This window comes from Nonomuraea recticatena (assembly GCF_039533245.1).
In the GTDB taxonomy this organism is placed as follows: Bacteria; Actinomycetota; Actinomycetes; order Streptosporangiales; family Streptosporangiaceae; genus Nonomuraea; species Nonomuraea roseola.
On the sequence record NZ_BAAATE010000014.1, the window covers coordinates 88,567 to 145,305 of the forward strand.

The 56,739-nt window shown below is 69.8% G+C and carries 49 protein-coding genes and 1 tRNA gene (1 of these 50 only partly in view); 25 read left to right on the forward strand and 25 right to left on the reverse strand.

Annotated features, from left to right (window positions below; translation table 11 throughout):
• Positions 1–53 precede the first annotated feature (53 nt).
• The 3 genes from ABFX50_RS25815 to ABFX50_RS25825 all read right to left on the reverse strand — a co-directional run bounded on the left by ABFX50_RS25815 (position 54) and on the right by ABFX50_RS25825 (position 3,041).
• Positions 54–899, reverse strand: a complete 846-nt coding sequence (locus tag ABFX50_RS25815) for a M55 family metallopeptidase (protein ID WP_346149920.1) — start codon at positions 897–899, stop codon at positions 54–56.
• Between the two features lie 35 nt (positions 900–934).
• Positions 935–2,368: an MFS transporter gene (locus ABFX50_RS25820; protein WP_346149921.1), complete on the reverse strand. Its 1,434-nt coding sequence runs from the start codon at positions 2,366–2,368 to the stop codon at positions 935–937.
• A 61-nt stretch (positions 2,369–2,429) separates the two neighbouring features.
• Positions 2,430–3,041, reverse strand: a complete 612-nt coding sequence (locus tag ABFX50_RS25825; protein ID WP_346149922.1) for a TetR/AcrR family transcriptional regulator — start codon at positions 3,039–3,041, stop codon at positions 2,430–2,432.
• 78 nt (positions 3,042–3,119) lie between these two features.
• Between ABFX50_RS25825 and ABFX50_RS25830 the strand changes: the two genes are divergently transcribed.
• From ABFX50_RS25830 to ABFX50_RS25840, 3 genes are all read left to right on the forward strand, one after another.
• The gene (locus ABFX50_RS25830) at positions 3,120–4,529 is read left to right on the forward strand and encodes a M14 family zinc carboxypeptidase (protein ID WP_346149923.1); all 1,410 of its coding nucleotides are present in this window, start codon (positions 3,120–3,122) and stop codon (positions 4,527–4,529) included.
• A gap of 188 nt (positions 4,530–4,717) precedes the next feature.
• Positions 4,718–5,593 carry an MEDS domain-containing protein gene (locus ABFX50_RS25835; RefSeq protein ID WP_346149924.1) on the forward strand — a complete coding sequence of 292 codons (876 nt, stop codon included), beginning with the start codon at positions 4,718–4,720 and terminating at the stop codon, positions 5,591–5,593.
• Positions 5,590–6,552 carry an anti-sigma factor RsbA family regulatory protein gene (locus ABFX50_RS25840; protein WP_346149925.1) on the forward strand — a complete coding sequence of 321 codons (963 nt, stop codon included), beginning with the start codon at positions 5,590–5,592 and terminating at the stop codon, positions 6,550–6,552. Before ABFX50_RS25835 ends, ABFX50_RS25840 begins: the two co-directional genes overlap by 4 nt.
• Before the next feature lie 117 nt (positions 6,553–6,669).
• Here ABFX50_RS25840 and ABFX50_RS25845 read toward each other — a convergent pair whose 3' ends face one another.
• Positions 6,670–7,131 (reverse strand): MarR family winged helix-turn-helix transcriptional regulator, encoded by a 462-nt coding sequence (locus ABFX50_RS25845; RefSeq protein ID WP_346149926.1) that lies wholly within the window; start codon positions 7,129–7,131, stop codon positions 6,670–6,672.
• Positions 7,132–7,215: 84 nt separating this feature from the next.
• Here ABFX50_RS25845 and ABFX50_RS25850 point away from each other — a divergent pair, with 84 nt between their 5' ends.
• Positions 7,216–7,587, forward strand: a complete 372-nt coding sequence (locus ABFX50_RS25850) for a VOC family protein (RefSeq protein ID WP_346149927.1) — start codon at positions 7,216–7,218, stop codon at positions 7,585–7,587.
• Between the two features lie 76 nt (positions 7,588–7,663).
• Here ABFX50_RS25850 and ABFX50_RS25855 read toward each other — a convergent pair whose 3' ends face one another.
• The 3 genes from ABFX50_RS25855 to ABFX50_RS25865 form a co-directional block, all read right to left on the reverse strand.
• Positions 7,664–8,809 carry a Dyp-type peroxidase gene (locus tag ABFX50_RS25855; protein ID WP_346149928.1) on the reverse strand — a complete coding sequence of 382 codons (1,146 nt, stop codon included), beginning with the start codon at positions 8,807–8,809 and terminating at the stop codon, positions 7,664–7,666.
• A complete protein-coding gene (locus ABFX50_RS25860) occupies positions 8,809–9,360 on the reverse strand; it encodes a copper chaperone PCu(A)C (RefSeq protein WP_346149929.1) in 552 nt (183 codons plus the stop codon). The genes ABFX50_RS25855 and ABFX50_RS25860 overlap by 1 nt, the downstream gene beginning before the upstream one ends.
• Before the next feature lie 155 nt (positions 9,361–9,515).
• Positions 9,516–10,076, reverse strand: a complete 561-nt coding sequence (locus ABFX50_RS25865; RefSeq protein WP_346149930.1) for an MFS transporter — start codon at positions 10,074–10,076, stop codon at positions 9,516–9,518.
• 225 nt (positions 10,077–10,301) lie between these two features.
• Here ABFX50_RS25865 and ABFX50_RS25870 point away from each other — a divergent pair, with 225 nt between their 5' ends.
• Positions 10,302–11,060: a dienelactone hydrolase family protein gene (locus ABFX50_RS25870; protein ID WP_346149931.1), complete on the forward strand. Its 759-nt coding sequence runs from the start codon at positions 10,302–10,304 to the stop codon at positions 11,058–11,060.
• Between the two features lie 450 nt (positions 11,061–11,510).
• Here the strand turns inward: ABFX50_RS25870 and ABFX50_RS25875 are convergent, their stop codons facing one another.
• Together ABFX50_RS25875 and ABFX50_RS25880 are read right to left on the reverse strand one after the other, a co-directional pair.
• On the reverse strand, positions 11,511–12,317 hold the full coding sequence (locus tag ABFX50_RS25875; protein ID WP_346149932.1) for an SGNH/GDSL hydrolase family protein: 807 nt from the start codon (positions 12,315–12,317) through the stop codon (positions 11,511–11,513).
• A complete protein-coding gene (locus tag ABFX50_RS25880) occupies positions 12,314–12,889 on the reverse strand; it encodes a PadR family transcriptional regulator (protein ID WP_346149933.1) in 576 nt (191 codons plus the stop codon). The genes ABFX50_RS25875 and ABFX50_RS25880 overlap by 4 nt, the downstream gene beginning before the upstream one ends.
• 235 nt (positions 12,890–13,124) lie before the next feature.
• On the opposite strand from ABFX50_RS25880, the gene ABFX50_RS25885 reads away from it, so the two are divergent.
• The 8 genes from ABFX50_RS25885 (at position 13,125) to ABFX50_RS25920 (ending at position 29,262) form a co-directional block, all read left to right on the forward strand.
• Complete coding sequence (locus ABFX50_RS25885; RefSeq protein ID WP_346149934.1) at positions 13,125–14,228, forward strand: glycerophosphodiester phosphodiesterase; 1,104 nt, start codon at positions 13,125–13,127, stop codon at positions 14,226–14,228.
• A 328-nt stretch (positions 14,229–14,556) separates the two neighbouring features.
• Positions 14,557–17,742, forward strand: coding sequence for a LamG-like jellyroll fold domain-containing protein (locus ABFX50_RS25890; RefSeq protein ID WP_346149935.1), 3,186 nt, complete (start codon positions 14,557–14,559; stop codon positions 17,740–17,742).
• A gap of 33 nt (positions 17,743–17,775) precedes the next feature.
• A complete protein-coding gene (locus tag ABFX50_RS25895) occupies positions 17,776–24,027 on the forward strand; it encodes an RHS repeat-associated core domain-containing protein (RefSeq protein WP_346149936.1) in 6,252 nt (2,083 codons plus the stop codon).
• Between the two features lie 198 nt (positions 24,028–24,225).
• Entirely contained in the window at positions 24,226–24,465 is a 240-nt protein-coding gene (locus ABFX50_RS25900; protein WP_346149937.1) for a protein kinase family protein, read from the forward strand.
• A 392-nt stretch (positions 24,466–24,857) separates the two neighbouring features.
• Entirely contained in the window at positions 24,858–25,589 is a 732-nt protein-coding gene (locus tag ABFX50_RS25905; protein ID WP_346149938.1) for a Crp/Fnr family transcriptional regulator, read from the forward strand.
• A 61-nt stretch (positions 25,590–25,650) separates the two neighbouring features.
• The gene (locus tag ABFX50_RS25910; protein ID WP_346149939.1) at positions 25,651–26,409 is read left to right on the forward strand and encodes a hypothetical protein; all 759 of its coding nucleotides are present in this window, start codon (positions 25,651–25,653) and stop codon (positions 26,407–26,409) included.
• Complete coding sequence (locus ABFX50_RS25915) at positions 26,406–28,487, forward strand: hypothetical protein (RefSeq protein WP_346149940.1); 2,082 nt, start codon at positions 26,406–26,408, stop codon at positions 28,485–28,487. Before ABFX50_RS25910 ends, ABFX50_RS25915 begins: the two co-directional genes overlap by 4 nt.
• 4 nt (positions 28,488–28,491) lie before the next feature.
• Positions 28,492–29,262, forward strand: coding sequence for a hypothetical protein (locus ABFX50_RS25920; RefSeq protein ID WP_346149941.1), 771 nt, complete (start codon positions 28,492–28,494; stop codon positions 29,260–29,262).
• An 18-nt stretch (positions 29,263–29,280) separates the two neighbouring features.
• Here the strand turns inward: ABFX50_RS25920 and ABFX50_RS25925 are convergent, their stop codons facing one another.
• Positions 29,281–30,312: a Pycsar system effector family protein gene (locus tag ABFX50_RS25925; RefSeq protein ID WP_346149942.1), complete on the reverse strand. Its 1,032-nt coding sequence runs from the start codon at positions 30,310–30,312 to the stop codon at positions 29,281–29,283.
• 204 nt (positions 30,313–30,516) lie between these two features.
• Here ABFX50_RS25925 and ABFX50_RS25930 point away from each other — a divergent pair, with 204 nt between their 5' ends.
• Both ABFX50_RS25930 and ABFX50_RS25935 read left to right on the forward strand, forming a co-directional pair.
• The gene (locus ABFX50_RS25930; protein WP_346149943.1) at positions 30,517–31,038 is read left to right on the forward strand and encodes an anthrone oxygenase family protein; all 522 of its coding nucleotides are present in this window, start codon (positions 30,517–30,519) and stop codon (positions 31,036–31,038) included.
• A 34-nt stretch (positions 31,039–31,072) separates the two neighbouring features.
• Positions 31,073–32,332 (forward strand): SGNH/GDSL hydrolase family protein, encoded by a 1,260-nt coding sequence (locus ABFX50_RS25935; RefSeq protein WP_346149944.1) that lies wholly within the window; start codon positions 31,073–31,075, stop codon positions 32,330–32,332.
• 158 nt (positions 32,333–32,490) lie between these two features.
• Here the strand turns inward: ABFX50_RS25935 and ABFX50_RS25940 are convergent, their stop codons facing one another.
• Complete coding sequence (locus tag ABFX50_RS25940) at positions 32,491–33,597, reverse strand: S1 family peptidase (protein WP_346149945.1); 1,107 nt, start codon at positions 33,595–33,597, stop codon at positions 32,491–32,493.
• 245 nt (positions 33,598–33,842) lie between these two features.
• On the opposite strand from ABFX50_RS25940, the gene ABFX50_RS25945 reads away from it, so the two are divergent.
• Positions 33,843–35,216, forward strand: a complete 1,374-nt coding sequence (locus tag ABFX50_RS25945; RefSeq protein WP_346149946.1) for a rhodanese-like domain-containing protein — start codon at positions 33,843–33,845, stop codon at positions 35,214–35,216.
• A 41-nt stretch (positions 35,217–35,257) separates the two neighbouring features.
• On the opposite strand, the gene ABFX50_RS25950 is transcribed toward ABFX50_RS25945, so the two are convergent.
• From ABFX50_RS25950 to ABFX50_RS25965, 4 genes are read right to left on the reverse strand one after another with little or no spacing between them, the layout of a single operon-like run.
• The gene (locus ABFX50_RS25950) at positions 35,258–36,487 is read right to left on the reverse strand and encodes an alpha-L-fucosidase (protein ID WP_346149947.1); all 1,230 of its coding nucleotides are present in this window, start codon (positions 36,485–36,487) and stop codon (positions 35,258–35,260) included.
• A gap of 6 nt (positions 36,488–36,493) precedes the next feature.
• Positions 36,494–37,360: a carbohydrate ABC transporter permease gene (locus tag ABFX50_RS25955; protein WP_183645133.1), complete on the reverse strand. Its 867-nt coding sequence runs from the start codon at positions 37,358–37,360 to the stop codon at positions 36,494–36,496.
• Positions 37,357–38,289 carry a carbohydrate ABC transporter permease gene (locus ABFX50_RS25960; RefSeq protein ID WP_346149948.1) on the reverse strand — a complete coding sequence of 311 codons (933 nt, stop codon included), beginning with the start codon at positions 38,287–38,289 and terminating at the stop codon, positions 37,357–37,359. The genes ABFX50_RS25955 and ABFX50_RS25960 overlap by 4 nt, the downstream gene beginning before the upstream one ends.
• Entirely contained in the window at positions 38,286–39,572 is a 1,287-nt protein-coding gene (locus tag ABFX50_RS25965) for a sugar ABC transporter substrate-binding protein (protein ID WP_346149949.1), read from the reverse strand. Before ABFX50_RS25965 ends, ABFX50_RS25960 begins: the two co-directional genes overlap by 4 nt.
• Before the next feature lie 207 nt (positions 39,573–39,779).
• Between ABFX50_RS25965 and ABFX50_RS25970 the strand changes: the two genes are divergently transcribed.
• The 3 genes from ABFX50_RS25970 to ABFX50_RS25980 all read left to right on the forward strand — a co-directional run bounded on the left by ABFX50_RS25970 (position 39,780) and on the right by ABFX50_RS25980 (position 43,057).
• Positions 39,780–40,772: a hydroxyacid dehydrogenase gene (locus tag ABFX50_RS25970; protein ID WP_346149950.1), complete on the forward strand. Its 993-nt coding sequence runs from the start codon at positions 39,780–39,782 to the stop codon at positions 40,770–40,772.
• A 4-nt stretch (positions 40,773–40,776) separates the two neighbouring features.
• Complete coding sequence (locus tag ABFX50_RS25975; protein WP_346149951.1) at positions 40,777–41,589, forward strand: AraC family transcriptional regulator; 813 nt, start codon at positions 40,777–40,779, stop codon at positions 41,587–41,589.
• Positions 41,590–41,656: 67 nt separating this feature from the next.
• A complete protein-coding gene (locus ABFX50_RS25980) occupies positions 41,657–43,057 on the forward strand; it encodes a polysaccharide lyase 6 family protein (RefSeq protein ID WP_346149952.1) in 1,401 nt (466 codons plus the stop codon).
• A gap of 102 nt (positions 43,058–43,159) precedes the next feature.
• Here ABFX50_RS25980 and ABFX50_RS25985 read toward each other — a convergent pair whose 3' ends face one another.
• Complete coding sequence (locus ABFX50_RS25985) at positions 43,160–43,912, reverse strand: class I SAM-dependent methyltransferase (protein ID WP_346150031.1); 753 nt, start codon at positions 43,910–43,912, stop codon at positions 43,160–43,162.
• 213 nt (positions 43,913–44,125) lie between these two features.
• Complete coding sequence (locus ABFX50_RS25990) at positions 44,126–44,704, reverse strand: dihydrofolate reductase family protein (RefSeq protein WP_346149953.1); 579 nt, start codon at positions 44,702–44,704, stop codon at positions 44,126–44,128.
• Between the two features lie 237 nt (positions 44,705–44,941).
• Between ABFX50_RS25990 and ABFX50_RS25995 the strand changes: the two genes are divergently transcribed.
• On the forward strand, positions 44,942–45,517 hold the full coding sequence (locus tag ABFX50_RS25995) for a hypothetical protein (RefSeq protein ID WP_346149954.1): 576 nt from the start codon (positions 44,942–44,944) through the stop codon (positions 45,515–45,517).
• Between the two features lie 147 nt (positions 45,518–45,664).
• Here ABFX50_RS25995 and ABFX50_RS26000 read toward each other — a convergent pair whose 3' ends face one another.
• From ABFX50_RS26000 to ABFX50_RS26015, 4 genes are all read right to left on the reverse strand, one after another.
• Positions 45,665–46,345 (reverse strand): hypothetical protein, encoded by a 681-nt coding sequence (locus ABFX50_RS26000; protein ID WP_346149955.1) that lies wholly within the window; start codon positions 46,343–46,345, stop codon positions 45,665–45,667.
• A complete protein-coding gene (locus ABFX50_RS26005) occupies positions 46,345–46,854 on the reverse strand; it encodes a SigE family RNA polymerase sigma factor (protein WP_346149956.1) in 510 nt (169 codons plus the stop codon). Before ABFX50_RS26005 ends, ABFX50_RS26000 begins: the two co-directional genes overlap by 1 nt.
• 128 nt (positions 46,855–46,982) lie before the next feature.
• Positions 46,983–47,309: a hypothetical protein gene (locus tag ABFX50_RS26010; protein ID WP_346149957.1), complete on the reverse strand. Its 327-nt coding sequence runs from the start codon at positions 47,307–47,309 to the stop codon at positions 46,983–46,985.
• 190 nt (positions 47,310–47,499) lie between these two features.
• Positions 47,500–48,381: an SGNH/GDSL hydrolase family protein gene (locus ABFX50_RS26015; RefSeq protein WP_346149958.1), complete on the reverse strand. Its 882-nt coding sequence runs from the start codon at positions 48,379–48,381 to the stop codon at positions 47,500–47,502.
• A gap of 530 nt (positions 48,382–48,911) precedes the next feature.
• Between ABFX50_RS26015 and ABFX50_RS26020 the strand changes: the two genes are divergently transcribed.
• From ABFX50_RS26020 to ABFX50_RS26035, 4 genes are all read left to right on the forward strand, one after another.
• The gene (locus ABFX50_RS26020; RefSeq protein ID WP_346149959.1) at positions 48,912–49,187 is read left to right on the forward strand and encodes an FmdB family zinc ribbon protein; all 276 of its coding nucleotides are present in this window, start codon (positions 48,912–48,914) and stop codon (positions 49,185–49,187) included.
• Positions 49,188–49,331: 144 nt separating this feature from the next.
• Positions 49,332–49,997 (forward strand): AmiS/UreI family transporter, encoded by a 666-nt coding sequence (locus ABFX50_RS26025; protein ID WP_183645159.1) that lies wholly within the window; start codon positions 49,332–49,334, stop codon positions 49,995–49,997.
• Positions 49,998–50,081: 84 nt separating this feature from the next.
• Entirely contained in the window at positions 50,082–51,329 is a 1,248-nt protein-coding gene (gene fmdA, locus ABFX50_RS26030) for a formamidase (protein WP_183645161.1), read from the forward strand.
• Between the two features lie 312 nt (positions 51,330–51,641).
• Positions 51,642–52,070 (forward strand): hypothetical protein, encoded by a 429-nt coding sequence (locus tag ABFX50_RS26035; protein WP_183645163.1) that lies wholly within the window; start codon positions 51,642–51,644, stop codon positions 52,068–52,070.
• Positions 52,071–52,134: 64 nt separating this feature from the next.
• On the opposite strand, the gene ABFX50_RS26040 is transcribed toward ABFX50_RS26035, so the two are convergent.
• The 3 genes from ABFX50_RS26040 to ABFX50_RS26050 all read right to left on the reverse strand — a co-directional run bounded on the left by ABFX50_RS26040 (position 52,135) and on the right by ABFX50_RS26050 (position 55,355).
• On the reverse strand, positions 52,135–53,958 hold the full coding sequence (locus ABFX50_RS26040) for a SelB domain-containing protein (protein ID WP_346149960.1): 1,824 nt from the start codon (positions 53,956–53,958) through the stop codon (positions 52,135–52,137).
• Positions 53,958–55,229, reverse strand: a complete 1,272-nt coding sequence (selA, locus tag ABFX50_RS26045; protein ID WP_346149961.1) for an L-seryl-tRNA(Sec) selenium transferase — start codon at positions 55,227–55,229, stop codon at positions 53,958–53,960. Before selA ends, ABFX50_RS26040 begins: the two co-directional genes overlap by 1 nt.
• A 33-nt stretch (positions 55,230–55,262) precedes the next feature.
• Positions 55,263–55,355: transfer RNA gene (locus tag ABFX50_RS26050), tRNA-Sec, on the reverse strand.
• Between the two features lie 71 nt (positions 55,356–55,426).
• Here ABFX50_RS26050 and selD point away from each other — a divergent pair.
• Positions 55,427–56,446 (forward strand): selenide, water dikinase SelD, encoded by a 1,020-nt coding sequence (gene selD / locus ABFX50_RS26055; RefSeq protein ID WP_346149962.1) that lies wholly within the window; start codon positions 55,427–55,429, stop codon positions 56,444–56,446.
• Positions 56,447–56,463: 17 nt separating this feature from the next.
• Here the strand turns inward: selD and nrfD are convergent, their stop codons facing one another.
• On the reverse strand, positions 56,464–56,739 hold the 3' portion of the coding sequence (gene nrfD, locus ABFX50_RS26060) for an NrfD/PsrC family molybdoenzyme membrane anchor subunit (RefSeq protein WP_346149963.1). 642 nt of this gene lie beyond the right edge of the window; only the last 276 of its 918 coding nucleotides appear in the window; its start codon lies off the right edge, out of view; the stop codon is at positions 56,464–56,466.

Here is a 56,739-nt window from a genome sequence, read left to right on the forward strand (position 1 = left end):
GGACCAGCACGGCGGCCGAGGTCGCCGTGCGGGTCCCGCGCTGTTCGTGGGGGCTAACGGCGGCCGTACAGGGCCATCCGGCTGATCATGGCGTCGGCGGCGAGGTGGTAGCAGACCGTCACGCAGCCCAGCACCTCCGTGGGCGTGGCGAAGGTGGCGGCGAGCGTCTTGTCGGCGATCCTGCGCACGCCGGGGATCTGCGCGCCCAGCTCGGCCGCGGGCGTGCTCGGCATGTCGATCTCCAGCTCGAGCACCTCGGGCAGCTGGAGCGGCGCCAGCTCCCCCGCCCCCCGTACGGTCTCCGCCGCCGCCTCGCGGATCAGCCGCCTGGCCTCGGCCGGCGAAAGGCTGTCCGCGGCGGTGTGCCCGTGCGCGACCTTGACGGCGACCGTGCGCACGCCGGGAAAGGCCTTTTCCGCGACGCCGCAGATCACGTCGTCGCCGGTCAGCAACCCCACAGGGACGCCTACCGCGGCGGCCTGCAGCGCGTTGACCTCGGCCTCCGACACCGGACGCCCGTTGAGCCGCACCTCGTAGAAGTGCGAGGAGTAGGTGTGGGCGAGCACGCCTGGCGAGCCGGCCGCGGCGTGGTAGCCGAGGAACATGGCCACGTCGTGCTCGGCCGCGATCCCCTCGGCCATGCAGTCAAGCTTGGGGGTGCCGAAGATCAGCCGGGCGCGTGGGTCGAGCTCCTCGTGCAGCAGGTTGTCCATGGTGCCGTGGCTGTCGTTGACCAGGACGCTGTCGGCTCCGGCCTCGAAGGCGCCCTCGATGGCGGCGTTGGCCTCGGCGGTCATCAACCGTTGCGATCGCGGATACCCGTGACCGCCGCGGACGACCTGGTCCATGGTGGCGATGCCCGTGACGCCCTCCATGTCGATGGAGATGTAGACCCGCACCGGTCGCTCCCTTCCTTGGCTTTCCTTTGTCGCCGTCACAGGGTGTCACCCTGGGGGACGGCGGGCTTTGTCGTGGGGGCCGAAGCTGGGCTGCCGCCTTGGGCCTGCCGTACAGCGGAGGGGATCACGAAGGCGGCGCCGACGGCGAGCAGGCCGAGCAGCGCGGAGAGCAGGTAGGTCTCGACGAAGCTGCTCTCCGCGGGGACCCCCGCCACGGTGCCTGCCGCCAGCGCCATGCCGCCGATCTGCGCCCCGAAGGTGCCGCCGATGCTCTTGGCGACGAAGACCACGCCGCTGACCCCGGCCGCCCGGTCGCCGGGGACGTCGGCGGCCACGACGTTGAGGGCGGAGGTGAGGCCGATGGAGCCGCCCAGCCCCAGGATCGTCACCCCGACCAGGATCTGCCACGGTGAGGAGTGCCAGAAGGCGAGCGCGGCGGTGCCTGCCGAGACGAGCGCGCTGCCGAGCACCAGCACGGCGCGCCGTCCGAGCAGCCTGGTCATCGGCCCGACCAGCGGCGCGACCAGGGTGCCCGCGATGCCGAGCGGGAACATGTAGATCCCGATCCACAGGGTGTCGGCGCCCAGGCCGTACCCGGTCTCTACGGGCAGCGACAACATCATGGGCAGCGCGACCACCAGCCCGAAGGAGGCGAAGCCGAACAGGAACCCCATCGCCGTCACTCCCGCGGGTGAGCGCCCCGCCAGCAGCCGCAGGTCCACGAGCGGGTCGGCGGTGCGGAGCTCGACGACCGTCCAGAGGCCCAGCGTCAGCGCCGCGCCCACGAACAGGGCGAGGGTGGCGGGAGCCGTCCAGCCCGCGCTCGAGGAGGTGGTCAGGCCCAGCATGAGCAGGGTGAGCCCGACGCCGAGCAGCAGGCCGCCGGCCCAGTCGACGCGCCCCGAGGCCGCTCTGGGCGTGTGGGGCACCGCCCGCCAGGCCCAGAGCGCGGCCACCAGCGCGCCGGCCAGGGTCAGGAAGAACAGCCACCGGTAGCCGAGCGCCGAGGTGAGCGGCCCCGCGAGGACGAGGCCGAGCGCGCTGGCCAGGGCGGCGACGCCGATGACCAGGCCGTTGCCGGTGGCGCCGCGCTCGGGTTCGAGGGTGTCGCGGAACAGCCCGACGGTCAGCGGCAGCATGCCCAGCCAGACGCCCTGCACCGCCTGGCCGGCGATCAGCACGAGCACGTTGGGCGCCAGGCCGGAGACGAGGGCTCCGGCGCTGGTGATCGCCATCAGGGTGAGCAGCAGGGTGCGCTTGTCGTACATGTCGGCCAGGCGGCCGATGATCGGGGTGCTGATCGCCGAGCTGATCAGCCCGCCGGTGAAGATCCACGCGAGCTCGCCTGGCGAGGCGGAAAGCTCCCGCTGGATGAGCGGGAGCGCTGGCGACAGCATCATCTCCAGCAGCTGGAAGACGCCGATGAACAACACGGGCGCGCCGATGACGCCAAAGCCGGATCTGGGCATGGTGGGGCCTTTCGGGTGGGGGTGGTGTACGGTCGCGCGTTCCCCCGAACCCGCGACCTGGCTATGCCGGGCCGAGCACCCCGGGCGTGATCAGGGCCCGCGCGACGTCGGCGAAGTACTCCTCGGAGCTGCCGTGGACGCCGAGCACGACGGCCTGCCCGAGCCCGGACAGCATCGCCTTGAGCGCGAGGGCCAGGCGCACGGCCTGCTCGCGCGTGACGGGCACGCCCGCGTGCTCCCTGCCGGCGAGGTGCTCGGCCAGCTGGGCCTGCGAGGCGTCGATCGCCGTGTTGAGCTTGGTCAGCAACTCGGCGTCGTTCAGCACGAGGTCCATCACGCGGACCTCGAACAGCAGCAGCGCGGCGGCCTCGGGGTCGGCCGACATCCGCCAGTACTGCCTGGCGATGGTGACGACGACCTCCTCCAGTGGCCGGCCAGGCGCGATCTCCTCGACCGGTCCGAGGTCGAGCGGGCCCGTGTAGTCGTCGATCATCGCGACCATCAGGCCGCTCTTGCCGCCGAACAGCGAGTAGACGGCCCCCGTGGTCAAGCCGGCCAGCTCGGCGATGTCCTCCAGCTTCGCGTTCGCGCCCTCCCTTCCGACGACCTCGCGGGCCGCGTCGATCAGCGCGCGCCTGTTGGCGGCCTTGCTTTCCGCCCTGGTCAGTCGCATGGCGTCGAGGTCTCCCTGTTCGAGGTTGGCGCAACGATAATCTAGATTATTAGAATAATCCAGATTATCTTTCCGGGCATGGACGTTGACCAGCACATGAACCGGGTCCCCGACTACGCCGCGTTCCCGACCGTGGACCAGATGCACGCCGAGCTCGACGAGCTCGCCGCCGCCCATCCCCACCTGGTACGGCTGCGCCGCATCGGCACCTCGCGCCTGGGCGAACCGCTGCGCGTGGCCACGATCGGGGCCGGCCCCCACGACGCGGTGATCATCGGCGGCCCCCACCCCAACGAGCCGATCGGCGCGCTCACCGTGAGCAGCCTGCTGCGCCGGCTCATCGACGACGCCTGGCTCCGCGAGGAGTTCGGCTACCGATGGCACCTCATCCCCTGCGTCGACCCCGACGGAGCCCGCCTCAACGAGGGCTGGTACGTCCGGCCGGGTGACCGCCGCGCCTATGCCGAGCACTTCTACCGCCCGTGCGAGGCCGACCAGGTCGAGTGGACCTTCCCGCTGACCGGCGAGGGCTACACCTTCGACCGCACGCTTCCTGAGACCGAGGCGCTGATGGGGCTGATGGACGAGGTCAGGCCCTCCTTCGTCTATTCGCTGCACAACGGCGAGCTCCAGGGCGCCTTCTACTACCTCAGCAGGAACGAGCCCGGCCTCGCCGCCGCCCTGACCGCCATCGCGGCAGGCCAGGGCCTGCCGCTGCACATGGGCCCGCCGGAGGTCCCGAGCGCGACCCAGATCGCCCCTGCGGCGTACGTGACACCGCGCGGCGCCGAGCTGGGAGAGATCTACGGCATCGGCGGCAGCAGCGTCGACTACGCCGACCGCTTCGGCGCCCTGCACCTGGTGACCGAGCTCCCCTACTGGGCCGACCCTCGCGTCTCCGACGAGACCCCCACCGACCAGACGTACGGTGAGGTGATCTCGACCTATCTCACCGGCCAGCGCGCTCTGATCGCCGAGCTGAGGCAGTCCCTGGCGAAGGCCGACTCCGAGCTGACCGTGCGCTCACCCTTCCGCCGCGCCCTGGAGGACTTCCTCGGCACCCATGACGACTACATCTCCGAATGGGAGGACTACCCCGGCGCTGACCGGCCCGCCACGGTAGCCGAGGTCGTCGGCAAGGAGCAGCTCAAGCACAGCCTGCGGCTGAGGTACGGCGGGATGTGCCTGCGCCTGCTGGACGCCGAGCTCGCCGCGGGCAACCCGGCCCCGGCCATCCGGGCCGAACGCGCCCGGGTGAAGTCGCTCTTCGACGCCTGGTTCACCGAGGCCGAGAGCGACTTCTCCGCCACGCCGATCCCGATCCGCACTCTGGTCGCCGTCCAGCTCGGCGCCGCCCTGCTGGCAGCGGAGGCGGCGAAGGCGTCGGCGCCGTCGCGCGGAGCGATCCCCTCCCCGCCCGGCGACCCGGCGCGATCCGGTGACCGGATGCTCTCGACCGCCCCCGCGTCCCACGGGATCGCTCCTTAGCAGTCCCGCATCCGACGGAGCGCGACAGCGCGCCAAAGGAGTGACTGCGTGCCCCGTCGTTTCGACAGGGAAGCCCTTGGACGGCCCCATCGAGCGTCGTTCCGCATGGCGAGCGTGGTCCGTACTACGGTGGACGGCTACATTTGTCCGGGGCTGTCGGGCCGGGTCGAGCCAACGTTGGTGGGGTTGTGCGCCAGATCAAGGACGTGAAGCTGGGTGATCACGTGTGCTTGGCGTTCGCCCACGAGGCCGAGCAGCGTGCGGTGGTGACCGCCTTCCTGGCCGGCGGCCTGGAGAGCCGGGAGCGCGTGCTGTACTTCAGCGACGCGCCCGGCTCGGAGCGGGTGCGGTCGTGGCTGGAGGAGGCCGGTGTGGACGTGGCCTCGGCCGGCGCCGCACGCCGCCTGGAGTTCAGAACGGCTCAGGAGAGCTATCTCTCAGGGGGCCGTTTCGACCCCGACACGATGATCGAGATGCTGCGCCGTGAGGTCGACGCCAGCCTCGCGGCGGGCTGGGCAGGGCTGCGGGTCAGCGGGGAGATGAGCTGGGCGCTGGCCGGACAGCCGGGCACCGATCAGCTGGAGGACTACGAGCGACGCGTCACCGGTGTCTACGCCGTGGGCCACGCCGTGGGCTTGTGCCAGTACGACGCACGGCTGTTCCCGGCCGAGCGGCTGACCGGGCTGACCGACTGCCATCCCGAGCAGGCGCAGATGAACGCCCTGTTCGAGACCGGCACGCTCAGCATCACGCCGACCTTCGACGCCGACGGCGCGCGCGTGCTGCGCGTGGCCGGCACCGTCGACCACAGCACCACTCCCACCTGGAGCGCCGCGCTGCGGCAGGCCGCCCGCGCGGGCGGCGACGTGCGAGTGGACATGGCCGAGCTGGAGTTCATCGACGTGGCGGGCATCCGCGAACTGGCCGTGGCGGCCTCGGCGCTGACCGAGGGAAGCAGCCTGCGCATCCGCCACCTGGCACCCCGGCTGAGACAGATCATCACCCTGGTGGGCTGGGACGCGGTCCCCGGCCTGGTCATCGAGCAGGAGGCGGTGCGCGCATGAGCACCACCATCAACCCCGACGCGCGCACTCCCTCAGCAGGGCTGATCCACCACGCGCTGATCTACGGCAGCGACCAGGAGTTCCTGTCCGCCACCCTCCCCTTCTGCCTGGACGGCCTGGCCGCCGGAGACAGAGTGCTGGCGGTGACCACCCCTGCCAACATCGACCTGCTGACCGGCGCCCTGGACACCGCCGCGGCCGAGGTGGACTTCGTCGAGGCAGGTAACTGGTACCACGCCCCCGGCCGCACGCTGGCCGCCTACGGCCACTACGTCGACGACCACAAGCGGCGGCATCCGCGTGTGCGCGTCATCGGCGAGCCGCTCTGGCACGGCCGAAGCCCGGCGCAACAAGCCGAATGGACGCGGTACGAGTCGGTGATCAACGCCGCGTTCGCCACGAGCCCGGCCTGGATCGTCTGCCCCTACGACGAGCGGGCGCTGCCCGAGCAGATCGTCTCCGACGCCCGCCGTACCCACCCCGACCTCATGTCGGGCCCCGCCTGGCAGGCCAGCCCCGCCTACACCGACCCCGCGGCCTTCGCCTACGCCACCCACCACCTGCCGCTGTCGCCCGCGCCCGCCGGCACCGCCCCGGACTTCGGCTTCGACGCCGACCTGCACCGCATGCGGCAGCGGCTCGCGAGCCTGTCCACCGGCCTCGGCCTGGGAGCCGACCAGACCGACCGGCTCACGCTGGCGGTCAACGAGGTCGCCACCAACGCCGTCGAGCACGGCGGCGGGCACGGCCGCATCCGGATGTGGATCGACGGCGACGTCGTCGTCTGCGACGTCACCGATCCCGGGCACCTCGACACCCCGATCCCCGGCTACCTGCCCCCCGACCCCGCCGCCCCCCGCGGACACGGCCTGTGGGTGGTACGCCAGCTGTGCGAGCTCCTGGAAATCCGCACCGGCCGGCCAGGCACCCAGATCCGCCTGCACCTCGCGCGCATCTGAACCCAGCGCTCCGCACGGTGCCGCCGCGACCTGCCGCGGCGGCACCGCCCCCCTCGTCCGGCGTTCGGGGTGGCCGGCCGCCGCGCCCTCGCCGCACTCCACGCTCACGGGGCGTTCTCACCTCTCGAGCGCCGCCGCCATGTGGTCGAGGTCGGCGAGGAGATCGGCCAGTCGTCGCTCGGGGACGGCGTCGGTCATGCGCTGGTCGATGGCGTAGACGACGGAGCGTGCCGCCCCCAGGCGACGGTGGCCCTCCTCGGTGAGGTGGGCGGGTAGAGCGCGACCGCGGTCGGTGGTGGCCGGCCGGGTGATGAGACCGGCGTCCTGCAGTCCGCGAAGGACCACGTTCATGGACTGCCGCGTGACGAAGGCGCCCCTGGCCAGCTCGGCGTTGGACAGACCGGGGCGCTGGTCGAGGAGTTCGAGGCAGGCATACTGCGGCACCGTCAGACCGTGCTCCCGCAGCGCTCCGTCCATCGCGCCGCGCAGCGCCGCGGCGGCGCGCTTGAGGCGGTATCCCAGGCGCTCGGTCACGTCGTCGGCCGGCGCGGCCTGGCTGGTGGGAGTCCCATCATGCATGTCAGGAGTTTGACATGTAAGACCGGCGCCGTCTACTTTCGAGGTATGTCAAAGTCCTGACATTGAATCGAACGAGGAGTACTCATGACCGTCACCGTCAGCGGGCCGGACTTCGTCGCTCTGCAGGTGCGCGACGTCGAAGCGGCAGCCGTCTTCTACGAGAAGCACCTCGGGCTGCGCAGAGCGCCTGCCTCGCCGCCCGGGGCCGTGGTCTTCGCCACCGAGCCGGTTCCTTTCGCCGTCCGCGAGCCGCTGCCGGGGGTGGATCTCGACACCGTCGAGCGGCCCGGTCTCGGGGTCGCCCTGTGGTTCCGCACCACTGACGCGCAGGCCCTGCACGACCAGCTCCACGCCGCAGGGACCACCATCGTCAAGGCGCCCGAGAACGGCCCGTTCGGCAGGATGTTCACGTTCGTCGGCCCTGAGGGCTACGCCATCACCGCCCACGAGGGCTGACCACGAGGGCCTTCCCTGCCGTGTCCGTCCGGTGGTGGGGGCAGGCTCCCTCTGCACGGGACCCGCCCCCACGGCGTCAGGACAGCAGGCTGTCGCCGATCCATCCGCTCGGCGAGCAGCCCGGCGGAATGGCGAACACGGCGGAGCCGATCGGAGTGATCCATTCGTTGAGCAGGTCGGCCTCGGCGAGGTTGCGCTGGACGGGCACGAACTGATGGTCGATGTCCGCCTGGTAGGAGGCGAACAGCAGCCCCGAGTCGGATCTCCCGTCGGGAGCGAGTCCGTCGTCGTAGTTGTAGGGGCGGCGCAGGATCCGCATCCCCGGGTCGCTGACGCGGGCGCGCCTGATGTGGGCGGACTCGGAGATGACGGGGAAGCCGAGCGCGTTGACCTTCTCGAAGTCGGGCTCGTCGCGCTCGGCCCTGCCTGTCAGCGGCGCCCCGTCCGCCAGGCGGCGGCCGATGGTGAACTCCCTGGCCACCCGGTCGGCGGCGTCCCAGGTCTCGAGCTCCATCCTGATCCTGCGCAACACCAGCGTGGTGCCGCCGCGCAGGGGCCCGTCGCTGATCCACACCGCCCGGTCCAGGTCTGTCGGGTTGACGGTGCCGTCCACCTGGCCCATCAGGTTGCGGTTGACCGTCCCCGAGGACTGACGGAAGCCCCGCTGGGTCCAGCGGACCCGGGTGAAAGAGCGCGCGTCCTTGACGATCATGCGGAGGGCGTGGGACACGGTGAGGTTGTCGTCGGCGCAGATCTGCACGAGCAGGTCACCGCCGCTCCACCGCTTCTGGAGCCGGTCGGTGGTGAAGGCCGGCAGCGCCTTCACCGGCGAGTCCAGCCCCGCCGCCCTGAACAGGCCGGGCCCGAACCCGAAGGTGACGGTCAGCCGAGCGGGCGTGAGCGCCAGCTCCGGCTCGGTGTCGGCCAGCGCGGGACGCCCCTGGGTGAGACGGCGGGCGTCGTCGGTGAGCAGCCGCAACAGCCGGACGATCGCCTCCTTGCGGGTCGTCCTAAGCAGGTCGAATCCCACGAAGACGGCGTGCGTCTGCGGCGTCGTGGCGATCCCGGCCTGGTGGAGCCCGTCGAACGGTTCGATGAGCTCGGCGAGGGTGGCCGCTCCGCCAGAGGCCTGCTCGGAGGGCACGCCGCCGGCGAGGGCGCCGACCGCGGTGGCGGCTCCCCCCGCGAGCAGGCCCCGGCGGCTGATCCGGGGTGCGGCCATCAGCCGTTGCCCTCGCCCATCTTCATGCCGGGCTGGTAGTCCTCCTTGCCGCCGGCGAAGTCCTTGCCGACCGCGGTGAACTCCAGGGTGCCGCCGTCCTTGAGGGTGAGGGTGAAGGCGATCTCCGCGCCCGGCTTCACCTCCTGGGCGAGGTCCATCAGCATGATGTGGTCACCGCCCGGCTGGAGCTCGTGGGTGCCGCGAGGGGGGATCACGAAGCCGCCGTCCTTGGGGCGCATGACCATCTTCCCGCCGGACTCGACGACCTCGTGCAGTTCGATCTTCGGCGACAGCGGGGAGGAGCCGGAGAGCACGGTCACCTCGGCGTCGGAGTTGTTGACCAGGGTGCCGAACGCGGCGCTCATGCCCTTCTTCGCGGTCTTCACCCAAGGGTCGGTGATCGACACCGCGCCGGTCGCGGCGCTCGTGGCAGGCGCGGCCGCGCTGGCCGGAGCGGCCGCCGGCGCAGCGGACGGCTGCTGGCCACCGCAACCGGCGAGCGTCAACGCGGCCAGGAGGACGGCGGAAGGAACGATACGGCGAGGGAACACAGGAATGCCTTTCTTCGCCCGTACGGCATGCCGAGGGCAGCCGCGACGGCACGGAGGTTGTCACGGGAGTTCGGCCACCGGGCGGCGTCAGGCCGGCCCGGTGCAGGCCCGCGCGCGAGCCAGGAAAGAGAACGGCGCCGTCCGAGACCAGAGGGTCAGGCGGCGGTGACAACCTGAGGCGGGCCGCGCCTGCTGACCGCGTGGCGCAGGACGGCCGGGCGCAGCTGACGCGGCTCGTCGGCGAAGACGACGGCGGCGCAGGCCGAAGAAGGCGTGAGGTACAGGACGAGGACACGGCACACACCGGCCGCCAGGCGCCGCAGCAGCCCCCACAACGCGGCCTCGCCGCGCGCCAGCCAGAGAGCGGTCAGCCCGACCGCCCAGCCGTGGACGACGAGCATGCCGATCCCCGGCACCAGGCCAGGGTGCAGGTGAAGGTGCAGGGGCCCTTCGGGGGCGGAGGAGATCGGGGAGCTCAGGGAGAACAGCAGATGCAGGACGGCCTGCAGAGCCCCGAGGAGCGGAAGGATCACGCCGAGGGCGCGTTCGCGTCCTGACAGCGGCCACGCCGCCGCGAATGCCAGCCCCAGCCCACCGGCCGCGGCGGGCACGGACAGCGTGCCCCCGCCGAGCAGGTGAGCGAGCACGCCCAGCCCGAGACACGCCACGGCGAAGCTCGAGGCACGAGTCAGGCGGAAGGGCAGGCCGGCGGACATGATGGGGATCATCATTCCAGATCGCCGCGGCGGTCGCCGGACGAGGTCCGCAGGGACCGGCTCCGGTGGGATCTGGTAGCGTCCGCTGTGCACGTGACCGACCGAGGAGGTGAGACCCATTACCGCTGTATCAGGCTGGGTGCTCCCCTCCCCCATGGTTGTACGGTCCATCTGACATAGGTGGCCCCGGGAGTGCCCGCAGGCATCCCGAAAGGCAACACACCTGTGCGCATCACTTCGCAGACGACCTCCGACGGCGTCTCGGAACGTCTTTTCGCCCTCGACGACATCCCCGGCGTGATCTGGTCGCCCTCCGAGGGCACCGCCGGCCGTCCCCTGGTACTGCTGGGCCATGGCGGCGGCCAGCACAAGAAGGCAGAGGGTCTCGTGGCCCGCGCCCACCGCTACGTGAAGGACTGCGGCTTCGCCGTGGCGGCCATCGACGCGCCAGGGCACGGCGACCGGCCGAAGGTCGAGCCGCACGAGCGGCTCGTGGCCGACATCAGGCAACGAGTGGCGCGGGGCGAGGCCCTCGGCTCACACCTCGCCCGCTACAACGTCGTGCTGGCCGAGCAGGCGGTTCCCGAGTGGCGGGCCACCCTGGACGCGCTCCGGGAACTCGGCCACGTCGGGCCCGTGGGGTACTGGGGCGTCTCGATGGGCGGCGCGATCGGCGTGCCGCTCGTCGCCGCCGAACCGAGGATCACCGCCGCCGTGCTCGGCCTCACCGGCCACGAGAGCCTGACCGAGGCGGCGAGGCGGATCACCGTCCCCGTCGAGTTCCTGCTCCAGTGGGACGACGAGATGGTTCCGCGCGAGGCGGGCCTCGCGCTGTTCGACGCCTTCGCCTCCCGCGAGAAGACGCTGCACGCCAACCCCGGCCGCCACGCGGGCGTACCCGCCTTCGAGCTGGACAGCTCAGCGCGCTTCTTCATCCGCCACCTCCTGGAGGCCGGAGGTCCCGCGGAGGTTGAGGGGTCCTGACGCCAGGAGGTGGGGAATCGAACGATTCTCGACCCCCGTCCGGCCCGTGCAGGGCGGCCGCACAGCCGCCCTGCACTTCACTGCAAACCGGACATACCGCCGGGCTCTCAGCCAATGCCTTGACCAGAAGGGAGCGTTCCCGCAGGTCAGCGCCGTAATCGCGACACCGTTCATTCACCCCTTCGGCACCCGCAACGCGCACACGGGTCACTCCATGCACTCCGGATAAACTGGACAAACGACGACACAGGGGACGAACGAGTCCGTCTGCTTCCTGGGCGACGCGGCAGCCAGTCCAGCCCCCCGGGTATCACCGGACAGGCCTCGACAACCTGATGTGGGCCATCCGCGACCAGGTGGACATCTGGCCCCAGGGACAGGACCTGTGACCCGGCCGGCAGGTGGGTCGGTGTGTCGTCCGAGCGGTCGCCTGCGTACCGCTCCTGGGCCTCACTCCTCGGCGTAGAGCAGCACGGGGGCGAGGTCGGGGCGCTTGGCGCTGCGGCCGTCCCCTGAGGACCTGCCGCGGATGCGGCGGTAGATCCACGGGCCCGCGAAGCCGGCGACCCAGCGGACCTCGGTCCCCGCGGTGCGCAGGCGGCCGCGCGGAGCGACCGGTACGAGCGGGGCCGACCAGGTGTCGTCGCTGCCGGGCAGCCCGAGGGCGTGCGCGAATGCCGCGGCGATCCTGGCGTGTCCCAGCGGGCTGGCGTGCAGGCGGTCGGCGCTCCACATCCTGACGTCGGTGGCGAAGGCGTGCGGGAAGGTGTCGACCACCGTGACGTCATGGCGGGCGGCGGCCTCACGGACGCGTTCGTTCAGCGCGAGCACGCGAGGCAGCAGCGGCCGGGCCAGGGGCGCGATCTTGCCGATGTCGGGAAAGGTCACCGTCAGGACGTGCGCGCCCGAGGCGGTGAGCGCGGCGAACATCTCCTCCAGGCTCGCGGCCACCGTGTCGGCGTCGAAGCCTGGCCTGATCAGGTCGTTCATCCCGGCGATCACCGTGGCCAGGTCGGGCCGCAACGCCAGCGCGGCGGGCAGCTGCTCGGCCAGGACCTGCGAGGCGAGGCGTCCCCGCACGCTCAGGTTGGCGTAGTGGAGGTCGGGGAAGGCCGCGGCGAGATGTTCGGCGAGCCGGTCGGCCAGGCCGCGGTAGCCGCGGATCTCGTCGCCGTCGCCGAGCCCCTCGGTCTGGCTGTCGCCGAGCGCGACGTACCGCGTGAAGGTCCTGGGCGGGGGCTCGGCGTCGTGGGTCATCGCTCCTCCTCGGAGTGGCTCACCGTGCGGGAGCGGAGCAGGGCGGCGGTGGACAGGCACCAGTCGCGCATCTCCTGCTCCAGGCGGCATCCGGCCAGGTAGGTCAGGTACGGGCCGACCCGTGGCGACGTGCGGAGGAACTCCTCCTCGTCCAAGCCGCCGCGCAGCCGCCGCATGCCCTGCTCGAACAGGGCCAGCTTGGCGGCGGCCTCGACGGCCCGCTCGTCGAGCTGGGCCAGTACGGGGGCGGGGTCGAGATGGTCGACGGCCTGGACCTTCACCGCCAGGTCGTCGCGCATGGACAGCGGTTTGGACGTGGCCGCGGCGAAGGCGGCCAGCTCCTCCAGCCCCGCCTCGGTGACCGTGAAGACCCGCTTGTTCGGCCTGTCGAGCTGGATGACCTGTTGCCCGGAGATCATCCCGGCCCTCTCCAGCTTCGCCAGCTCGGTGTAGAGCTGCTGCGGCGAGGCGTACCAGAAGTTGGACACGCCCACGTCGAAGATCTTCGCGAGCTGGTAGCCGGTGAACTCGCCGTCCAGCATCGCCGCCAGCACCGCATGCCGTAATGCCATGGAGCAGAACTATCTACTCAATTCCATGACTAGTCAACAAAAGGCTCCTGTCGTTGACACACAGGTAGGACCGCGGTCATGGCGGGTCCATGCCCGCGGGAGGCGCCCTCCGGGCAGCCATGACCTGTCAGAGCCACGCTGCGGACGGCGTCCCCGACCCGCCGGCCGACGACCTGGCACCCCCTGACCATCCTGCCGTCATCTCCGTGCCACCCAGGCGGTCTACCGTGCGCGCATGATGATCCGCAGGCTACTCGCGGGCGCGCTGGCCGTCCTGACGGGCGGTACCGTCGCCGTTGTGCTGTCCCAGTCCAATCCCGCCACGGCCGAGCGCCGTGCACAGGCTCCCATCGTGATCGGCCATCGTGGCGCCAGCGCCCACCGCCCCGAGCACACACTGTTGTCGTACGAGGCCGCCATCGCCATGGGCGCCGACTACATCGAGCCCGACCTGGTCTCCACCAAGGACCACGTCCTGGTGGCCCGCCACGAGAACGAGATCTCCGGCACCACCGACGTGGCCTCCCGGCCCGAGTTCGCCGACCGGCGCACCACCAAGACGATCGACGGCAGGGCGGTCACCGGCTGGTTCACCGAGGACTTCACCCTCGCCGAGCTCAAGACGCTGCGCGCCAAGGAACGCGTGCCCGACCTGCGCCCCGACAACGCCGCCTTCGACGGGCTGGCGGAGATCCCCACGTTCGAGGAGGTCGTCCGCCTCGCGCAGCGCCACGGCGTGGGCGTCTACCCCGAGACCAAGCACCCGACCTACTTCGACTCCATCGGCCTGTCGCTGGAGGAGCCGCTGCTCGAGGTGCTGAACACCCACCAGGTGCGCAAGGCCTTCATCCAGTCGTTCGAGACCGCCAACCTGCGCGACCTGCGCGCCAAGACCAGACTGCCGCTGATCCAGCTGATCACCTGGGGCGGCGCGCCGTACGACTGGACGGCCGCCGGCGATCCGCGCACCTATGACGACATGGTCAAGCCGGAAGGTCTGCGCGAGGTGGCCGCGTACGCCGACGGGATCGGCGTGGACACCCGCAGGGTCGTGCCCGTCGGCCCGGACGGCAGGCTGCAGCAGCCGACCACGCTGATCGCCGACGCCCACCGCAGGCGGCTGCAGGTGCACGTCTGGACGGTGCGCAACGAGAACTCCCAGCTGCCCCTCGACCACCGGCTCGGCGACCCGGCCAGCCCGGTCTTCTCCAGGGCCACGGGTGACGTGATGGGGTGGCTGCGCAGGCTCGTGGAGCTCGGCATCGACGGGGCGTTCTGCGACGACCCCGGCATGGGCAGGGCCGTGATCACCCGGCAGGCCGTACGCCCTGGCGGGTGAGCCCGCCCTGGTGACAGGAAAGCCCTCGCCGGCCTCTGACCGGCGAGGGCGCCCGATACCGGCGCCGCAAGAACGCGGCGGATATCTTCACACCCCTCCGGCCCCTGAAGAAATCTTTGAGCAGAATGATCAAAAGTATGGACAGACAGTAAAGGCCGGGTGAAAATCCGATCGTCAATCGAAGATCGCGGAAACGCCGGGCGGGTGATCCGTCCCGCGCGTAACCCCTGCTCACCATGGGCGAGGACGTATGCGGGTACTGCGTGGGCTGTTCACGGCGACACTGATCTTAGCGATCTCTCCGGCGGTGCCAGCCCAGGCGGGCGCTGTGCCGGAGCCACCTCCGAAGGCCGTAGAGGAGCAGTCGACGACCGAGGCGTCCGCGGTCGCGGCGGCGCGCCACACCGGTCAGCCTGTCGAGATCGAGTCCATGCGCACCGAGACCCGCCAGGTCTTCGCCAAGCCGGACGGCACCCTCGTCCTGGAGCACAACGTACGCCCGGTCCGCGTACGCCGGTCAGGCGGCTGGGTCCCCGTCGACACCACTCTGCGCCTCAACCCCGACGGCACGGTCAGCCCGGCCGCGGCGGCGGTCGGGCTCACGTTCTCCGGCGGCGGCAGCGCCCCGCTGGCCAGGCTGTCGCGCGGCGCCAAGTCCCTGGAACTCGGCTGGCAGGGCGCGCTGCCCAAGCCCACGCTGAAGGGCGACACCGCCACCTACGCCGAGGTCATGCCGGGCGTCGACCTCCAGGTCACCGCGGACGTGGACGGCTTCTCCCACGTCCTGGTGGTCAAGTCGCGAGCCGCCGCGGCGAGCATGACGGAGCTGACCTTCCCGCTGTCCGCCTCCGGCCTGTCGGTGAAGGCCGACAGGGCGGGCAACCTCGAGGCCACCGACAGGAACGAGGGCACGATCTTCATCGCGCCCACCCCGAAGATGTGGGACTCCGAGGGGATCACGAGCCCGCAGGCGCTCAAGGAAGGCCGCTCTCCCGAGGCCCGCGAGGCCGCGATGGGTGTGGAGCTGACGGGCAGGCAGCTGCGGCTCAAGCCGGACAGGAAGATGATGACGGACCCGAAGACCCGGTTCCCCGTCTACCTGGACCCCTACTTCTCCGCCGCGCGCAACGCCTGGACGGCGGTCTGGAGCAACTGGCCCAACTCCAACTACCTCAACTCCAGCGACGTCGCCAGGGTCGGCCACGTCGAGTCGCAGAAGAACCGCTCGTTCTTCCAGATGAACACCGGCTCGACCATCCACGGCAAGCAGATCATCAAGGCGACGCTGCGCACGTACGAGACGTGGTCGTACTCGTGCAGCGCCCGCAAGGTCGAGGCCTGGGCGACCAACCCCATCGGCAAGAGCACCACCTGGAACAACCAGCCCACCTGGGTCAGGCTGCTCTCCACGGTGAACGTGGCCAAGGGCTGGGGCCCTGCCTGCCTGCCCGGCGGCGTCGAGTTCGACGTCACCTCGCAGGTCGTGGACGCCGCCGCCAAGAAGTGGCCCAACGTCACCATCGGCCTGCGCGCCACCAGCGAGACCGACGTGTACGCCTGGAAGAAGTTCAAGAACAACCCCAGCCTGGTCATCGAGTACAACTCGCTGCCCAGCGCCCCGGTGGCCGCCGACGTCTGGTCGGACCCCGGCGGCCCCTGCGTCTCCGGCGACGACCGGCCGATCATCAGCACCGCCGCACCGAAGCTGTGGGCCAAGCTGAGGGACACCGACAACTCCGTCCGCGGCCGCTTCGAGTGGTACAACGCGGCCGGGGTGAAGACGGGCGAGCACCTCACCCCCTTGGGGTCGTCGGGCGCCGCCTACTACGCGACGATCCCGGTGAGCCTGTACGCCGACGGCGCGCTGATCCGCTGGCGGACCCGCGCCGAGGACGGCAAGGCCACCAGCGCGTGGAGCCCCTGGTGCGAGGCCACCGTGGACGCCACGGCCCCCAGCAGGGAGCCTGCGGTCTCCTCGCCGGAGTACGCGGAGAACGGCTGGAGCGACGGGGTCGGTCTGCCCGGCACGTTCACGTTCGCCCCGAACGGCGTCTCCGACGTCGCCGCCTACGTCTGGGGCCTCGACTCCACGCCCAGGACGGAGGTCGCCCCAGGCCAGGACGGCAGCGCCACCATCGCGCTCACACCGCGCCACGACGGCCCCAACGTCCTGTCGGTCCGCAGCAAGGACCGCGCGGGCCAGCTCGGGCCCATCCGCACCTACGTCTTCAACGTCAACGCGGGCAAGGGCCCCAGCGGGCACTGGTCGCTGGACGAGGGTCAGGGCAGCGTGGCGGCCGACACCGTGCAGGCCCACCCCGCGACGCTGTACGGAGCGGCGTGGACCTCCGGCAGGACCGGCACGGCGCTCAAACTGGCCAACGCCTACGCCCAGACCTCCGGCCCCGTCATCGACACCAGCCGCAACTTCACCGTCAGCGCCTGGGCCCGCCTGACCGGCACGGCCGCCTCCGCCACCGCCGTCACCCAGGAGGGCGGCAGGACGGGCGCGTTCTCGCTGCAGTACGCCAAGGCCAACGACCGCTGGGCGCTGACCGTGGCGGGCTCGGACGCGGACGGCGCGCCTGCGTTGCGCGCCCTGTCCACGGCCGCGCCCAGGCTGAACGAGTGGACCCACCTGACCGGCGTCTACGACTCGGCGGCCGGCCAGATCTCGCTCTACGTGAACGGCAGACTGGAGGCCGCTGTCGCCGTCACGCCGCCGTGGAGCGCCGCAGGCCCCCTGACGATCGGCAGGGGGAAGGTCAACGGGGCGGCTTCGGAGTACTGGCCAGGCGACGTCGACGAGGTGCGGGTCTACGGCCGCGCCATGTTCGCCGACGAGATCGCCGACCTGGTCAACAGCGCTGCCACGCTGGTCGGCCACTGGAGGCTGGATGAGGAGTCCGGCTTGTCGGCGGCCGACGCCTCGGGCCGGGCGACGGCCGCGACGCTCGCCGGAGCCGCCTCGTGGACGTCGGGCTGGCTGGACGGCGCGCTCGCGCTCGACGGCGTCAACGGTTACGCGCAGACGACCGCGCCCGTGGTCAACACCAGGACCGGATTCACCGTGGCCGCCTGGGCCCAGCTCGACTACCTGCCCACCCGTGACACGACGGCCGTGGCCCAGCCGGGCAGCAGGGCCGCCGGATTCCAGCTCGGCTTCGACAAGGAACAGGGACGGTGGACCCTCGGCATGGCCGCCGCCGACACCGACACCGCCGCTCTCGTCCGCACCCGCTCCGACGACATCCCGAACCCGCTGGAGTGGGCCCACATCGCCGGCGTGTACGACCCGCTGGCCGGTCAGCTCCGCGTCTACGTCAACGGCCGCCTGTCCACCACCACCGTCACCGACCACCTGAGCGCGTGGAACGCCACCGGCCCGCTGCAACTGGGCCGGACCAAGACCGCGGGCACCTTCACCGGCTTCTGGCCGGGGGCGGTGGACGACGTCCGCGCCTATGACGGCGTCCTGAGCGCCGAGCACATCGCACAGCTAGCCGCCCAGTAACTCCCGCACCGCACCCCCGACTGGGAGAGGTTCATGGACCTGCCGGATGAGTTAGAGCTGCCCGAATCCCGCTGGAATCGCACTCCTCCGCCCGAAGAACCCGAGCTTGCCGACCCCTCGTGGAACCGTTTCCAGGAGCCCAGGCGCGAGTCGCCCTGGCCCCGCAGGATCGCCACCACGCTCTCCGTCCTCCTCGTCGTGCAGCTGGTGCAGGCCTTGCCCGCCTCGGCCGCCTCTCGCCCCGCCCCGTCCGTGCAGAAGGAGAAGCCGGTCAAGGGACAGGCGGTCCCCGTCCTCGCGCCGATGGCCGACCCCGTCCAGAAACAGGTGTGGAAAGCGCCGCCAAGGGTCGCCTGGCCCAAACTCCAGAAGGCCGAGCTGGGCGGCGGCGCCGCCACCCTGGCGGCCGGCTTCCCCGTCAAGCTGGCTCCCGGGCGGGGGGAGGCCAGAGCCGCAGCCGACGCCGAGCCGGTGAGCGTGGAACTGCTCGACACCGATCTGCTCGGCCTGGCGATGCGCGTCTCCCCCGGCCAGGGCGTCGCGGCAGCCGCGGCGGCGAAGAAGACCCGCCTGCAGATCGACTACTCGGGCTTCCGTCACGCCTACGGCGGCGACTACGGCGCCCGGCTGCGGATGGTCAAGGTGGACGAATGCGCGCTCGACGCGGCCGCCGCGAACTGCGCGGCGCCCGAGCCGGTGAAGAGCGAGAACGACGCCAAGGCCGGCACCCTGACCGCCGAGGTCGAGACAGGCGCGGTGTACGCGCTCACGGCCGCCGCCTCTGGGCAGTCGGGCGACCACTCGGCCACCTCCCTGTCCCCCTCCGCCGACTGGAGCGTCGGCACCCAGACCGGCGACTTCACCTGGGGCTACGACATGCGCACGCCGCCCGCGCTGGGTGGCGACGAGCCGGAGATCTCCCTGGGCTACTCCTCGCAGAGCGTGGACGGCCGCACCGCCTCCACCAACAACCAGGCGTCGTGGGCCGGTGACGGCTTCGAGCTCAACCCGGGCGGCTACATCGAGCGCCGCTACAAGTCCTGCATGATCGACGGCAAGAAGACCGGCGACCTGTGCTGGGACCAGGACAACGCCACCCTGTCGCTCGGCGGCTCCGCCGTGGAGCTGGTCAAGGACGCCACCACCAAGCAGTGGCGGCCCAAGCGCGACGACGGCACCCGCATCGAGTACCTCGCAGGGGCCGCCAACGGCGACAACAACGGCGAGTACTGGCGCGTCACCACCTCCGACGGCACCCAGTACACCTTCGGACTCAACCGCCTGCCCGGCTGGGTGACCGGCAAGCCGGAGACCAGATCGGTCCAGACGGTGCCGGTGTTCGGCAACAACAGCGGCGAGCCGTGCTACTCCAGCACCCCTGCCAACGCCTGGTGCCAGCAGGCCTACCGGTGGAACCTCGACTACGCCGTGGACCCCCACGGGAACGCGACCACGTACTGGTACGAGCGCGAGACCAACCACTACGGCCGCAACTCCAAGCCTGAACTGGGCACGCCGTACGTCCGAAACGCCTACCTCGCCCGCATCGACTACGGCTACCTGCAGGGCGAGCTGTTCACCAAGGCCCCTGCCTCCCGCGTGCTGTTCGAGGTGGCCGAGCGCTGCCTGCCCAGCGGCACCGTCACCTGCGCCGCCGACCAGCTCAAGAAGGAGACCGCCAGTCACTGGCCGGACGTGCCGTTCGACCAGATCTGCGACGCCGGAGTGAAGTGCGTCGACCGCACGACGCCGACGTTCTTCACCCGCAAGCGGCTGACCAAGGTCACCACCCAGGTCCGCAACGCCGCCGGCCAGTACTACGCGGTGGACTCCTGGGCGCTGACCCACCAGTTCCCCGCCACGGGCGACGGCCTCAGCCCGTCGCTGTGGCTGGCCTCGGTCCAGCAGACCGGCCACGTGGGCGGCACGATCACGCTGCCCAAGACCACCTTCATCGGTGTCCAGCTCCCCAACAGGGTGGACGCCACCGAGGGCCGGGCCCCGCTGGTCAAGTGGCGCGTCCAGTCGGTCGACAACGGGACCGGCGGCGAGCTGCGGGTCAACTACGCCCCCGCCGACTGCGCGCCGGGCGCGCTGCCGGCACCTGACAAGAACACCAGGCGGTGCTTCCCGCAGCGCTGGACGCCGCAGAACGAGACCGAGGTCACCGACTGGTTCCACAAGTACGTGGTGTCGCAGACGATCGAGGTGGACCGCGTCGCGGCCTCGCCCAACGTCGTCACCAGCTACGAGTACCTGGACGGCGCCGCCTGGCACTACGCCGACAACATCCTCGTCAAGCCCGAGCACCGCACGTGGTCGGACTTCCGCGGGTTCGGCCGGGTACGGGTGCGTGAGGGCGACGGGCAGGACACCAAGCGCACGCTGACCGAGTTCCGGTACTTCCGCGGCATGCACGGCGACAAGCAGGCCGACGGCTCCAGGCGCAGCGTGCAGATCGAGGACTCCGAGGGCGGCAAGCTGGACGACCTCGACCAGTACTCCGGCTTCGAGCGCGAGGAGATCCTCTACGACGGCGACGGCGGGGCCGTCCTGAAGGCGTCCGCCGAGCAGCCGTGGTCGGTGAAGACCGCCGAGTCGACGCAGGGCGGCGTCACCAAGACCGCGCACGTGGTCGAGGCCAAGTCCATGGTCACCCGTACCGCGCTGCCGGGCGGTACCTGGCGGCGGACCGGCGAGGAGCGCTCCTACGACACCAGGGGCCTGCTCACCCAGGTGGAGGAGAAGGGCGACCTGGCCTCGCCCGACGACGACCAGTGCACGAGCTACACCTACGCCCGCAACGACGCGAGCTGGATGCTCGACTATCCCAGCCGCGTCCAGAAGATCGCCGCGAGCTGCGGCACTCCCGTGTCCACGCTGGCCGCCGGTGAGCTGATCTCCGACGAGAAGGTCCAGTACGACGGCAAGGCGTACGGCCAGGCACCGAGCAAGGGCGATGTGACCTCGGTCCAGCAGATCGTCTCAGGGGACGGCGCGACGATCACCGACAGCGCCCACACCTACGACGTGTACGGCCGCGAGACCAGCGAGACCGACGCCGTCGGCACCAAGGCCGTGACCACCTACAGCCCGGCCACGGGCGCCCTTCCGACCGAGATCACCGAGACCAACCAGCTCGGCCACGTCGAGCGCACGATCCTCGAACCGGCCTGGGGCGAGCCCGTGGCCGAGGTCGACGCGAACAACCGCCGCACCGACCTGGAGTACGACGCGCTCGGCCGCCTGACCAAGGTCTGGCAGGCCGACCGCAACAAGGCGGCGGGACAGTCGCCCAGCACCGAGTACTCCTACGTCATGCGCGCCGACGGCCCCAGCATCGTCACCACCAAGACGCTGCGCGCCGACGGCGGCTACACCGCCAGCCACGAGCTGTACGACGGCCTGACGCGCGAGCGCCAGACCCAGGAACCCGCGCCCAAGGACGACCAGACGCAGGACCCCGCGCTGCGTGACGGCCGCACGATCACCGACACCTTCTACAACTCCCTGGGCGAGCAGTCCAAGACCAACACCGGCTACTTCGCCACCGGGACGCCCTCCACCGACCTGCTGGCGGTGGCCGACACCGACGTGCCCACGCAGGTCGTCTCCGTCTTCGACGGGACGGGCGACGTCAACGCCCAGATCCTCAAGGCGAAGGGCGTGGAGAAGTACCGGGTCTCCTCCAAGCAGGAGGGCGACAGGGTCCACATGACGCCGCCGCCCGGCGGCACGGCGACCACCCGCATCGGTGACGCCGAGGACCGCCTGATCGAGCTGCGCCAGTACAAGGGCGCGACCCCGACCGGCGAGTACGAGTCCACCAAGTACAGCTACGACCACGCAGGACGGCTGTCCACGGTGACCGACTCGGCAGGCAACGTATGGCGCCACCACTACGACCTGCGCGGCCGGGAGATCAAGACCGAGGACCCCGACAAGGGCGTCACGACGATGACGTACAACGACGCCGACGAGATCGTCAGCACCACCGACGCCCGCGGCAAGACGCTGTGGTACGTCTACGACGAACTGGGCCGCAAGAAGGAGATGCGCGAGGGCTCCGCGACCGGCCCGCTGCTCGCGGAGTGGAAGTACGACGCCCTGGCCAAGGGCCACATGAACGCCAGCATCCGGTACGTGGGCGGGCAGGCGTACAAGGCGGAGATCAACGCCGTCGACGCCGACTACCGGCCGCTGCGCGAGACCGTCACCATCCCCGAGCGGGAGGGCAAGCTGGCGGGCTCGTACGTGCTCAACACCCGCTACACGCTCGACAACCAGGTCCAGTCCGTCAGCTTCCCCGCCGCGGGCGGCCTGGCGGAGGAGTCGGTCGTCTACAGCTACGACGAGCTGGGCCAGCCGACCAAGGTCACCGGCCTGTCGTCGTACGTGACCGCGACCCGCTACTCCAAGCTGGGCGAGACCCTGCAGTACGAGCTGGGCACCGGAGGCAAGAAGAGCTGGCTCACCTACACCCACGACGAGTCCACCCGCAGGCTGACCGGCATGCGACTGGACAGGGAGAGCGCCGCCGCGACCGACCTGGATCTCAGCTACACCTACGACGCGGTCGGCAACATCACCAAGATCGCCGACAAGGGGGCGAGCGGTCAGGACACGCAGTGCTTCTCCTATGACCATCTGCGCCGCCTGACCTCGGCCTGGACGGGCACCGACGACTGCGCCGCCGGCAGCCCCCAGCCGGACAAGATCGGCGGTGTGGCCCCGTACGCGGTCAGCTACGCCTACGACTCCACCGGCAACCGGATCAAGGAGACCAAGCACGGATGGGGCGGCGCGGGCGACGCGGTCCGCTCCTACACCTACCCGCAGGCGGGCGGAAAGCAGCCGCACGCGCTGCAGGCCGTCGGCGCCGACCTCTTCGAGTACGACGCCGCGGGCAACACCACCAGGCGCAAGGTCGCCGCCTCGGACCAGACCCTGGCCTGGGACGCCGAAGGCAACCTGGAGTCGGTGACGGAGGCGGGCAAGACGACGTCGTTCGTGTACGACGCCGACGGCAACCGGCTGCTCCGCAAGACGCCGACCGACGCCACGCTCTACGTCGACGACATGGAGCTGCGCTTCGACTTCGCCAAGGACGTCGTCGAGCAGACCCGCTTCTACACCATCAACGACCAGCCCATCGCCGTGCGCACGAACGACAACCAGGTCTACCTGCTGGCCAACGACCACCAGGGCACCGCGCAGGCCGCGGTGAACGCCGGCAACGGCGAGCTGGCCGTACGGAGGACGACGCCGTTCGGCGAGAACCGGGGCTCGCCCCCGCCATGGTGGCCGGGGCAGCGCGGGTTCGTCGGAGGCACGCAGGATGCGACGACCGGGCTCGTCCACCTCGGCGCCCGCGAGTACGACCCCGGTAACGGCCGCTTCCTGTCGGTGGACCCGGTCATCGACGATGTGGATCCGCAGCAGCTCAACGCCTACGCCTACGCCAACAACAGCCCCGTCACGATGAGCGACCCCGACGGGCAGCTGGTCTGGTTCGTGGTCGGCATCGGCGTCCGGATCGGGGCCCGTTACCTCGCCAAGAAGCTGGCCCAGCGCGCCATCAGGCGAGAGGCGCTCCGCCGTGCCAGGGAGGCGGCCAGGAAGCGGGCCCTGGCGGAGGCGAGGAAGCGAGCCCTGGAGGAGGCCAAGAAGCGGGCCAGGGAGGAGGCCAAGAAGCGGGCGCTCGCCGAGGCGAAGAAGCGACGGCTGGCGGCGGCCAGGAAGAAGGCGGCCGAGGCCGCCAGGAAGGCGCGGGAGGCGGCGGCGAAGCGACGGGCCGCGATGGCGGCCAGGAGAGAGGCGAGGAAGGCGGCTCGCGAGGCGGCGGCCAAGCGGCGGATGGCGATGGCCTCTCAGCGGCGCAACCACCGGGCCGGCCGGATTCCCAGAGGGATCCAGCACGCGCGCTCGCGTCCGGCGAGCCGTCCCACGAGCCACAGGGCGACCCAGCGGCAGTCCCCGCCCAAGGCGAACCGGCAGCCGGCGCAGCCACGGCCGAGCCAGGTCTACCGCAACGACGGCTCGGTTCAGCCGACCCAGTCCTACACCGTCTACGGCAACGGCCGGATGTATCCGCAGGGCAGGCCACCGTCGAACCTGCCGCAGCGCGGCGGCTCCGGCCAGGGCCAGAAGCAGATCTTCAAGCCGGAGAAGTACGAGATCGAGACGAACAGGAGGGGCGCCGCGACCGCCGAGCTCGGCGCCCGAGGTCAGAAGATCGCGGACAACTTCGTCGATCTGTTCGACATCTGGTTCGGCGGACTCTGACAGCACCTCCATCCGCTGAGCGCTGACCGGCGCGGGACCCTCGCGGTCCCGCGCCGGCGGCGTCTCGCCGCCCGAGCGGTGCTTACAACAGGCCACTGGCAGGGCTGAGCTACCGCAGGCCAGATGCCCGAGGAACAGGTTCTGGTAATGGCCAGACCGAGGCGTCGGCCGCGATCCACCGCGCCAGGAGCATCCATCTTGGATCTCAAGCCGTCGAACATCCTGCCCGCCGACGACGGCCCGAGGAGGATCGCCGTCGGGATCAGCAGAGCCGCCAATGGCACCTCGTTCACCGGCGGTGTCATCGGGTCAGCTGGGCACATGTCTGCCGAGCATCTAGCCGAACACGAACTGTCGCCTGCTAGCGACGTGTTCGCGGTCGGCGTGGTGGTGACCTTGGCCTCGAGCACAGCCCGCGTTCACAATCGAATCCTATAGAGGGTGACGTTCCGTGCCGCCTGCAAGCCGCTCCCGCTCGGTCTGGTCTCCGCCTGCCCGGGGAATGATCCGTAGCGCCGGCCCGTCGCGTCCGCGGAGCCTGGCCCGGCCGCGCCGTCAGAGACAATCTGTCGCCGTCCGAGCCGACGGATGCTCCCGGCACTGCCCCACCCGGCTTTGCCCTGCGCCACTCAGAAACGAGTGGTATCCGTCGTAGCCAGGCATGGTCGACCGCTCGTTGAGCGGTGGCGTGCCGCCTCCGGTTCCGATGTTCAAGTCCTTTCCTTGGCATGACCGAGTCGTTGCCACCCAGAGCATCCAGCGGCTAGCCGGGAAGTTAACCAGCCAGAGTAAATGGCGCTGGACTTGCCTGAAGAACCAGGCTGACGTATGTGGTGGAGGACAGCTCGCTGGAGGACAATGTGGCAACCAACCGCTGGCCGACCGGCACGTTCATGCATCGTCTGACAGACGAAGTCCGCTCAGAACTTCTGGGGCTCGGTACCCTACGCGCGTTCCCGCCCGGCCAAGTCCTGATCAGCCAAGGAGACCGGGGCACATCGGTCTGGATTCTGTTGGACGCGCTGGTCAAGGTGACCGGGGGCGTTGAGAACGGCGTGGAGGCGACGCTGGCGATCCGGGTGTCAGGTGACATCGTCGGCGATATGTCCGCCATGGACGGGTCGCCGCGATCAGCGACCGTGACGACATGCGGACGCGCGGTCTGTCAGCAGATCAAGGGGCCCGTGTTCCGGGCTTTCCTGGCCCGGCGTCCAGCCGCAGCGCTGGCGTTGGCTCAGGTCGTGGCTGACCGGCTGCGCTGGGCCAACCAACGACGCCTCGACTTCGCCGGATACGAGACAAAGATTTGCCTGGCGCGCGTGCTGCTTGCGCTCATCTCCCGCCATGGTCGTGCCACAGAGCGTGGCGTGAGCATTGGCGTGCCGCTCACCAGGGCCGAGCTTGGCATGCTGGTGGGCGCCAAGGAGATCACGGCACAGAAGGCTCTGCGCGAACTAGCCGCAGAGAAGCTCATTCAGCGAGGTCATCGCGACGTGGTGGTGAAGGACGTGGCAGGGCTGGCTGAGCTCGCCGACCTCCCTTTCCTGACCAAGCCATATTAATAAGGCTTCTCCCGTCCCGTCATGCCTCACCGTAGAGCTCCACCAGCTCATTGGAGATGTCATGACCCTTCACGATTACCGCGTCATACTCACCGCCGATATCGAGAATTACGGCAGTCGCGACGACGCCCAGCAGCGAACTCTCCAATCCGGTCTCATCACTGCCATCGACATGGCGGCGAGCCGAGCGGGGCTGAATAGGCAATCCTGGGAGAATCAGGTAGGCGGTGACTCCTTCACCGCTGTTCTCCCTGCCGAACCGGGTCCTCTCGTCACCATTCCGCTCCTCCTCGATCCGTTTCTGACCGAGCTGGACTTGGCCATCGCGGTGCACAACGGCCGACGTACCGATCCCACCTGCTCTCGCATGAGAGTACGCATGGCCGTCCATGTCGGACCTTTGTACCTGGATGGCGCGGCGGGATGGCCGGGGCAGCACGCCGTCCAGCCCGCGCGACTGCGCGACTCAACCCCGATCCGGGCCGCCCTAGAGACCTTTCGCGACGCCGACCTAGCGTTGATCATCTCGCGGGAGGTGTTCCGTGACTATGTGTCTCAGGGACCAGGACGCCCAAGGCCTTCGGAGTTCCGGGAAGTAGCGGTGAAAGAGAAGAAGCAGTCATATCAGGCTTATCTTCACGTACCACGCTTCGACGTGCATGACATGGCGACCACCCCACCCTCTCCGCCGGATGGCGAGTCGCCCCTCCCCTTGTCGTCGACGATTGGCTCGATGAAGAACCAGGTGAAGCGCGGCAACATCAACATCTCGCAGAGAGATATGCACGTCACACCTGACCCGAAAAGGGGGAAGAAATGAGTGAGCCTCCCCCTGAGGAAGCGGGTCGCGAAATCGCGCCACCCGAAGAGGCTCTCTCTCCGGAGGTGAATGCGACGCACCAGGAGAAACCGGAGCGAGACCAGTCCATCCTCGACGAGATGACCGCTTCGAGACAGGAGTGGCTCGAACGCAGGCAGAGCCTGGATGATCTGTTCGCCGACGAGCGGCCCAGCGCCGGAACGCGCGACTGGGGCGGGCGCGTGACGAACCGTGTCAAGAAGGGAAACGTCTGGCAGGCCCTGCGTGACATACACGTGCACGAGGGAGGTCAGCTACCGGCCACGACAACTCACGCACTCACGAAGGATGAGATCGCGGACCTGCGGGGAACGTTGGTTAAAACTCAGTCGCAAGGAGAAACCCGCAGGCTGCTCGACACCGATCGCCTGGTGTTGCTCAGCGGAGCGCCAGAGACAGGGAAGGCGACCACCGCCTTGGCGGCCCTGCTGGAATGGGGCGGCAGCGCGACCTGGATCATCCCTCACGGGGCGAGCACCCCGCATCCGCGTGACTGGAAACTGGAGCCGGGCCAGGGCTACGTACTGGACCTTGCGGACACGCCCGACTCCGTGGACAGAGTCATCACGGCCGTGAGGCGCGCCGGCATCGACACCGACAGCAGAGTAATCGTTCTCGTTCCCGAACACACCAAATCCTCCGTGGCTCCAGCGGTCGATCATGATCTGCCTTCAAGTCGCGAGCTTTTCGCCAAGCATCTGGCCGTCTGCGCACCCCGTGCGCGGCTGGACCAGAACGATCAACAACTGCTCGAGAAGGAGTTGCAGGCGTACTCCACTCCGTGGCAGGTGGTCGAGCTTGCCAGGCAGACGGCTGCCGCCGTGCAATCCGGTGTCTCCATAGACGAGATGCTGAGCAGGCGATTGCGTCGGATGAGTGAGAAGGTCGGCAAGGATCTCGACCAACGCACGCCCGTCCTTGGGCGCTGCTTCATGACTAGCATCGCCGTACTCCACGGACTACCCGAGGCGGAGGTCTCCGGCGCGGCCCTGGCCTTGGCCGAACTGCTCGACGCGAGATGGCGCCGCGATCACGCTCCGAGGCCGTTCCGCCTATGGGAGCGACTTCCCCTGTGGCTGGAATATGTGGACGCCGAGGCCACGCCCGCCGCCGGGCCGGGCAACGGGCGGATCATCAGGCTGAAGCGCCCGAGCCTCGCGGCTGTCATGCTCCGTGTCATCTGGGAGGATCACCCGACCATCCGCGACCCTTTGATCGACTGGCTTCACGGGCTAAGCGGCGACGGATCCCGGCACACGAGGATCAGAGTCGGGCACGCTGTCGGGAAGCTGGCGACATTCGACTTCGACGTGGTCGAGGAGCGGTTCATACGGATATGGAGCCAGTCTCGTCGTGCGCGAGATCACCAGCTGGCCGCCCTCGCCCTTGAGGCCGCGGCGGAGAACCCGTCCCTCACCCGACGCGTCCATCTCCATCTTCGCTCGATGATCGGCGGAAGGGATGCGGAGAAGGCAATAGCGATCCGTGCCTATGCCTCATCGATCGGGCTCTCCGTCCCCGACCAGGCCCTCGCCGCGTTCAGAACCCTGGTTCTCACTCGAGGTGGCAAGTTCCACCAGGAGGTCGCCCAGTCCATCGCCTATCTGTATCGCGCGGACACCTCGCACGCCATTCTGAATCACCTCGCCGACTGGGTGGGAGAAGGAGGGCAGGTCGGCCGCCGCAGCGCGGCGCTCACCTTCGTACGGCTGGCCGCCTCTATCGCCCCGACCCCTGAACGACCGCATCTGAGTGAGCTCGACCCTCATCCCTCGCTGGTGACGCTCTGGCGTAATGCGCTCAGCTACGAGGAAGGAGGTCGCCTGGTCGTACCCGAGTCATGGGACCTGCTGCTGAGCGAATGGTTGCGGCACTACGCCGAGCGACCGGCCGTCCGCGAGGTCGCGGACAAGATCTTCAGTCTCACCGAAGGCCGGAACGCCAGGCGGGCGCTGCTCTACCTCCGGCTCTGGGACCACCAGGGCGAGATCTCCACCGACCTCCACCATCACCTGCGCCGACTCGTTCACAGGAGCTGATCTCATGCACAGATGGCTGGCACCAATGTTGTACCGCGTCCACTACAACGAGCCCGAGTCTGCGCCGCCGACGGACATCCAGCCATTTACGTTCTCCTCGCCCGCCCAGGGCGACGCCTACGATTTCTCCGTCACGCTGCAGCGGACCGCGAGAGCGGCAGGAAAGCGGGCCCGCGTCGTGCTCGACGACGAGATGCCCGAGGCGGAGACGGTCCTCCAGCGCGCCTGCGAGGAGGTGCGGCCGATCACTCGCCGGTTCGCCATCACGGAGGCGGGCGCGGCGGAACAGGCCGCGAACACGCGGCTCGCTGACCTATCAGGCTCAATGGCCGGGGTCTACCGATGGACGGTCAGAGCCGAGGTGAACGTTCCCGACGAGGTGCGGCAGCTCAACCGCGACGCCTACAGGAAGCAGCACGACATTAAATCCAAAGCCGCCGCTGCGCTGCTCGATATCGAGAGCACCGACAGGGTGCGGCAGAAGTGGCAGGAGTTCTTCGCCACAGTAGAAGGAAGCGCCGGGGTGATGCAGGCGATCCAGCTGACTGCAGATCCCAAGAAGCTGCCGCAGGTCATCACGGATCTCATCGAGCGACGGGAGAAGGGCGCACAAGAGCTGCTCGGCACCGTCGACAAGATCATGGAGAGCTACCGGACGGTGGACATGCTCGACCTCGTCGTCCGGAACGATACGGTCCTGCGCCAGACCCTGAAGCTTCTCGGCCTTCCCGTTCCCCCGCTCGAGGATGAGACCGTGCTGGTGAACGGGATGTGACAGGGCCCCCTTACGCCCTCAAGGAAACAACGCGGCTAGCAGAAGGTTGATCAGCACCGCGCTCACCGTGGCCACCATTCCACTCAGGAGCAGCCAAAACCCCCACCGGATGAGACGGTACTTCTGACCGACAATCCTGCTCACCCGGTGGAGTTGGTCGGCGGTCCGTTCCAGATCCCGCGTCGATGACTCCATCAGGGTGCGGGCGACCGCCCCAGCGGACTCGAGGCGGAGCACGTCGGCGTAATACATGACGAAGCCGCTTTGCTTCCTCCGATCCAACCGTGGATAAACCGCTCCGGCGAGCACCCCCACCGATGCCAGAGCCGCCGCAGTACCTGCCCACCACAACCACTCGATGGCGTTGGACATCGTGAAGGGCGACCAACTTCCAGCAAGCAGGCCGCCTGCAACAGCGCCGAGCGCGATACCGACGATGCCGAGAAGAACCTGTGCCTTGGCGTCGGCCCGGTTGAGCTCCTCGCGGGTCTCGTTGAGCAGTTGGGTGCCGTAGGCACACGCGTCCTCTTCGGCTGCCCGCTGTCGGTCCGAGGTGGTGAAGGCGAAGGCTCGCACGATCCTGCGGAGCGCGGGGGGTTTCTTGGCTCGGGCGATCACAATGCTGAGCATCCCCCGAACGCTGCAGGCCAAAGCCCGCGCCGTGATGGTGATCCCCCGCAGAACACTCTGACCTGCGTGAGCCGTTGAATCGCCCACGAGCGGGGGTTTGCTCGAAGCCGATCGCAATGCGCGATCGGCTCGGTCAGCCTGCAGGCAGCCACGAAATCGGCCGATGACCGGCCCTGACCGCGGAGTCGAGCGTGACCAGGACGGGAAAGGCGGCGAGTGGTCCAGGATTGGTCCGCACCGCGTAGAACAGCATGCAAGTGACGGCGACGACAGGGCCGTCAGCGGCGTCCTGCGCCAGGCGACGAGCACGAGCGAGCCGGCCAGGACGGCCATGAGGTCCACGGCGTCAGGGCCGGAGGCGGACAGCGCGCCGACCATCAGCACAGCGGCGACCGCCACCGCGAGCGCCACGGCCGTCATGAGCGGCCGCCATGCGCGCTCAGAGCTCATCCCCGCGCAGGAGAGCGTGCGCACGTGCTGCACGGCACGGGGTCGGGACCGGTGCTACTTCTGCGGTGGTAGTCGCGCGGAATCTGCTCCCCCTGGCGTACGGGAAGGAGAGACCCACGGAGGACGATCAGCGAGCGTCGAGCGGCGACGATTCCCCCGTAACCCGCTCATTCCGTGAAGACCATCACCACAGGAGACCTCGTGCTGCGGCCATCCATCCAAGCGTTCGCGCTGCTGTCCACGGGCTTGCTCTCGGGAGCGTTCGGCTACGGAGCCGTGAACGTCGCCTACGCGTTCAGGGTCGTGCCCCTCGACGTGCGCTTCACCTTCCATACGGCGCTGATGCAGGTCAACGGGGTCGTCATGCAGACCACGATGGCGCTGGCGATCCTCTCCTCCATCGTGCTCGCCGTCGTCTCGCGTCGGCTTCCACGGCTTCTGGCCGCGGGCGCTGCGGTGCTCGCGCTGACCTCGTTCCTGGTCACGCGGTTCGGCAACGTCCCCATCAACGGCCTGATCAAGCAGTGGGCCGTCGGCCCCGTCCCCGCGGACCACGCGGCGATCCTTCAGCGGTGGGAGACGTTCCACGTCGTGCGGACCAGCGCCGCCTTCGTCGCGTTCCTCCTCGTCATCGTGGTGGTCGTCGCGGGTGACCGGCTCATGAAGTCCAGGACGGGCCCCGTCCCCGCCGTATGAGATCCACACCGACCCCACCCCCAGGAGACACCTCATGAACGCCGTACCACGACGGCTGTCGTCCCTTCTTGCCATCTCGCTGGCCACGCTGCTGGCCGGCTCCGGCATGGCGTCCGCGCAAACCCCCGCGACAGCGGGGGGCTGGACCGCCACCTGGACCGCCTCCCCCCAGCGCCCGGGTGCGAACTTCACCCCGAACTGGTCCGAACAGGGCTTCACGAACCAGACGATCCGCCAGGTGGTCCGCATCAGCGCCGGAGGAGCGCGGGCCAGGATCCGGCTGTCCAACGCCTACGGCACCGCTCCGCTGAAGGTCTCCGGCGCCACCGTCGCCCGTACCGCGAGTGGCGCCGCCGTACAGCCCGCATCGCTGCGGCAGCTCACCGTCAAGCGCGCCAGGGCGTTCACCATCTCCGCCGGAGCCGAACTCGCCACCGACCCGGTGACACTGGGCCTGTCCGATCTGGACTCCGTGACGGTCACGCTCTACCTCGCCGCGCCGACCGGCCCCGCGACCTATCACGCCCAGGCCATGGCGACCAGCTACCGGGCCGCGGGCGACCACCGCGCCGACAGCGGCGCCGGCGCCTTCGACCAGACCTCGCTGTCCTGGTACTACCTGAGCGGGGTGGACGTCATCGGCCGCGCCTCCCGCCAGGGCGCCGTGGTCGCCTTCGGCGACTCCCTCACCGACGGGTACGGCTCCAGCCCCGGCGCGGACAACCGCTACCCCGACGAGCTGGCCGAGCGACTGGCCGCCATGGGCAGGCCGCGCGCCGTCCTGAACCAGGGCATCGGCGGCAACCGGGTGACGGTCGACTCCGCGTGGCTCGGCGACAGGGCGACCTCCCGCTTCCGGCGAGACGTCCTGGGCCAGCCCGGCGTGCGATCGGTCATCATCCTGGAGGGCATCAACGACATCGGGATGAGCGAGGCCCCCTCCCCCATCGGCGCGCCGCCCACCGACGTCTCCGCCGACGAGATCATCGCCGGTCACCGCGCGTTGATCAGGCAGGCCCACGCCAGGGGCGTGCGAGCCATCGGCGCCACCCTGCCGCCGATGAAGGGCTCGCGGTACCACACCGCCCGCAGCGAGGCCAAGCGAGACGCGGTCAACACCTGGATCCGCACGTCGGGCGCGTACGACGCGGTGGTCGACCTCGACCGCGCGCTCGCCTCACCGCAGGATGAGGACCTGCTCGATCCCGCCTATGACTCCGGCGACCATCTGCACCTGAACGACGCCGGCTACCGCGCGGCCGCACATGCCGTCGACCCCACCGACCTGGGCTAGGAAGGCTTCCTGACCCGCCAAGCCGGGTCGTGTCTCATCTTCGGCCACGGGGTCGCCCTGCCGGTGAGGTGAGGATGTGTCATGCCGTCGCGCGGCGCGGGGTCGGCGTGGCCGAGGAGCACTCAGGCCACGCCGAGTCCGCAACCGTCGATGAGGAACTAGTAGACGTTCGCTCCTGCCGCGTTGAGCGCCTCGATCACCGGCTGGAAGAAGGTGGTGCCGCCGGTCGAGCAGTTGCCGCTGCCGCCCGAGGTCAGGCCGAGAGCGGTGGAGCCGGAGAACAGGGAGCCTCCGCTGTCACCCGGCTGGGCGCAGACGGTCGTCCTGATCATCTGGCGGACGGTGCCCTGCGGGTAGTTGACGGTGGCGTTCAGCGCGGTCACGGTGCCGCTCCGGACGCCTGTGGTGCTCCCGCTGCGCTGCACGGACTGGCCGACGTAGGCGTTGCCCGCGGTCGTGATGTCACGGGAGGAGGAGTTGTAGAGGTTGACGCCTCCCGGCTTGGCGATGCTCGTGTTGGTGTAGCGCACGACGCCGTAGTCGTTGCCGGGGAAGCTGCTGATGGTCCTGGTGCCCAGGACCACGGTACGCGCGGAGTCGGCGTACCAGGTGGCGCCGATGTTGGTGCAGTGACCCGCGGTCACGAAGTACGTCGTCGTTCCGCTGCGGACGTTGAAACCGAGCGAGCAGCGTGACGAGCCGGTGTAGATGGCGTCGCCGCCCTGGATGAACAGGTTGAACGTTCCCGCCTCGCTCTCGGTCCGCACGGCAGGCCCGGTCGCGGCCCGCTCGGGGCTGGCGGCCGCCTCCTCGTCGTTGATCTGCTTGACGATGGACTCGATGCGCTGGCGCTGCCCTTGGTTGACGGATTCGTCGAACCAGACGACGACCTGGTTGCTCGCGGGGTCGACGGCCCATGCGGTGCCGGTGACCCTGGCCGCCCTGTCGAGCCTGCGCATGATCTTGTCGAGGTCGTCGGCGCTGCGGGCGACCTTCTTGGGGATCGCGCCCGCGGCCACGACGGCCTGCGCGTCGGCGTCATCGGTGATCGTGACGACCAGCTTGCCCTGGGCGGGGTCGAAGTAGGAGCCGGCGTCACGCGCGCCTAACGCCTCGTCGAGGGTGGTGGCCGCGACGGCCGCCGAATCGGCGGCCTCCGGGGCCGGCGGGGTGGCCTGCGCGGCCATGGGGCTGATGAGGGTGGTGCCTGTGAGCAGGATCGCCGCGGTGACGATCAGTCCTGCGCGCCGGGGATGGATGCTCATGTGGGGAGCCTCCTGGGGGATGCCGGCCAGCCCCGTTGGCTGGCCTAGGGGCTGTCGAGAGGGGGGTTCGCCTCTCGGCAAACGCCAATATGAAGAACCCCGATCAACTACACAAGGCCCATTTACAAGATTTATCTGCGCGTGTCATGAAACCGGAGCAGAAAACGATTGCCGTCGACATATACCCACCGGGGGTACTCTTGCGTACACGAAGGCGATGTGGGGAGATGATGATGATGGGCAACATGGTGAGCGTGACAGTCATCGAGACGTCGTCGCTGGGTGACCGCAGCTACGTGGCCACAGACGGTGACGTGGCGGTGGTCGTCGATCCGCAGAGGGACGTGGACCGGGTCCTCGCGCTGGCGGGCCGCCTCGGTGTGCGGATCACGCACGTGGTGGAGACGCACCTGCACAACGACTATGTCTCTGGAGGCCTGGAACTGGCGAGGCTCACCGGGGCCCGCTACGGGGTGGCGGCGGCCGATCGGCCCGCGTTCGAGCACGTGCCGCTGGCCGACGGGGACGTGGTCGAGGTCTCACCGAGGCTGCGGCTGCGCGCGCTGGCCACGCCAGGGCACACCTTCCACCACCTGTCCTACGTGCTGGAGAGCCACTCAGGGGTCGAGGGCGTGTTCACCGGTGGATCGCTGCTGTTCGGCACGACCGGCCGTACCGACCTGCTCGGGGAGGAGCACGCGGACGCGCTGGCCCGCCGGCAGCACACCTCCGTGCGCAAGCTCGCCGACTCCCTGCCGGGAGGCGCCGTCATATGGCCGACTCACGGATTCGGCAGTTTCTGCTCGGCCACGCAGTCCTCGGGTGACAGCTCGACCGTGGATCACGAGCGGCAGGTCAACCCGGCGCTGCGGCTGGCCGAGGACGAATTCGTCACCCAGACTCTCGCCGGGCTCGACGCCTACCCTGCCTACTACGCCCACATGGGCGCGATCAACCTCGCGGGACCCGCACCGGTGGACCTGCGTCCGCCGTCCCCGGCCGACGCGAAGGAGCTGCGTGCCCGGCTGGAGGCCGGGGAGTGGGTGGTCGATCTGCGGCACCGCACCGCCTTCGCCACCGCCCACCTGGCCGGGACGATCAGTCTCGGCCTCGACGGGTCGATGGCGACCCGGCTCGGCTGGCTCGTCGACAGGGGCGCGCCCTTGTCACTCGTCGGTGAGAGCCTCGAGCAGGTGTCGCATGCCCAGCGTGAGCTGGTCCGCATCGGGATCGACCGGGTGGCGGCCGCCGCGGCCGGCACGCCCGACGAACTCGTGACCGACTCCTCCCAGACGCGCTCGATGACGACCGCCTCTTTCGCCGACCTGGCAGCCGCGATGCGCGGCGATCGGCGCGCTCCCGACGTGATCCTCGATGTACGGCTCGGCAACGAGTGGCGCGACTCCCACGTCGAAGGCGCGGTCCACGTGCCGCTGCCCGAGCTGGCCCGCAGGGTGGAGGACATTCCGCCCGGAACGATCTGGGTCCATTGCGGCAGCGGCTACCGGGCCGCCGCGGCGGCGTCCCTGCTGGCCAGGGCGGGGCGGGAGGCTGTGCTCATCGATGACGCGTTCGCCGTCGCCGAGGGCGCAGGCGTCCCGTTGGCCCCGCGAGCTTGACCGCGGCGTACGGAAGTGGGCGGGCCTGAGTGCCCGCCCACTCAGGACAGGAAGAGTTCGATGACCGGCACCGGCGTGCCGGGCGGGCGCACCGGCAGCTGGAGCGTGAGGGTGCCGGACGGCTGCCCGCCCATCCGGGTGTTGTGGGCGGTCTGGCCCGGGTCGGTCGTGACCTGCCTGATCTCCGAGGCGTCGTTGAGCAGTTGGGCGTAGCGGACCTTGCCCGCCAGGCCGGGCAGATGGACGTGGCGCAGTGGCCAGCTGAACAGATGCAGGTAGAGCCGGTCACCGTTCTGGGTGAGGCGGCAGTCGGACGGGGCGGTGAACTCCGACGGCCCGCACCCGCGGATCGCGCGCTCGTGCAGGTCCATCCACGACCCGATCTCCGCCAGTACGGCCGCCGCGTGGGGGTCGATCTGCCCGCGCCCGTTGGGGCCGACGTTGAGCAGCAGGTTGCCGCCCTTGGACACCCCGTCGACGAGCATCCTGATCAGCAGGTCAGCGCTCTTGTAGTCGAGGTTGTCCCGGTCGTAGCCCCAGCTGCCGTTCAGCGTCTGGCACGCCTCCCAGAGCTCGGCCAGAGGCCCCGACGGCTGGTACTGCTCGGGCGTGACGAAGTCGCCGGGGATGCCCAGCCTGTCGTTCACCAGGATGTCCGGCTGCAGCTCGCGCACCGTCGCGAGCAGCTCCTTCGACCCCCAGTCCTCGGGGCCCTTGCCGCCCCACCACTCGGTGCGCGTGGAGTAGGAGAAGTCGAAGAACAGGTAGTCGATCGTGCCGTAACGGGTGAGCAGCTCCCTGACCTGGCCGTGCAGGTAGCGCCGGTATCGGGCGATGTCCCCTGCGGGGACGGGCTGGGAGTCGCGCTGCGGATGGGTCCCGTCCACGGGGAAGGCGGGGTGGTGCCAGTCGATCAGCGAGTGGTAGAACCCGACCTTGAGCCCCTCGGCGCGGCACGCCTCGACGAAGGGCTCGACCAGGTCGCGCCCGTAGGGGGTGTTCGTCACCTTGTAGTCGGTCAGATCGCTGTCCCACAGGCAGAAGCCGTCGTGGTGCTTGGTCGTCAGCACGACGTAGCGCATGCCCGCGGCTTTGGCGGTCCTGGCCCAGGCGGCAGGGTCGTAGCGGTCGGGATCGAAGTGGTCGAAGTACGGCCGGTACTCCTCGTCGGTCATCCGCTCGCGCGTCTTGACCCACTCGTGCCGGGCGGCCAGCGAGTACAGGCCCCAGTGCACGAACATGCCGAAACGATCATTGGTGAACCAGGTCATGAAGAATCATCCCTTGAGGGCGCCGGACGACAGCCCGTGCACGAAGGAGCGCTGGAAGAACAGAAAGACGATCACCGAGGGCAGCAGCGCGAGCAACGAGGCAGCCATCACCACACCGGGCGTGACGATCGGGTCGATCCGCAGGGTCCGCAGGGCCAAGGGCAGGGTGTAGGTCGAGGAGTCGCTGGCCACCAGCATCGGCAGCAGGTACTGGTCCCAGATCATGGTGAAGCCGAAGACCCCGATGACGCCCAGGGCCGGTCGGCACATCGGCAGGATGATCTGGGCGAAGATCCGGAACTCGCCGGCGCCGTCGATGCGCGCCGCCTCCTCGAGTTCGCGCGGCACGTCCTTCATGAACTCCGTCATGACCAGGATGGAGAACGCCCAGGCGCCCAGCGGCACGATCATGCCGGCCAGGGTGCCGATGAGGTTGATGTGGAGCAGCGGCAGGTCGGACAGGATCAGCGACAGCGGGATCGCCAGGATCTCCTCCGGCAGCATGAGGGTGGCCAGGATGGCGACGAACACCAGCGTCATGAACGGGAACTTCTTGCGCGCCAGCGCGTAGGAGGCCAGCGTCGAGACCACCACCTGCAGCAGCAGTCCGAACCCCACCACGAAGAAGGAGTTCAGCAGGTACTTCAGCACGCCCTGGTCGACGGCGACCGTGAAGTTGTCCAGGGTCGGGCTCGAGGGCACGACGCTCAGCTGCGTCGGGTCCGACACGTGGTTGAAGGCGCTGACCAGCAGTGCCAGCAGCGGCCCCGCGAACACCACCAGGACCAGCGCGTGGATCACGAGCTTCACCAGCCGCCCGGCGGGTGTCGTGCTCTCCTTGAGGCCGAGGGCGGTCTCGCTGGCGGCGCTCATTCTCGCTCCCTTCGCCTGAGGATGGACACGACCACGGTCAGCAGCAGCGTGGCGAGGAACAGCAGGACCGCTCCCGCCGACGCGACGCCCAGCCGGTTCTGCTCCAGACCCAGCTTGGTGATCAGGGTCATGACGACCTCGGTGGAACCGTTCGGGCCGCCGTTGGTCAGCAGGAACACCTCGGTGAAGACCCGCAGACCGCGGATCGCGGCCAGGATGAACAAGATGGAGAAGACCGACCTCAGGCCGGGCAGGGTCACGTGCAGCAGCCTGCGCGCCCGCGAGGCGCCGTCGACGGTCGCGGCCTCGTACAGGTCCCTGTTCACGCCCGCCAGCCCGGCCAGAAAGATCATCATGTCGTACGGCGCGCCGCGCCAGATGCCGGTCACGATGACCGAGGCCATCGAGGTGTGGGGGTCGTTGATGAACCCTGAGGGGCCGAGTCCCACCAGGCCGATGAGGGAGTTCAGCATGCCGTCGCCGGTCGGGTGGTACATGATCCGCCACAGCTCGGCGACGACCGCCATCGGCACGACGACCGGCAGGAAGGCGGCGGAACGGATGAAGCTCAGCCGGTGGCTCTGCCCCTCCATCAGCAGCGCGAGGATCAGGCCGAGCAGCATCGAACCGGCCGTCTGGCACAGCGCCAGCAGCACGGTGTGCCAGGCGGCCTGCTGGAAGCCGTCAGAGGCGATGACCTTGGCGTAGTTGTCCCCGCCCACCCACTGGTTGCCCAGGAACGGCTGCACGTTCTGGAAGGACATCACCAGGGCGTTGCCCATCGGGACGAACTTGAAGTACAGGAACAGGACGAGCGCGGGGGCCAGGAACAACCACGGCACCCACCACCGCCCGCCCCGCCCGGAGAACCTGGGCGGGGTCGGATCAGGTGAGCCGGTGTCGACCGGCTTCAGCTGAGTGACAGTCATGACGCGGCGACGCCCTGCTCCGCCAGGATCTCGGCGAGCTTGGTGTCGAGCTTCTGCAGCTCCGCCTTCAGATCCAGACTGCAGTCCGCGACCAGGGCGTTGACGGTCTCCGCCGTGGTCTGCCGCACCGGCGTCCAGTTGGGCAGCGACGGGGCGTAGTGGCCGGAGGCCTGGTAGATCGCGGCGAAGGTCTTCCAGCGGGGATCGGGGCGCACCTGGCTGATGTCGACGGACTTGTTGACGGGCAGCTGGACGATGTAGGCGGTGTCACCCTCCATGCCGACCTTCTGGCCCTCCGCCGAGGTCGCGAAGGCGGCGAAAGCGTCCTGCGCGGCGTTGTTGGGCGAGCCGGCCATCAGGTAGATCGCGCCGCCCTCGGCGAGCACGTCGGCGTTCTTGGCGCCCTTGGGCATGGGCACGACCTCGTACTTGTCCTTTCCTAGCGACTTGTCGTAACGGGGAAGCAGGTAGGGACCGACGACGTACATGCCGGTCTTGCCCGCTTCGAACGTCTCGTTGGTCGGCGGGGTGTCCATCGTGACGGCGCCGGGCTGGATGACCTTGTCCTTGCAGCCGAGGTCGCGGAACCACTGCATGGCCGCGGTGGACTCGGGGGTGGACATGGCCGGCTTGAACTTGCCACCGCCCGCGTCGGCGACGAAGTCGCCACCGGCGGCCCAGAGGAAGTTGGAGAAGTACCACGACGCGTAGCCGCGCTTGGTCGACAGCGGCGCCGCCAGACCGTAGGTGTCGTCCTTGCCGTTGCCGTCGGGGTCCTTCTCGGTGAACGCCTTGGCCATCGCCGTGAGATCGGCCCAGCTCTGCGGCGCCTGCAGGCCCAGCTTCTCCCGCCAGTCCTTGCGGATGAGCAGGGCGGTGGCCTGGGCGGAGTACGGCACGCTGTACTGCTTGCCGTCGATGGCCTTGCCTGAGGCCAGCCCGCGCTCGGTGAGGTCCTTGGCGCTGGCGAGCTTGCTGAGGTCGATCTCCCTCAGCAGGCCCTGGCTCTGCATGGTGCCGAGCTGGGTGACGTCGTTCATGACGATGTCGGGCAGGTCCTTCTGGGCGGCCCGCTGCTGCATCTTCGTCTCGAAGTCGTCGAAGATCGCCGTCACCTTGACCTTGTACCCGGTCGCCTTCTCGAACGCGGCCGCCAGCCTGACCGTGCCCTGTTCACCCGGCCCGCCGGGCGTGGTCCTGGTCCAGAGCTCGAGCGGAGCCTTGGCGTCCTGCTCGACGTTCGTTCCCGCTGTGCCTGACGAACACCCGGACAGCACCATCATGGAAACCAGAATCCATCGTGTCCTGTGTGTGGAAACTGTTCTCATATGTGGATGACTCCCTCTTCTTGGACGACGTTTTCGGACCGTAACGGTGCGTACGTTCACAGGTCAATGCTCCGATGACTAGAAGCTCACTATTGATACCGATCGATCGTGCGGCAGGATGTCTGGCCATACATCCGATGAAAATGCGATCTGGAGTGAGAGATGACCACAGCCTTGCTGGTCATGGAGGAACGCCGCCGGTCCGACGTCTATCCGGACGAGGTGCTCCGGGAGCTGGCTGACCTGGTCCGATGGCAGCGGCCGCCGCTGACGCGGGAGCAGCTGACGGCCGAGCCCGGCGTGCTGAACGAGGTGGAGCTTCTGCTCACGGGGTGGGGTGCGCCCGTCCTCGACGCCGGCCTGCTGCGCCACGCGCCGCGGCTGCGCGCCGTGCTGGTGGCCGCGGGCTCCGTGCGCCCGCTGACCACGCCGGAGTTCTGGGCACGGCGGATCCCGATCGTCTCCGCCGCGTCGGCCAACGCGATCCCGGTGGCGGAGTTCACGCTGGCCCAGATCCTGCTGGCGCTCAAGCAGTTCCACCGGATCTCCCGCGAGATCAAGGAGCAGGGGCGCTATCCGGACGCGGTGCGGGTCGCCGGGGCGTACGGGTCGAGGGTGGGGCTGCTCGGCCTCGGCGAGATCGGCCGCCTGGTGGCCTCCCACCTGCGCCGCTTCGACCTCGACGTGGTCGCCACCGACCCCGTGGCCGATCCCGCGGTCGCGGCGGGGCTCGGTGTGCGCCTGGTTCCGCTCGCCGAGCTCTTCGACAGCTGCGAGGTCGTCAGCCTCCACGCACCCCTCGTCGAGCAGACCGAGGGGCTGGTCGACGGTGAGCTCCTGGCCAGGCTCCGCACCGGGGCGACGCTCGTGAACACCGCCAGGGGAGCCGTGGTCGACGAGCCGTCCGTCATCGACGTCCTGCGGCGGCGGCCCGACCTCACCGCGGTTCTCGACGTCACCTGGCCGGAGCCGCCGCCCTCGGGATCCCCGCTGTACGGCCTGCCCAACGTCGTGCTGACGCCGCATCTGGCAGGGGCGATGGGCGCCGAACGCGCCCGGCTGGGCGAACTGGTGCTGGAGGAGGTCCGCCGCCTGCTGGCGGGAGCGCCGCTGCGCCACGCCGTGGACCCCGCCGTGGCGAGCCTGCGAGCGTGACGGCGTGGACCCGGCGCTCAGGGAGCATCTCAGGCGGCTGGACCTCGACCTGCTCATGGCAGGGCACGCCGACCCCGTCCCCGCCGACTGGGGGCGGTCGGCGCGCAGTGACGGCTACAACCGCTTCTACCTCATCCTCGACGGCGTCGGGTCGATCACCTCGGACGGGGTCGAGTACCAGCCGAGGCCCGGCCAGCTCTACTTCCTGCCCGCCGGGTCCGCCCTGGGCTTCTCCGCCTCGCGGGAGCGTCCGCTGCGCAAGTACTGGGCGCACTTCACGGCCACCGTGGGCGAGCACGACCTGGCCACGCTCGTCACGCTGCCTCGCGTGGTGGAGGTGGCCGAGCTGCCTGCCGTCCAGGAGATGTTCGTGAGGTTGCTGGCGGCGGGCAAGGGGGCCGCGCAGGTGACCGGGCCCCTGCGGCAGCGCGCGATCCTCATGGAACTGACCGCCTACCTCGTGGAGCACGCCCCCCTGGGTTCGCTGCGGCCCCTGAGCGAGGGGCCGGGGCGCATTCTCGAGTACATCGACGCGCATCTGGACGAGGTGCTCACCGTCGGGCGGCTGGCGGAGGTCTTTCACTACAACCCGACCTACTTCATCACCTACTTCGCCCAGCTCTTCGGGGTCTCCCCCAACCAGTACATCCGGCAGTTGCGGGTCGAGCGGGTCAAGCAGGCGCTGATCCACTCGGAGCTGCGGATCGAGGAGATCGCGGGGACGGTCGGGTGGGAGGCCTCCTACCTTTCGCGCGTTTTCCGGCAGGTGACGTCGCTGACGCCGACTCAGTACCGGGCCTTGCACCGAGCCTCCTGAGGATCGTCCTAGGAGTGCCCGAGTTTTGGCCATGCCCAACGGAATGCGCTTTCCATACCTTGCCGGTATGAAGCGATTAGCTGCTCTTCTCACCGCGGCCGTCCTGCTGCTTCCCGCCGGCCCCGCCTTCGCGGACCGGGACGTGCTCGTCTCGAACCTGGCCGAGCTGAACCAGGCGCTCGGCGCGGCCGTTGCCGGCGACACCCTCGTGATGGCCGACGGCACCTGGCAGGACGCCGTCATCGGCCTCACCGCCCCCGGCCCCCTCACCCTCAGGGCGCAGACCCCCGGCAAGGTCCTGCTCACCGGCAGGTCCTCGCTGTCGCTGAACAGCCCCCACCTGACGGTGAGCGGCCTGACCTTCACCGGCGGCCAAGCTCCCGACGGCGCCCAGTCGGTGATCACGTTCAACAGCGACCACGGCAGGGTCACCGACACCTCCGTCGTCGACTTCAACCCCGCCGAGCCGCAGACCGCCTACTACTGGGTCTACTTCAAGGGCGGGCACAACCGGCTCGACCACAGCCTGCTGCGGGGCAAGAACCATCAGGAGCCTGTCGTCGGCAACGACAGAGGCCTTGCGGCCAAGTACAACGCTGTCGACCACACCCGGTTCGCCGACGTCCCCAACGTCGGCCGCAACGGCATGGAAGCGCTGCGCATCTGGGGCTACGGGCAGTGGGGTGAGCTCGGTACGCAGGAGGGCGCCTACTTCACCATCGAGCACAACCTCTTCGAGCACGTCGACGGCGACGACGAGATCATCTCGCTGAAGTCCAACCACAACACCGTCCGCTTCAACACGATCAGGCAGTCGAGCGGTGGCCTCGTGCTGCGCTACGGCAACCACAACACGGTGGAGAACAACGTCATCCTGGGTGAGCGCTACCCGGCCAGCGAGGGCATCCGAGTCAGCGGGAACAGCCACACCGTGCGCGGCAACTACGTGGCCGGGGTCTCCGGCTACGGGCTCAAGGTCACCAGCGGCGAGCACATGTTCGACGAGAACAACCAGCTCGACTACCTGACGCCCGGCTTCGTGCCGCAGAGGAACCCGCTCTCGCCGTACGGCTATCTCTTCCACTACGGCCAGGTGACCGACAGCGAGTTCACCGCCAACGTGTTCGTCGACAACGCCAAGAGCGACATGCACCTCGGCTGGTTCTACAAGAACCACTGGCCCGCCTACCAGATGGTGCTCCTGCCCGAGCGCAACACCTTCACCGGCAACCTCGTCCACAGGCCGAAGGGCGGGGTGGCCGTCATCACCTCCCCGCAGGAGACCGCGCCGCCGCTGGAGAAGTTCACCTTCGAGCCCAACACCTTCCGGGGCAACGTCGTCCACGGCGGCACCATCGACGTCCACGCCCCCAACAGCTCCAAAGGCATCGTCGTCCTCCCCCGCAGCCGCCAGGCCCCTCCCCCGCCGCCCCAGACCGCCGAGACCGGCCCCACCTGGTCACGCTGAGCCGCGATGCCGACTCGCCATCCGCCCGGGTCAGCAGCCTCAAGATCAACGAGCGGCCGGTTCCGGCCGTATCTCGGCCGGGCGACTTGGCGTCCGGTGCGGCTAAACAGCTTCCAGGACGAAGAACAGGAAGCACAGCATGGTCGAGTCGGCTTCTTTGAGGAGGTCGGGGAACAGCTCGTGGGCCCCTGGCGCCGGGCGCGGTTCACTGATGACGGCGATCCGGAAGCCTGCCGCGGTGAAGGCGTCGGTCATCGCGTGCAGCGGCCGGTGCCAATACGTCAGCACGGCGCTCTGGCCGCTGAAGGTGTAGTCCTCGGAGTACTCGCGGATCGCGAAGTAGCCGGCATCGGGATAGAGCAACTTGTAAACCAAGGGGTGATTGACCGCCACGATGAGTCGGCCGCCGGGAGTCAGCACGCGCCGCAGGTCGGCGAGCGGCGCCTTCCAGTCCTCCAGGTAGTGCAGGACCAGGCACACGATGGCATCGTCGAACGCACCGTCAGGGAACGGCAGAGGACCGCCGCCCAGACCGGCCTGATGCAGGGCCGCGCCCTCGCCGAGCCGCTGCCGGGCCAGGTCCAGCATCTTGACGCTGGGATCGACGCCGGTCACGACGGCGCCCTTCTCGCGCAGCGCCGCGAGCAGAGGGCCGGCACCGCAGCCGACATCCAGGATCCGCCGCCCGGCCACGTCTCCTGCCAGGTCCAGGATGGCGGGCCGCGTGTAGTAGCCGTTGATGAGGTTGGCCTCGGTCTCGGCCGCGTACGCCTCGGCGAAGCCGTCGTAGTCGTTGGCCACGGCCTGGCCGGCGGGCCCGGCGGAGTCCTCGATCGCGGGAGACATGCGGCCCATCCTGGCATAGTCGATCACCACGGGCGTGCCCAGATCCGATCGACACAGGGGACGAACCTTCCTGGCTCGGCGAGTGAGTTCTGGTGCCAGTTGAAGACGGCGTCGATGTCGTGAGAAGGGCCAAGCCGCCTGGTCCGCCTCGCGTCAGGCTCTCCCGATCGGCACCTTGGTGACGGGGAGGGTCATTGGTCGGCGCAGGTGGGCTGGGTTCTCTCAGACATGCAGGGTGGGCCGGTAGATGAGCTCCTGGGTGTGGCCGTCGAGCGTCCGGCTCTCGATCAGCTCCAGGTCGAAGTCGGCCGCACCCTGGAAGATCGGGTCCAGTCCGGTCTGACCTGTGATCACAGGGAAGAGCGTGACCTGGACGCGGTCGACCAGGCCGGCGGCCATCAGCGCCCGGTTCATCGACAGGCTGCCGTGCGAGCGCAAGGGCACCTCGGACTCCTCCTTGAGCCGGGCGACGACCTCGACGGCGTCACCGCTCACGACGGTGGCGTCCGGCCAGTCGAGGGGGCCTTCGAGAGTGGTCGACACCACCATCGCCGGCAGGCTCCTCATCCGGGTGACCCACGGGTCATGCACCTCGGACTCCTCGGCGTTCGAGGCCAGCATCCGCGCGAACGCCCGATACGTGTTGGCCCCGAAGACCATTCGCTGCTCCTCGCCGTACAGGGCGAGGCGGTGGGCGAGCAGCTCGGGGCCTTGTTTGCCCCAGTAGCCAGTCCAGTTGCCGCCGGCGGCACCGAAGCCGTCGAGGCTGGAAAAGACATCGAAGGTGTAGGTAGCGGTCATGATGCTCTCCTCGAGTGCGGTTGAATCGGGCGTGGATGCAGACTGCAAACCTCTGCGAAACTCGTCGCAGGTGGACTCCTGGAGTCTGGCCCTCGAACGCGACCCCAAAACTTCAACGCCTCGGCCACCGTCCGGCGCGGAACGGAAACCCCCACGGGCCCTGATGGATGGCGTGTCGGCGATCCCACCGCATGGACTTGATCAGCTTGGTGACGACAGGCCGTGTTGGATGGGCGCATGACCCCGATTGCTCTCACACGACTTCGTCAGGCCGTCTCCCGAACGGAAGACACCACTCGTGACCGTACCGCCACGGGACGGCGCCCACAGGACGCCGACGACCTCGTCGGCACCTTCGCCACGGACGGGGCACTCGGCTTCGATCCGTTCCCCTTCCTCCATGCCCTGCACAAGGCAGGCTCCCATGCCGTCGTCATCGGCCAGGTCGCCGGCATCATGCACGGCTCCACCGAACTGACCGGCGACCTCGACCTTCTGTGGGACGGCACGCCCGCGCAGGCCCGCGCCCTGCGCGAGGCCCTCGTCATCGCCGGGTGCGCCGAGCCGCCCGACCTCGACCACCCTCAGGTGGCCTATCAGGTGACCGGTGTCAGCGGAGACCTGTGTACGCCCGCCCTGGCCTGGGGCGGCCTCGACGTCGCCGCCAGCCTGACCCGAGCCGTGCATGCGGACGACCCCTCCGGCTTCACGGTTCGCTACGCCGCACTCGACGACCTCGTCCGCATGCGGCGGGCCCTCGGCCGGCCGAAGGACCACCGCCGCGCCGACGAACTCGAACGCCTGCGCACCTGACCGTCCCTGCCACGCGGGTGGGCGTAGGTGCGTGGGCACGCGTGCTGACACCAACACGGTGATCAACTCCGGCTCCGGCGACCGCCGACGTTGACCAGCGGTCCGCCGAGTGGCCAGGCCCTCAGCGGTGTGAGAGATCACGCCACGTCACAGGGCGATCCGCTGCAGGGTTTGCCCCTTCGCGCCGGTGAAGACGAGGCTCCGCACGTCAGGGGGATACTCGACGGCCCAAAGCCCGAGCCCTGGACCGACGCCCCGTCTGAGAGTGCCTGGAACCTTCCGCCCGTCCCTGGTGACAGCCGTCACTCCGTGGACGTCGTCCTTGGCGACGCCGAACCAGACGGGCACGAGGCGGAGCTTGCCCTGCCTGCGGGCGAACTCCTTGGCGGCGAGGGGCGGAAATCCGCTGCAGGAGCTACCGTTCGGCCCGCTCTCGCACAGGAAGAGCTCGTTCTTGCGGGGCGCGTCGCTCACCCACATCAGCAGCGGCGGCACGGAGGCGACCTTCCCCTTGGGGGGATACTCCTTCTTCAATTCCGCGAATCCCTTGTAGGTGGGCCGTGGCGTGGCCGTGACGGTGAGCGTGGCGGAGGGTGTGGCGGGCACGGCGACGGCGACGCCGTCCTGCCGCGGCCACGGGTGAACCGTCCCGTCCGCGAGGACGGCCGCGACCGTCGCCGCTACCGCCACCGAGGCCGTGGCCCCGGCGACGGCAGCACGACGACGTCTGCGCACGGCACGTCCCGCTGCCATGGCCCGGTTCGCGTCAACCGTGGTGGGCGGCTGCTCGTGCGTCGCCAGCGAGTCGAACATCTGCTTGACATCCATCAGTGGTCCTCCGTACGTGCGAGACGGGACTCCGGCGCGCCGAGCATCGAGCGCAGGGTGGCCAGGCCGCGGGCGGTCTGACTCTTGACGGTTCCGGTGGAGCAGCCGAGCGCGTGCGCGGTCTGTTCCACGCTCAGGTCGCAGTGAAAGCGGAGTACGAGGGTGGCGCGTTGGCGCGGAGGGACGGCGGCGAGGGCTCGGTTGATGTCCATGGCCATGTCCCGGTCGCCGGTTTCGAACGGCTGGTGGGATATCGCGGACGTCAGCCGTACCCGGGAGAACCAGCCCCCTCGCTGTTCGGCGAGGAAGACCCGGATCAGCATCACCCGTACGTAGGCGTCGAGGTCATCGGCGACTCGCGCCTGGCGCCATTTGACGTAGAGCCGCGTGATCGCTGTCTGCACCAGGTCGTCGGCGCGGTGCCAGTCCTGGCACAGCGGGTAAGCGATCTTCCGCAACCAGGACAGCCGGCCGCTCACGTAGGCGGTGTACTCCTCGTCAAGGCTCATGGGTCTCCCAGATTGATGGCTTCACATCCCAGAAGATGCTTCCGGCCCGGGCGCCGGTTGCATGGGACGGGCAGGCTCGGATCGCCGGGTGGCGTTCGGCAGCGGGTGCGGGGTCGGGCCAACCGGTCCTACAGGGCGGTCGCGGGCTGTGCCGGATCGCCTGGGCCGTCGCGTCGCCCGCGGTACGGCCGGCGAGGGGAGCGCCATGACGCGGGCGGGAGCAGCGTGGGAAGCAGGCCGAGGAGTTGCTCGCGGGGCACCGGGCCCGCGTGGAGCGCCGAACCACAAGCGGCGAGCCGGTCGGCGGGGTGGGCCCGCTCATACAGGCCGGTGTCGATCACGGCCCCGACGCCGGCGTGAACGGCCCCTCCGTGGTCGTGGCGAGGTCGGGCGCGCAGCCCGGCGCGGAACCGCCGGGGGCGCGTCGCCGGCGGGATGGTCCAGGAGACCCTCATCCAGCGGATCTCCCGCGCTGATGGCGGCCTGCCGGGCGAGGTCCGGCAGGCGCTGCCGGTGCGCCCGGCAGCGCCTTCGTTCGCGTCGTCGCCGCGGCGCTGGCCTGCGGGTCAGGAGAACCGCGGCGCTGGTCTGCGGGTTCAGAGATGTGGGCAGGTCGTGGACCGCGCTCAGGACCCGGCCCGGAGATCAGGCCAGGGTACGGTTGATCGCGTTCACCACGCTGGTGGCCATGGCCTGGTGGCCCGCGGCGTTGGGATGCAGGCCCGCCGAGTCCACGCCCTCCATCGGCTCCATCCACCGGACTCCGATGGGCTTGCACAGGTCGTGCCCTATCGAGCCGGTGTAGGTGTCGACGAAGCCGGCGCCGTTGGCCGTCGCGCGGCCGGCGAGCATGGTGTTGAGGCGTTTCTCCACATCCCGCAGCCAGGGCGCGTCGCCCCTGGCGATGGGGACGGTCGCGTAACAGTTGCTCCCGTCGTCCGGCATGATGACGGGATATCCCACGACGAGGACGCGCGCGTCCGGTGAGCGCCGCCTGATGTCCTGGAGCACGGTGTCGATCTTGGCCGCGGTGGTCTTGAGGCGCTGGTCGAGCTGGTCGATGCCGGCGATCGTGTAGCTGGCCTTGCAGGGCGAACCGCTGGGGTTGAGCTTTCCGAGGAGGACGCAGCGGGCGATGATGCCGCTGACGTTGATGTCGTTGCCGCCGATGCCGAGGGTGACCAGGTCGGTCGTCGGCCGCAGGGCGTCGAGCTGGGGCGGCGCCGTGCCCTGGGAGTTGGTCATGTGCGCCGTGGTCGCGCCCGCGCAGCTCACGTCGCCCAAGGCGGGCACGGCGATCGCGGCCGCTGTCAGCGTGGGGTAGTTCCGGTCGGAACGGCCGCAGTTGGCGTCCGTCTCATTGGGGATTCCCGGCCCCGCGGTGTAGGAGTCGCCGAGTGCCACGTAGTGGGCGACGGAGGTATCACGGACGGAGGCTTGAGCGGCCGGCGCCGCGGTCGTCGCCAAAGCGACCACCGCGGCCACCGCGACGAGTGTCTTCCTGTGCCGTTGACTGACTGCGGGCATGGCCACCTCACTGAACCCTGTCGAGGACGAAGAGCAGGGACGCACGCGGCGCGGAGCCGGTGCGTGAGCGGAACGAACGCCGTGCGCACAGCGTGAACGGCGGGCTACGCCGCCTTTACCTACCAAGTGGTAAGAATGGCTCCGGGAGTGCCTCACGTCAAGATCTCCGGAACGGCCGGCTGCCGGGAGTGCGTGGGGCCGGAGGAAGGCGGGCGTCGCCACCCGGGTCGACGATCAGCGACGTCGACGCCTCAAACGTCCGGCAAAATCTCAGGGGTCTCCAGGGCAGCGCGGTGCCCTGTCCTCAAAAAACCGACCATATTGCCGGCACCTGGGGCCGTCCTCCTGCTAAAGTCCACCGATTTTCAGCTCAGAGGGGGTCTCCTCGACGGCCTCGCCGGCCGTTTCCGCGACGTTGACACGCGGTCAAGGCCGGGGGTTACCTGGGGTTGACAGCCCAGATCGCCGTGGACCGGCGACAGGTCGCGGTGCTGCCGGGAAACGAGGCTTGATCTCCGGTGGGAGTGCCTATGGCAACCTACGAGTACCGTTGCGCCGATTGCGGGCGATTCGAGGTGCACCTGCCGATCGGCAGTGCTCCGACGGTCTGCGACTGCCCCGAGTGCCACCGCGCGGCCCGTCGTGTCTTCTCCTCGCCCCATCTGACCAGGGTGCCCCCGACGCTGTCTGCCGCGCTCAGCCGGGAGGAGCAGAGCCAGGAAGCCCCCGAGGTCGTCACGAGCCTGCCTCCCAGGCAGCGCCGGCGGCCGGCGCATCCGGCGGTGTCACGCCTGCCCCGCCCTTGATCAACACAACAGTGTGTCCACGTGCGCTCGGACCGGCCACGCACGGAGATCCGCAGTATCTGGACGCCGCCTCGGATGTACGAGCCCGTGGACGATGCCGCCAATAGAAACCACCCATCACAGGCACTAGGAGGCGCGTCGCTGATGGGAGCTGTCGGACTGCTTTACGTCGGCGCGGTGCTCTTCCTCAACGGGATGATGCTCCTGGGGAAGGTCGAGCCACGCGCGACGGCTATCTTCAATCTCTTCGTCGGAGCCCTGCAGGTGGTCACGCCCACGGTGCTGATCATCGCCAATCTGAGCAGGCCCGCCGAGATCCTCGGCGCGTCGGGCATCTACCTCTTCGGCTTCACCTACCTTTACGTCGGGATCAATCTGCTCGGCGGTTTCGACTCCACGGGAGTTGGCTACTTCTCCCTGTTCGTGGCCGTCATGGCGCTCGGATACGCGTACGCGAACTTCCAGATTCTCGGCGACCCCGCGTTCGGCGTCATCTGGCTCTACTGGTCCTTCCTGTGGTTCCTCTTCTTCGTGTTGCTGGGCTTGAAACACGAACAGATCACCAGGTACACGGGCTGGGTCACCGCGATCCAGGGATGGGTCACGGCGGCGATCCCGGCGTTCATGATCCTGACCGGCTACTGGCGGAACACCAACCTCATCGCGGTCATCCTCGCCGTGTTCGGCCTGGTGGTGTTCATCGGGCTGTGGCCGCTCACACGAGGACGGGAACCCGCGGCAGCGGCACCGAGCCCGGGTGACGAGGCGGTGGGTGCCCGGGAGCACAGGCACCGCCCCCGCTGGACCTGACACGGAGACCCGAAGAGTTGGAGAGGCGGTGATGCGACGCGGTCATGCCTGAGATTCAGCACGCATCCAAGAAGGACACTCATCATGCCGAACGTCGTATTCAGCATCGATCAGTCGATGTCAATGCGAGATCAGAAAATACCAGGGCATAACCGATGGCACCCAGACATTCCTGTGGCCGACATGGTGCGCCCTGGGGACGAGTTCCGAGTCGAATGCAGGGAATGGACCGACGCCCAGATCGGCAACAACGACTCCGCGAACGACGTACGGGACGTCGACCTCAGTGTCGCGCACGTCCTGAGCGGACCCATCGGGGTGGACGGAGCCGAGCCTGGCGACCTCCTGGTCGTCGACATCCTTGATCTCGGCCCTGTTCCACAGCAGGTCGGCGGAGCGCCAGGCCAGGGGTGGGGGTACACCGGCGTGTTCGCCAAGGCCAACGGCGGTGGATTCCTGACCGACTACTTCCCTGACGCCTACAAGGCGATCTGGGACTTCCACGGCCAGGTCGCCACGTCCCGCCACCTGCCGGGTGTGCGCTACACCGGCATCACCCACCCCGGGCTGTTCGGCACCGCGCCGTCAGCGGATCTGCTCGCGACCTGGAACCGTAGGGAGCAGGCTCTCATCGACACGGATCCGCAGAGGGTGCCGCCGCTCGGCCTGCCACCGCTGGCCGAGAACGTCATCTCCGGCACGGCAAGCGGCGAGGTGGCGCAGCGGATCGCCGCCGAGGGAGCCCGCACGGTTCCCGCGCGGGAGAACGGGGGCAACCACGACATCAAGAACTTCACCCGAGGAGCCAGGGTCTTCTACCCGGTCCACGTGAAGGACGCCAAGCTTTCCGGAGGTGACCTGCACTTCAGCCAGGGTGACGGAGAGATCACCTTCTGCGGCGCGATCGAGATGGGCGGTTTCATCGACTTCCACGTCGACCTCATCAAGGGCGGCATGGAGAAGTACGGTGTCACCACCAACCCGATCTTCATGCCCGGCAACGTCGAGCCGCGTTACTCCGAGTTCCTCTCCTTCATCGGGATCTCGGTCGACCCCGACACCGACACCAACTACTACCTCGACGCGACGGTGGCCTACCGCAGGGCCTGCCTCAACGCCGTCGAGTACCTCAAGAAGTGGGGCTACACCGGCGAACAGGCCTACCTGCTCCTCGGCTCGGCCCCGATCGAAGGGCGTGTCAGCGGGATCGTCGACATCCCCAACGCATGCTGCTCGCTCTACCTGCCCACCGCGATCTTCGACTTCGACGTACGGCCGACCATGGAGGGGCCGGTCAAGAAGGAGCGCGGACAGTGCGCGGTGACGAGCTGATCGCCGCCGCATGACGGACCCGGTCACCGTGCCCGAAGCGGTGGCCGGGCTCGCATGCCTAAAATCTCGGCCTGTTTCTCGTCAAGGTTCTCCGTACGCCGCGATCGTGGTGTCGCGACGTGCACCCCTCTAGACACGCGGGAAGCGGGCCGTCGAGCGTGCCGGGCGCCTTCGCCTACGGTCAAGAACAAGACACCGAGTACGAAAAAGGCGCAAAACTTCGGTTACCCTTCGCGTATCTGTAAAACCCGCCATGCCCCCTGGGCAACTCCCGAACAGGTGTGCGAGCCTGCCACTTCGAAGGGTTGATCGATGACAAACGACGCCGTGTGGGTCCGAAACGTGACGGGCATCCAACTGCACCACACCACGGACCTCCAGGACGCCAGCCGATTCCTCGGCAATGCGGTGATGGCACTACGGGCCGCGCACGTACGAACCGGCGACGACCGGTACTCCGACCTCGCCGCCCAGCTCAAGGCCATGGTGGCGGAGACGCGGACGTTGGAGACCCAGGCCAGGGCGCGCATGCACGGTCTCCACTCCGAGGACCCTGACCAGTTCGTCCGCTGCCGTGAAGGCGAAGAGCCGTGGCCCGACGAGATTCAGGCGGGTTTCGTTCCGCGCCACACCTGCAACGACCGGTGCCTGTATCACGACCACGACGTCCTCGACGCCATCATGCAGTGCATCTGCGGGCGTCCCCCGTGCCGGGCGTGCGCCATCGCCGGTACACCGTGAGGTGAACCGCCGCCGGGCGTCCCAGCCCGGCGGCTCCGAGCAGGTGATCGGCCGGAGGCTCCGGTCAACGGCAGCGGCGGTGCACCTCGTCCACCCGCTCGGTGATCCCGCTCCGATCGAGGTGTTCCAGCAGCGGCACCGCGACCCTCCTGCTGGTGTCGAGGGCGCGCCTGGCCTCGCTGACGGTGAAGGGCTGCGGCAGCCGCCTCAGCAGCTCCGCCGCCCTGGCGTCCGCGCCGGGCAGCAGCACGACGCCTTCGGCCACGCGCAGCAGGCTCCCCGCCCGTACGGCCGCCGCCACCTCCCTGACGCCCAGCCCCAGCTGGGTCAGCCGCCAGGCCTCCGGCGCCTGGAAGGGATGGGCGGACAGCTCCGCCTTCAGCCGCTCGACAGCCCTGGCCACCGGCGCGGGCAGCCCGGAAGGCCGGGTGAGGATCCGGCCCCCTGCGACCGTGAACGGCGGCCGTACCAGCGCGGAGACCAGCCTCCGGTCGGGCAGGGCGAGCTCGTGCCTGGCCGCTTCGAGCGGCATGCCGGGATCCAGCGGGTGCTCGGCCGCGTACCGCAGGGCCACCTCGGTCAGTCGCCTGGCCAGCTCCTCCCAATGCTCAGGGCTGGCGTACCAGTCGTCGCAGACCGGGCGGCGACCGCCCAGCTCCCCCACCATGGCGATCAGGTCGGCCGCTCGCAGCAGCCGATGGAGGCGCAGGGCGGAGGCCGCGTCCGGCGTGGCCGGCTCCAGCCTCGCGGCGCGCGCCCGCGCCGCGCCCCTGCGGCCGTGCGCCAGGTCGCGCACGTCGAGCACGCTCACCCCTGCCAGCACCCGCACCTCGCTCCGGTCGCGGCCCGGGTCTCGCAGCAGCAGCACGTCTCCGAGGTGGAGCGGGAGCGGGGCGGCCAGGCGCAGCCGCACGATGCCGGCGCCGAGCGGCCGCACCTCGCACGCCACCGCCGCCGACCCGATGTGCGCGGTGAGCCGCCCTGGCAGGCGCCGCTCCTCGCCCCCGTCGCCCTTCTCGCTCGGCCCGCGGCCGGAGTCCCGGAGCGCCCCGACGGGTGAGAGCCGGACGTCGACCAGGTCCGTGGAGGTCCATCTGCCTGGTGTGACCAGGGCTCGGCCTCGTTCGGGAAGAGCGCGGCCCCGCAGGTTCACCGCGACCCTGGCGACGCCGGTCACCGCGGGCAGTGGCTCCTTGAGGGACTCCAGCGCCCGGACCCGTACCGGTTCGCCGCCGAGCGCCAGCTCGTCACCCACCGAGATCGTGCCCTCGGGCAGGGTCCCGGTCACGACCGTGCCGCTGCCCGTCACGGTGAACACCCTGTCGATCCACAGCCGGACCGGCGCCTCGGGATCGGGCGCGGGCAGCCCTGCGACCAGCCGCTCCAGCGCCGCCCTCAGCTCGCCGAGCCCCTGGCCGGTACGCCCGCTCACCCCCACCGCCTCGACGCCGCCCGCCCCGGCCGCCTCCCCCGCTCCACCCAGCCCGGCGGCGGCCAGGCGGTTGCTTGCCTGCTCGATCGCCGGGGCGGGGTCGGCGAGGTCGGCGCGCGTCACCGCGAGCAGGCAGTGCCGTACGCCGAGGGCCTCCAGCGCCACCAGGTGCTCCTCGGACTGCGGCATCCAGCCCTCGTCCGCGGCCACCACGAACATGACGGCCGGCACGGGGCCCACCCCGGCCAGCATCGTGGCGAGAAACCGCTCGTGGCCTGGAACGTCCACGAAGGCGAGGCGCCGCCCCGAGGGCGAAGTCGTCCAGGCGTAGCCCAGCTCGATCGTCAGCCCCCGCCGCCGCTCCTCCTCCAGCCGGTCGGGCTCCATCCCGGTGAGCGCCCGCACCAGCGTGGACTTGCCGTGATCGACGTGACCCGCCGTGGCGACGACGTGCATCAGCCGCTCGCCTCGAGGATCGCGCGGGCCACATCGCCGTCCCGGTCGCCGGGAACGGTGCGCAGGTCGAGCAGCAGCCTCCCGCCCTCGATCCGGCCGACGACCGGCGGCTCGCCGGTTCGCAGCGGTACGGCGAGCCGCTCGGGCAGGCTCACGGCGGCGCTCGGCAGCGTGACGCCGGGCGCTCCCCCGCCCCCCACGGCGGCCTCGCTCGGCACGGCTCTCGCGTCGACTCCCGCACCGGCCAGCGCGCCGGCGAGCGCCGCTGCCCGGTCGCCGAGCGCCGCCGGATCGGCGTACAACGCCTGTCGGACAGGGACGGCGGGACCCCTGAGAGTGGCCTCCAGCGCCGCCAGCGTCAGCTTGTCGACGCGCAGCGCGCGGGCGAGCGGGTGCCGTCTGCACCGTTCGACCAGGTCACGGCGGCCGAGGAGGAGCCCCGCCTGCGGACCGCCGAGCAGCTTGTCGCCGCTGGCGGTCACGAGATCCGCCCCGGCCTCGAGCACGGTCGTCGCGTCCGGCTCGGCGGGCAGCAGCGGCTCGCGGGTGAGCAGGCCCGAGCCGATGTCGGCCACGACGGGCACGCCGAGCGCGGTCAGCTCCGACACCTCGGCGGAGCCGGTGAACCCCTCGATCAGGAAGTTCGACGGGTGCACCTTGAGCACGCATCCGGTCTCCGGTCCCACGGCCGCCGCGTAGTCGCGGTAGGAGGTGCGGTTGGTGGTGCCCACTTCGCGCAGCCGCGCCCCTGTGGAGACGAGCAGGTCGGGGATGCGGAACCCGTCGCCGATCTCCACCAGCTCGCCGCGGCTGATCACGATCTCCCGGCCCGCGGCGAGCACGGTGGCCGCCAGGACGAGCGCGGCGGCGTTGTTGTTGACGACGTGCACGTCCTCGGCGGCCGGCACGGCGCGCGTGAGCGCGTCCAGCGCGCCCCGCCCGCGACGGGCCCTGGCGCCGGTCTGAAGGTCGAACTCCACGTCGGCGGCGCCCGCCGCGCCCGCCATCGACTCGACCGCGGCGGGCGACAGCGGCGCCCTGCCGAGGTTGGTGTGGATCAGCACGCCGGTCGCGTTGATCACCGCGCGCAGGCTCGCGGTCTGTGGCGGGAGCGCCGCCACGGCCGCGTCCGCGACCTGCTCGGGGCCGATCTCGCCGAGTCGCGCCCGCTGCTGGGCCCGCGACACCGCGTCCTTGACGACCGACCTGCCCAGCCGCCCGCCCGCCGCGACCAGCCGCGGGTCGGCGAGCACGGCGTCGGTACGTGGCACGTGCCTTCGTGGATCCACTCTTCGAAAATAGAGCGGAGGCGGACGGGAATCGAACCCGCCAGGCCGAGGACCTCGGCCTCGTCGGTTTTGAAGACCGCGGGGGCCACCAGGCGCCCACACGCCTCCAAGGGAGAACATACTCGCAGGTGGGTAGGGGCTGAAGCGGCACACACCGTCGCGATCCACCTGAGGACGCCATGACATTCAGCACCCGGCAGGGGCAGGACACGATCCGGCTGACGCAGTACGCGCACGGGGGCGGCTGCGCCTGCAAGATCCCGCCCGGCGAGCTGGAGGCCGTCGTGGCGGGGCTGGTCGGCCGGCCCGTGGCCTCCCCCGCCGGCGAGTTGCTCATCGGTCTCGACGACGGGGACGACGCCGCGGTGGTCCGCGTCGACGGCGGCCGGGCGATCGTGGCCACCGCCGACTTCTTCACGCCCGTGGTGGACGACCCCTACGACTGGGGCCGCATCGCGGGGGCCAATGCCCTGTCGGACGTCTACGCGGTGGGCGGGGAGCCCCTGGTGGCGGTCAACCTGCTCGGCTGGCCCAGGCAGACGCTGCCGCTGGAGCTGGCGAAGGAGGCGCTGCGCGGCGGCCTGGACGCGGCGGGGGCCGCGGGCTGCCACGTCGCGGGGGGCCACAGCGTCGACGACCCGGAGCCGAAGTACGGCATGGCCGTCACCGGCCTGGCCGATCCCGAGCGGCTGCTGCGCATCGGCGGCGGCAGGCCCGGGCTGCCGATCAGCCTCACCAAGCCGCTCGGCATCGGGGTGCTCAACACCCGGCACAAGGCGACCGGCGAGGTGTTCCCGCAGGCGGTCGCCGCGATGACCGAGCTGAACCGCGACGCCTCCAGGGCCGCGCTGGCCGCCGGAGCGGTGTGCGCCACGGACGTGACCGGGTTCGGCATGCTGGGCCACCTCTACAAGCTGGCCAGGGCGAGCGGGGTCACGGCCGTGGTCGACGTGGCGGCCGTGCCGTACCTGGAGGGGGCCCGTGAGGCGGCCCGCGACGGCCACGTCAGCGGCGGCAGCCGACGCAACCTCGACTGGGTGCGTCCCTGCCTCGACCCCGGCGGCTTCGGCGAGGAGGACCTGCTGCTGCTCGCCGACGCCCAGACCTCCGGTGGCCTCCTGGTGGCAGGCGAGATCCCCGGTGCGCCGGTCATCGGCGAGCTCGTCCCGCTCTCCGGCTCTCACCTGCGACTGCGCTGAACGCCGGCGGCGGAGGGTCAGGCGGGTCGCTCGCCGTCGAGGCGCTGTCTCTGGGGCACGACCGTGTACTTCGGGTCGGCGGCCGAGGCTCGGCCCGCCGCCAGGATGCCGAAGCGGGTGAACAGGGCGCCGGCCGTGAGGGCGAGACCGGACAGCGCGGTGACCGTACGGCTGCGCCCGGCGACCGCGGCGAGCAGGCCGCCGCCGGCCGTCAGCGCGCGGGCCGAGCGCATCAGGCGGCCCGCCCTCCCCTGCCGGTACGGCTCGCCTGCCGTCCCCAGCCTGCGCTCCAT

Bases quoted from the DNA above. Each gene is read 5' to 3' on its own strand.
- ABFX50_RS25885 (WP_346149934.1), top strand. From the start codon at position 13,125: ATGATGATCCGCAGGCTACTCGCGGGCGCGCTGGCCGTCCTGACGGGC.
- ABFX50_RS25840 (WP_346149925.1), top strand. From the start codon at position 5,590: ATGAGCACCACCATCAACCCCGACGCGCGCACTCCCTCAGCAGGGCTG.
- ABFX50_RS26040 (WP_346149960.1), bottom strand. From the start codon at position 53,958: ATGCACGTCGTCGCCACGGCGGGTCACGTCGATCACGGCAAGTCCACG.
- ABFX50_RS26025 (WP_183645159.1), top strand. From the start codon at position 49,332: ATGGGAGCTGTCGGACTGCTTTACGTCGGCGCGGTGCTCTTCCTCAAC.
- ABFX50_RS25915 (WP_346149940.1), top strand. From the start codon at position 26,406: ATGAGTGAGCCTCCCCCTGAGGAAGCGGGTCGCGAAATCGCGCCACCC.
- ABFX50_RS25980 (WP_346149952.1), top strand. From the start codon at position 41,657: ATGAAGCGATTAGCTGCTCTTCTCACCGCGGCCGTCCTGCTGCTTCCC.
- ABFX50_RS25850 (WP_346149927.1), top strand. From the start codon at position 7,216: ATGACCGTCACCGTCAGCGGGCCGGACTTCGTCGCTCTGCAGGTGCGC.
- ABFX50_RS25970 (WP_346149950.1), top strand. From the start codon at position 39,780: ATGACCACAGCCTTGCTGGTCATGGAGGAACGCCGCCGGTCCGACGTC.
- ABFX50_RS25945 (WP_346149946.1), top strand. From the start codon at position 33,843: ATGGTGAGCGTGACAGTCATCGAGACGTCGTCGCTGGGTGACCGCAGC.
- ABFX50_RS25985 (WP_346150031.1), bottom strand. From the start codon at position 43,912: ATGGGCCGCATGTCTCCCGCGATCGAGGACTCCGCCGGGCCCGCCGGC.
- ABFX50_RS26015 (WP_346149958.1), bottom strand. From the start codon at position 48,381: ATGCCCGCAGTCAGTCAACGGCACAGGAAGACACTCGTCGCGGTGGCC.
- fmdA (WP_183645161.1), top strand. From the start codon at position 50,082: ATGCCGAACGTCGTATTCAGCATCGATCAGTCGATGTCAATGCGAGAT.
- ABFX50_RS25895 (WP_346149936.1), top strand. From the start codon at position 17,776: ATGGACCTGCCGGATGAGTTAGAGCTGCCCGAATCCCGCTGGAATCGC.
- ABFX50_RS25910 (WP_346149939.1), top strand. From the start codon at position 25,651: ATGACCCTTCACGATTACCGCGTCATACTCACCGCCGATATCGAGAAT.
- ABFX50_RS25995 (WP_346149954.1), top strand. From the start codon at position 44,942: ATGACCCCGATTGCTCTCACACGACTTCGTCAGGCCGTCTCCCGAACG.
- ABFX50_RS26010 (WP_346149957.1), bottom strand. From the start codon at position 47,309: ATGAGGGTCTCCTGGACCATCCCGCCGGCGACGCGCCCCCGGCGGTTC.
- ABFX50_RS25990 (WP_346149953.1), bottom strand. From the start codon at position 44,704: ATGACCGCTACCTACACCTTCGATGTCTTTTCCAGCCTCGACGGCTTC.
- ABFX50_RS25935 (WP_346149944.1), top strand. From the start codon at position 31,073: ATGAACGCCGTACCACGACGGCTGTCGTCCCTTCTTGCCATCTCGCTG.
- selD (WP_346149962.1), top strand. From the start codon at position 55,427: ATGACATTCAGCACCCGGCAGGGGCAGGACACGATCCGGCTGACGCAG.
- ABFX50_RS26035 (WP_183645163.1), top strand. From the start codon at position 51,642: ATGACAAACGACGCCGTGTGGGTCCGAAACGTGACGGGCATCCAACTG.
- ABFX50_RS25855 (WP_346149928.1), bottom strand. From the start codon at position 8,809: ATGGCCGCACCCCGGATCAGCCGCCGGGGCCTGCTCGCGGGGGGAGCC.
- ABFX50_RS25950 (WP_346149947.1), bottom strand. From the start codon at position 36,487: ATGACCTGGTTCACCAATGATCGTTTCGGCATGTTCGTGCACTGGGGC.
- ABFX50_RS25845 (WP_346149926.1), bottom strand. From the start codon at position 7,131: ATGCATGATGGGACTCCCACCAGCCAGGCCGCGCCGGCCGACGACGTG.
- ABFX50_RS25820 (WP_346149921.1), bottom strand. From the start codon at position 2,368: ATGCCCAGATCCGGCTTTGGCGTCATCGGCGCGCCCGTGTTGTTCATC.
- ABFX50_RS25830 (WP_346149923.1), top strand. From the start codon at position 3,120: ATGGACGTTGACCAGCACATGAACCGGGTCCCCGACTACGCCGCGTTC.
- ABFX50_RS25880 (WP_346149933.1), bottom strand. From the start codon at position 12,889: ATGGCATTACGGCATGCGGTGCTGGCGGCGATGCTGGACGGCGAGTTC.
- ABFX50_RS25865 (WP_346149930.1), bottom strand. From the start codon at position 10,076: ATGTCCGCCGGCCTGCCCTTCCGCCTGACTCGTGCCTCGAGCTTCGCC.
- ABFX50_RS25960 (WP_346149948.1), bottom strand. From the start codon at position 38,289: ATGACTGTCACTCAGCTGAAGCCGGTCGACACCGGCTCACCTGATCCG.
- ABFX50_RS25920 (WP_346149941.1), top strand. From the start codon at position 28,492: ATGCACAGATGGCTGGCACCAATGTTGTACCGCGTCCACTACAACGAG.
- ABFX50_RS25965 (WP_346149949.1), bottom strand. From the start codon at position 39,572: ATGATGGTGCTGTCCGGGTGTTCGTCAGGCACAGCGGGAACGAACGTC.
- ABFX50_RS26000 (WP_346149955.1), bottom strand. From the start codon at position 46,345: ATGGATGTCAAGCAGATGTTCGACTCGCTGGCGACGCACGAGCAGCCG.
- ABFX50_RS25825 (WP_346149922.1), bottom strand. From the start codon at position 3,041: ATGCGACTGACCAGGGCGGAAAGCAAGGCCGCCAACAGGCGCGCGCTG.
- ABFX50_RS26020 (WP_346149959.1), top strand. From the start codon at position 48,912: ATGGCAACCTACGAGTACCGTTGCGCCGATTGCGGGCGATTCGAGGTG.
- ABFX50_RS25925 (WP_346149942.1), bottom strand. From the start codon at position 30,312: ATGACGGCCGTGGCGCTCGCGGTGGCGGTCGCCGCTGTGCTGATGGTC.
- ABFX50_RS25940 (WP_346149945.1), bottom strand. From the start codon at position 33,597: ATGAGCATCCATCCCCGGCGCGCAGGACTGATCGTCACCGCGGCGATC.
- ABFX50_RS26005 (WP_346149956.1), bottom strand. From the start codon at position 46,854: ATGAGCCTTGACGAGGAGTACACCGCCTACGTGAGCGGCCGGCTGTCC.
- ABFX50_RS25955 (WP_183645133.1), bottom strand. From the start codon at position 37,360: ATGAGCGCCGCCAGCGAGACCGCCCTCGGCCTCAAGGAGAGCACGACA.
- ABFX50_RS25875 (WP_346149932.1), bottom strand. From the start codon at position 12,317: ATGACCCACGACGCCGAGCCCCCGCCCAGGACCTTCACGCGGTACGTC.